Here is a 54939-nt window from a genome sequence, read left to right on the forward strand (position 1 = left end):
AAAAATTTCCAGCTGCGCGTATTCCATCCCTTAATTCTTCTCAGGGAGTCGCATGATCGGAAGGGGTGGGCGTGCCATTGCTGGGTTGAGATAGATCATAGGGGCGTGAATGGCAGATGGTGAGTATTTAGTAGGTTGAAAAATGGTGGCGGGTGGAGGGCGACCATTGTCACACTTTGACGCACCGTCCCTATTGGTGCGTTGGAATTGATTCGCTGAGCTTCACACGCAGATCCCGCGCGAGCTGACCGCGGTAGGAACTGAGGACCTCGTAGAGAACCTCGCGGACCTCCTCGTCCGGGTGGTCGACCAGGTAGGCCAGTTCCTCGGCGTCGCCCCGGGACCGCGCGCCCAGGTCCCACAGCACGTCGATGATTTCCTCGGCGGTCTCCGCGACCTGCAGCTTCGCCATGAGCTGGGGTTTTGTCGGCCGCGGCGAGTCGTACGGGTAGCGGCGGCGATCCCGGCCGGCAGCTGGCGTGCCCCGCTGGATACAGCAGGAGCACGGCCGGGTGCCATGGGCGTTCGGCTGATAACGCCAGCCGAGGCCCTGGGGGACTTGGCGGACGTGGCGGACCTCGCCGGCCTTGATGGCGCGGGGGACGAAGATCTCGTAACCGCGGGGGTCGGCGAGGTCGCGGATGATGGCCACTGCTTGGGCGGCCGTGACCCGTTGCGGTTCCGCGTTGTAGCGGCCGACCAGGACCATCTCGTTGTCGGGGATCCTGATGTGGACGGCGGCCAGCACTCCGGGGTGCCAGCGGCGCAGTTCGCGTACCCACTGATGGGTGAGGGTGAAGGAAGGCAGCACGGCCATGCAGTAGACGCCGCGGCCGCGGCTGCGGGCCGCCACCCCGGAGCGGAGGACGCGGGCGGCGTTGCGCTGCGGCGTGAGATGCATGAGACCGGCCATGGTCCGGCGATGCTATCCGTGCGGCCGGAAAGTTTTCGAGAGAATTCTGGGCGGGTGGTGTCGGATCGGGGTTGAGGTGTTCGTTGCAGGGGTGAGAGGCCGCCCGGCAGGGGCGGCCCGGGGTGAAGGAGACGAGCCGAGATGCAGTATCTGATTTCTGTGATCGACGACAGGACCAACTCCGGCACCGAGGAGGAGATGGCCGCGATCGACGTGTTCAACGAGAAGCTCCAGAAAGAGGGCTACTGGGTCTTCGCCGGCGGTCTCGCGGCGCCCAGCTCGGCCACGGTCATCGACAACCGGAACGACGCGGCGGTGTTCACCGACGGCCCGTTCGTGGAGTCGAAGGAGCACATCGCCGGCCTCTGGATCTGGGAGGCGCCCGACCTCGACGTGGCGCTCAAGCTCGCCACCGAGGGGTCGAAGGCCTGCAACCGCAAGCTCGAGGTCCGGCCATTTCACTAGACGCGGCGATCACCCGTGCTCACCGCGAGGAGTGGGCGCGGGTCGTTGCCGCCCTGAACAGGCGCTTCGGTGACCTCGACGTCGCCGAGGAGGCCGCCGCCGAGGCCTTCGCGGTCGCCGTCGAACGGTGGCCGGTCGACGGCGTACCCCCGAATCCCGGTGCCTGGCTGACCACCACCGCGAACCGCAAGGCCATCGACCGGATCCGTCGGGAGAGCAAACGCGACGACAAGCACAAGGAGGCTCAGGTGTTCGACCACGACGACCCGCCTGAGCCCACCGGCGCCATCGACGACGACCGGCTGCGGCTGATCTTCACGTGCTGCCACCCGGCGCTCGCCATGGAGACCCGCATCGCGTTGACGCTGCGCATGGTCGGCGGGCTGAGCATGCCCGAGATCGCCCGCGCCTTCCTGGTGCAGGAGACCGCGATGGGCCAGCGGATCACCCGCGCGAAATCGAAGATCAAGGCGGCGCGCATCCCGTACCGGGTGCCGGCCGCGGAGGATCTCCCGGGCCGCGTCTCGGGCGTGCTGGCGGTGCTCTTCCTCATCTTCAACGAGGGCTACCTGGCGACCGGGCCCGACACGGATCCCGTACGCCACGACCTCACCGCGGAGGCGATCCGGCTCACCCGCCTGATCCGGGCCCTGCTGCCGGACGACGGTGAGACGGCCGGGCTGCTCGCGCTGATGCTGCTCACCGAGGCCCGCCGCACCGCCCGCGTCTCCCCGGGCGGCGAACTGGTCACCCTCGCCGAGCAGGACCGCGGCGCCTGGGACCCGGCCCTGATCGCCGAGGGCCACCGGCTGGTCCGCGAACGCCTGGCCGCGCGGGTCGCCCCGGGCCGCTACCAGATCCTCGCCGCGATCAACGCCGTCCACACCTCGGCCCGCGACGTCCGCGACACCGACTGGTCCCAGGTCGTCGCCCTCTACGACCAGCTCGTCAGAATCGACCCGTCACCGATCGTCACCCTCAACCGGGCCGTCGCGGTCGCGGAGCTGGACGGCCCCGACGTCGCCCTGGCCACCGTCGACCGGCTCGCAGCCCGGCTGGCCGACTATCACGCCTTCCACGCCACTCGCGCCGACCTGCTCCGCCGGCTGGGCCGCAGCCAGGAGTCCCGGGCGGCGTACGACAAGGCCATCGAGCTGGCAGGCAACACCGCCGAGACCGCCTACCTCACCCGCCGCCGCGACCAGCTCGGCTAGTTACGCGCAGGGTTCGGCGGCGGGCCAGTTGCCGGCGCGGAAGGCGGCGGGGGGAGTGCCGACCAGGCGGCGGAACTCGGCGGTCATGTGGGACTGGTCGTAGTACCCGGCCAGGGTTGCCAGCTCGGGCAGCGGCAGCTCTGGATGGTCGAGGACGGTGTTCACGCGGCGCAGGCTGAGGTAGCGCAGTGGGGGCATGCCGAGCGCCGCTGTGAACAGGTTGCGCAGGTGGCGTTCGCTGAGGTGCAGACGCCGGGCGGTGTCCTGGACGGACATGCCGTTCTCCAGCAGCGCTGTCGCCTTCTGCACCAGCGGGGATTGCTGCGGCGGCAGGACCGGGGCGTGCGATCGCAGCGGGACGATCCGGTCGGTGAGATCGTTGAGTGGGATGCCGAGGAACTGCGCCGCGGCCCCGGGGCGGAAGCGCAACGACCGGCACACCGCGTCGGCACGGGTCGAGTAGTAGCGGGCGCGCGTGCGGGGACCCATCACCACGGGGCCCGGTGCGTCGGCCGGCCAGACGAGCAGCGTGCCCGGGTCGGGATGCTCCATGGCGGTGGTGCCGCGGACATGGTGCCGGATGACGCCGGGACCGCTGAACCAGGTCGACATGCCTCCACCGTAGAGCGTGTGCCGATTCCTCCTAGACCCCGCGCTCCCCACGCTGACACCGTCATCACCATGATTCTGGTAACCGGCGCGACCGGCACGATCGGCCGCCATCTTGTCCCGCTGCTGCTCGCCGACGGCCACGATGTCCGCGCGATGACCCGGGACCGGGCGCGGATCGAACCGCGGGCCGGGCTGGAGATCGTGGAGGCGGACTACGACGATCCGGGCTCGTTGCAGGCGGCAGTGCGCGGTGTGGACGCTGTTTTCCTGGTGACGGCATCATCTTCGGTACGCCACGACGCAGCGATGATCGAAACGGCGGCCGGGCTGCGCGTGGTCAAGCTCTCCGCGATCGGGACGGGGGCGCGGGTCGGCTCTGCGGTGCTCGGCGCGGTGCATCTCGCGGCTGAGCAGCTCGTGCGGGAACGGACCCGGTGGACGATCCTGCGGCCGTCGGTGTTCGCGTCCAACTCGGCGCACTGGCGTGACGAGGTGCCGAACGCGACGGGTGACGCCGGGAGCGCGGTGATCGACCCGCGGGATGTGGCTGCTGTTGCGGCGGTGGTGCTGGGCTCTTCGACGTACGAACACCGGATTTTGACTCTGACCGGGCCGCGGGCCTTGAGCGTGCCCGACCAGGCCGCGTTGATCGGCAAGGTCCTGGGCCGCAGCCTGACCGTCCGGGAGTGGGAACCGGAGGTGGAGGAGTGGCGGCTCGGTGCGGCATGGACCCGGGCCGGCCACAACGCCGTGGTCACCGGCGACGTCGAGGAAGTACTGGGCCGCCCGCCACGCAGCTACGAGGACTGGCTCAGTTCTGTGCGGGCCGATGGTTGGTAATGGCGGTAACCAGGTCATCCCAGAGATGTCTGGGGCGGTCATGACCCATGTCGGGAACCAGCATGAGTCGCGCACCGGGGATGAGCTTGGCCGTCCGCTCGCCGCCGCTCGGCTCGATGAGGGTGTCGTCCAATCCATGGATGACCAGCGTCGGGACCTGCAGTTTCGCTAGATCTTCGGCGCGGGAGCCGTCCAGGATCATGGCGCCGAGCTGACGAGCGATCCCGGCCGGGTAGTACGCGCGGTCGTAGCCGGCCGCAGCCAACTCCCGAAGCGCCCCGACGTCCGCGTAGCGGCGCGATGCCCACACCAGGTCGCGTTCGGCGGCCGCGATGTAGCCGTCGCGGTCGGCCGGTCTCGGGGCGAACAGGACCTGCTGGGCCTGCGGTGTGGACTGCCCGACGCCGGGCTCGCCGGTCGACGACATCATGGAGGTCAGCGTGAGGACCCGGGACGGATGCTCGATGGCCATCCGCTGAGCGATCATGCCGCCCATCGAGGCTCCGACAACGTGTGACTGGTCGATCTCCAGCGCCATGAGCAGGTTGATCCCGTCGGCAGCCATGTCCGAGAGCGTGTAGGGAATCATCTTCTGAGCTGCAGGGAAATCACCGCTGCTGACCGCGGCGATGAACGCCCCCAGATCGACCGGGTACTGGTCCCACCTCGATGACAGCCCGCAGTCGCGGTTGTCGTACCTGATCACGTAGCGGCCGCGGTCGGCGAGCAGCCGGCACAGGTCTCCGTGCCAGGCGATCATCTGCGCTCCGAACCCCATGACGAGCAGCAGCGCGGGGTCGCGAGGATTCCCGAACGTCTCATAGGCGATCTGAACGTCCTGGGACACGCGGGCTACGGGCACCCCGCGACCCTGCCACAACCACTCCGCCCACGCCTCCGATTTCGGCTCAGCGCGGTCGGGCGCAACATTCACCCTTGCGCGAGGACGTGATATCCGGCGGTCTCACTCTGCGTCGGGTTGCGACGGCGCGGAAATGGGTTCTGAGGATTCGGGGTGGTGGGGCAGTGTGTAGGGCATGAGTGACTACGCGTACTCGACCGCGGCCGAGTTGGTGGCCGCGATGGACGGTGGCGAGGTGTCGGCGGTTGAGCTCACTACCGCTGCGATCGCCCGGATCGAGCGGCTCGACGGTGACATCAATGCGGTTTGCGTGCGTGACTTCGATCGGGCGCTTGTGGCGGCGGGGGAGGCCGACGCGGCGCGGGCCGGGGGTGCGGTGGGGGCCGTGCTCGGCGTACCGATGACCATCAAGGACTCGATCGATGTTGCGGGGTTGCCGACGACGTGGGGGTTTCCGCGGTTCAAGGATTACGTGGCGGCTGCTGACGCGGTCGTGGTTGCCCGCCTCAGGGCGGCCGGGGCGGTGATCCTCGGCAAGACGAATGTGCCGTTGGCGCTCGGTGATTTCCAGTCCTACAACGGGATCTACGGCGTGACGAGCAATCCGTGGGACCTCGGGCGTACGCCGGGTGGCTCGTCCGGGGGGTCGGCTGCCGCCCTCGCCGCCGGTTTCGGGGCGCTGTCGATGGGGTCGGACATCGGTGGCTCGTTGCGGGTGCCGGCGCATTTCTCCGGGGTGTACGCGCACAAGCCCTCGATCGGCCTGCTCCCGTTGCGTGGGCACACGTTCCCGGGCGCCCGGCCGCTGCCCGACCTCGGTGGCGACCTGGGCGTCATCGGACCGATGGCCCGCGGCGCGGCCGACCTCGCGATGATGGTCCGGCTGCTCGCCGATCCCGACGAGGCCGGCCTGGGCGTCGCCTACCGGACGGCATTGCGCCCGGCGCGGCACGACGATCTGGGCTCTTTCCGGGTCCTGATCCTGGACGCGCATCCGCTCGTCCCGGTCTCGTCCGAGGTGCGCGCCGCGATCGACGACCTGGCCACGCGGCTGGAGGCGGCTGGGGTGACGGTCCGGCGGAACAGCCCGCACCTGCCCGATCTGGCTGAGGGCGCCCGCTCCTACATGCGCCTGCTCCAGTCGGGCATCGCAGCCGGTTTCCCGCCCGAGGTCTACGCGGCCGCACTCACGGCCGCGGCCGCCCTCGACCCCTCCGACACGTCGCTGTCCGCCGAGCGGGCGCGGGGTGTTGTCCTGAGCCATCGCGACTGGGTCGCGGCCGACACCGTCCGCGCCGTCCAGCGGGCCCAGTGGGGCGAGCTGTTCACCGATGTCGACATCGTGGTCGCGCCGGTGTTCTCGACCCCGGCCTTCCTTCACGACCACAGCGAGCCGATGACGATGCGCACGATCCCGATCGACGGCGAGGAGCACAACCATCTCGACCAGCTGGCGTGGGGCGGTATCGCGACGGCACCCGGTCTCCCGTCGACCGCGGTGCCTGTCACCCGCTCGGCGCAGGGACTGCCCATCGGTGTCCAGCTGATCGGCCCGCTCTTCGAGGACCACACCCCGATCCGCTTCGCCGAGCTGCTCGACCGCGAGTTCGGCGGAGACCGAAAGGTTGCGCCCATAGCCTCTCCGGCATGAGGGATATCGAGGTGGTGCTGGCGGATGTGCCCGGGGCGCTGGGGGAGTTCGGGCGGGTGCTCGGCGCGGCCGGGGTCAGCCTGGAGGGCGGCGGTGTCTTCGCGGGTGTCGCGCATTTTCTGGTCGAGGACGCCGACCGGGCCCGGGATGCCCTGCACGCCGCGGGGATCGGGCCGGTCAGCGTGCACGACGTCGTCAGTCTGCGGCTCGACCAGGAGTTGCCGGGCAGCCTCGGCATCGTGGCCGCCCGCTTCGGTGAGGCCGGCCTCACCATCAACACCCAGTACAGCGATCACGCCGGCAACCTGATCCTGGTCGTCGGGGAAGGCTGAGCGTCGGGTCGCGGCCACACCCAGGCCCTGCCTGCCGTGATCAACTCCCAGGCTGAACCCGGGCTCAGTCGAATTCCTCTATGTACTCCTCGGGCGGGCCGAGGGAGGGCTCGGCGCACAGCTCCAGCACGCCGCCGAGTTTCTCCAGCTCCAGGATGGTGACCGTGTTGGAGCCGGGGTGGAGCAGCGGGCCGGGGCAGTAGAGGGTGAGCTGCGGGCCGATGTCCCAGTAGCGGCCGAGCAGGAAGCCGTTGACCCAGAGCAGGCCGCGTCCCGAGCCGGGCAGGGCGAGGAATGTGTCCGCCGGCTCATCGACGGAGAAGGTGGCGACCGCGAAGCCCGTGCCGGTGGTCGGCGGGCTTGCGGAAAGGGCGCTCCGCAGAGACTCCGAAGACCACTCCTGCAGGGCGACCGGCGTGCACTCCCAGCCCTGGACTGTGCGGCGGTCGATCAGGACCGGCCCGAGGACTCCCTTGTGGCCGCCGAGGGCCGGACCGTAGTTGACCCGGCCCAGGTTCTCCACGAGCAGTTCAAGACGGACGATGGCGCCGTTTCCGCGTACCCGCAGGCTGGGATTTGTGGGGGTGACCGTGCCCAGCAACGTGTCGTCGGCAAAGACCAGAGCCCGGTCCCGCACGTCCGTCACGGTCAGTTGGTGGTCACCCGTCGGAATTCTCGGGTACGCCCGGAGCAGCGCGATCCCCGCGTCCAGCCCCAGCCGTTCGAAGCTGGCCGGGCGTGGTCCACTCGTGGTCGGCGCGGGTACGGCGCGCAGGCCGGCCAGCAGGTCGGAGCGGTGTTCGAGCGGCAGCCGCGCGGCGGGCAGGACCGGAAGGCGCGCCGATACCCGCAGCGGGCCCGTCGCGCCCAGGACCGCGCGCATGGCGTGGAACTTCGGGGTGAGGGAGCCGTCCTCGGCGATCGGGGCGTCGGAGTCGTAGCTGGTGACCGTGGGTTGCAGGCGGCCGTCCTGGTCGTTGGCGCCCGCCCAGAGGCCGAAGTTGGTGCCGCCGTGGGCCATGTAGATGCTGACGCTGCCGCCGTCCTCGATGATGCCGCTGAGGGTGCGGACGGCGCTGTCGACACCGCGGACGTGGTGTTTCTCGCCCCAGTGGTCGAACCAGCCGTTCCAGAACTCGGCCACGACGAACGGCTCGTCCGGGCGGCGGCCGGCGAGCAGTTCGCGGGCCGGGCCGGGCTTGGAGCCGAGGGTCGCGGCGGTGAGGGTGCCGGGCAGCGTGCCGCCGTCGAGCATCAGGTCGGTGGGGCCGTCCGCGGTGAAGAGCAGTTCGGTGATGCCGCGTTCGACGAGGGCGGTGTGGTTCCAGCGTACGTAGGCCTGGTCGTCGCCGTAGCTGCCGAACTCGTTCTCCACCTGGACCGCGACGACCGGCCCACCGGCGGCGGCCTGCAAGCCGGCGATGCGGGGGATGAGGTCGTCGAACCAGGGGGCGACCGCGCCCGTGAACGCCGGGTCTGAACTGCGCAACGCCACGTCACGGCCGGTGAGCCAGCTGGGCAGGCCGCCGTTGGACCATTCCGCGCAGATGTACGGCCCGGGCCGCACGATCACGTCGAGGCCCTCGTCCCCGGCGGTGCGGATGAACTCCTCGAGGTCGTGCCAGCCGTCGAAGCGCGGGGTGGTGCCCTCGCGGGGCTGGTGAAAGTTCCACGGCACGTACGTGTCGACCGTGTTGAGCCCGAGGTCGCCCAGGCGCTGAAGCCGGTCGCGCCACAGCCGGGGATGGACGCGGAAGTAGTGCAGGGCCCCGGACAGGATCTGGTGCGGCACGCCGTGGCGGTAGAGCCGGCGTTCGTTCCAGGAGAGGGCGGGTGGTTCGATCACGGCGCGAGCCTATGTTATCGATGCCATGTGTAACAACGGCAGTATGCTCTGCCCTTCAAAGAGGTTCGAAGGAGCGTTATGACCGAGGCCGTCGCGCGATCCGTCAGGCAGCCGAGCATGGCTGACGTGGCACGCACCGCCGGGGTGTCGGCCCAGACCGTGTCCCGGACGCTGCGGGATTCCCCCAACGTCAACCCGGAGACCAGGCGGCGCGTGCTCGACGCCGTGGAACAGCTCGGATACCGGCTCAACAACGCGGCCCGGGTGCTCTCCTCCGGGCGCAGCTTCACGATCGGGCTGGTCCTGCTCCAGTCCGGCGGCTACTACTCGCGCTCCGCGGTGACCGCCGGCGTCGAGGCTGCGGCGGGGCACGCCGGGTACGCGGTCAACATCGCGACCATCGCCGGGCTCGACACCGGGCTGATGGAACGTGCCCTGTCCAAGCTCGCAGACCAGGGCGTGGACGGCATCATCATCGCCGTCCCGCTCATCTCGGTCACGCAGAAGATGGAGGACATCACCCGGGACATCCCGACGGTGACGCTGGACGGCTCGCGTACGGCCGGGGCCCGGGTGCTGGGAATAGACCAGCTGGAAGCGGGCCGCCTGGCCACGCAGCACCTGCTCGACCTGGGCCACCGGCAGGTGTGGCACGTCTCCGGCCCGGACGAGTGGATCGAGGCGCGGCAACGGCTGCAGGGCTGGCAGGAGTGCCTGGCCGCGGCGGGGATCGACGCGCCACCGGCGCTGGAGGGCGACTGGTCGCCGGATTCCGGGTACCGCCAGGGGCAGATCATCGCGATGATCCCGGACGTCACGGCGGTGTTCGCGGCCAGCGACGAGATGGCCTTCGGGATCATTCGCGCGCTGCGGGAGCGGGGCCGCTCGGTGCCCGAGGATGTCTCCATCGTCAGCGTCGACGACATCGCGCTGGCCGCGTACTGTTCGCCGCCGCTGACCACCGTGCGGCAGGATTTCTACCGTTCCGGGCAGGCCGCGGTCGAGTTGCTGCTGGACCCCGACGGAGCCAACGCCTCCGTGGTGCCGGCGTCACTGTCAGTACGCGCATCGACCGCCGCGCCGCGCTCGCACTGATCAGCCGATGTTCAATTTTCGTAACACCTCTTGCGTGATCATGTTATCGATGCCACCGTAACATCGTCCGGCGCGACCGGACCCCTCAACGCCTATCGGTGTGGGCTCCTGTCCCCGGAAGGACATAGACAGATGCGTAGAAGACTCGTCCTGGTGGGTGCCGCGGTCACGGCGCTCGGGCTCGTCGCCGGATGCTCGGGCGGCGGGGGCGGCCCGGACTCCGGCAAGACCACCCTCAAGGTCGCCGCGCTCGAAGGTGGCTACGGCCGCGACATGTACACGCAGGTCATCGACGCGTACAAGGCGAAGAATCCCGGCGTCGACGTGCAGCTGCAGATCTCGAAGAGCATCGAGGACGAGATCTCGCCGAACATGAAGGCCGGGAAGTTCCCCGACGTCGTCGTGCTCGGCCAGGGCCGCAAGGCCGCGCTGACCGAGACCCTGGTCAAGGACAAGGCGCTGGAGAACCTCACGCCGCTGCTGTCCACCAAGGTGCCCGGCGAGGAGAAGACCGTCGGCGACAAGCTCACCGAGGGCATCGTCGGCAACCTCAACACCAACCCGTACGGCGGCGGTGACACGTACCTGATGCCGATGTACTACTCGCCGACCGGGCTCTTCTACAACAAGGGACTCTTCGCGTCGAAGGGCTTCAAGGTCCCGGCGACCTGGGACGAGATGTTCGCGCTCGGTGAGCAGGCCAAGGCGCAGGGGCTGCCGCTGTTCACGTACCCGACCGCGGGCTATCTCGACTCCTACTTCTTCGCGCTGCTCGCGGATGTCGGCGGCGAGCAGTTCTACACCGATGTCATGACCTACAAGCAGGGCGTGTGGCAGACCCCGCAGGCCAAGCAGGTCCTCGACATCACCACGAAGCTGCTGGGTTACGCCGCGCCGACCACCGTCGGGTACGCCAACGAGCAGGACTTCACCAAGAATCAGCAGTCGATCCTCGAGAACAAGGCACTGTTCATGCCGAACGGCACCTGGATCGTCGGCGAGATGAAGGACGCGCCCCGCGCCGCCGGCTTCCAGTGGGGCCTGACACCGTTGCCGGCGGTCACGGCGGGTGGCAAGCGGTACATCACCACGTCCGTCGAGTCGGTGTGGATCCCCAGCTCGGCCGGGCACAAGGACGCGGCGAAGGACTTCATCGCGTACCTCTACTCCGACGAGGCCGCGGCGATCTTCGCCAAGTCGAACGCGATCCAGCCGATCGCGGGCATCGCCGCGAAGCTGACCGGCGAGAACGCCGACTTCTACAAGGTGTACGAGGACCCGGCGGTCTCCGCGCTGGTCGGCGGTTTCGCCAGCACCGCGCCCGTCGAGGGCGTCGACATCAAGGGCACGCTCTTCGACACCGCGAACAGCGTCATCAGCGGTGACAAGACCGAGGCGCAGTGGCAGACCGCGCTCGACGAGGCCAGCGAGAAGCTGCGCCAGGCCGGAAATTGACAGCGGCGGCCAAGCGGCGCAAGCGCGGCAACGGCGGCTTCGTGCTTGCCTGCTTGGCGCCCGCACTCGTGCTCTTCGCGGTCTTCATGATCGTGCCGACGGTGAACGTGTTCCGGATGTCGCTCTATACGTGGAGCGGCTTCTCCCCGGACATGCGCTTCGTCGGGCTGGACAACTTCCGCCGGCTGCTCGACGACGACCAGTTCGTCCGCGCGTTCCAGAACACGGTCGCGCTGCTGGTGGTCGTGACCGTGGTGACGATGGGCATGGGCCTGTTCCTCGCCGCGATCATGACCCGGCAGAAACTGAGCGGGCGCAACCTCTACCGCTTTGTTCTGTACGTGCCGAACGTGCTCTCCGTCGTCGTCATCGCGGCCATCTTCTCCGCGGTGTACGACCAGGAGAACGGTCTGCTCAACGGCGCTCTGCGGGTGCTGTCGCTGGACGGGCTGCAGCAGGTGTGGCTCGGCGACCAGCGGATCGTGCTCTACTCCGTGGCGATCGCCATGGTCTGGCAGTCGCTCGGCTACTACATGGTCCTCTACATGTCGAGCATGTCGAGCATCCCCGAGGAGCTGTACGAGGCCTCCTCGCTCGACGGCGCGTCCGCCGGGAAGCAGTTCTTCTCGATCACCCTGCCGCTGATCTGGCAGCACCTGCGCACGACGCTGACGTTCTTCGTGATGAGCGCCGTCAACCTCAGCTTCGTCCTGGTCCGCGCGATGACCGGTGGCGGCCCGGACGGCGCCTCGGAGGTCCTGCTCAGTTACATGTACAAGCAGGCGTACACGAACTCGTCGTACGGCTACGGCATGGCCATCGGCGTCGTCATCTTCGCTTTCTCGTTCCTCGTCTCGCTGCTGGTGAGCCGGGCGACGAAGCGTGAGCCCCTCCAGTTCTAGAAGGACGCACCATGACCATCACCAGGCTCGGCCGCACGCTGACCTACGTGCTCGTCGCGGCGATCGCGCTCGCCATCGCCGTGCCCGTGGCATGGGTGCTGCTGGCGTCGTTCAAGGCGAAGGGCGAGTTCTACGACAGCCCGTGGACGCTGCCGGACGGCCTGCGGATCCAGAACTACGTCGACGCGTTCGTCACCGCGCACATGGGTCAGTACTTCCTGACCTCGGTGCTCGTGACCGTGCTCGGGCTGGTGTTCGTCCTTGCCGTGTCGATCCCCGCGGCGTACGTCATCGCCCGGTACGAATTCCGGGGCCGCGGATTCGTCGAGGTGCTGCTGCTCGCCGGCCTGTTCGTGAACGTCAACTACATCGTCGTCCCGATCTTCCTGATGTTGGTCGGCTGGGACCGCTCGCTCGCGGACGTCCTGCCCGGCGGGTTCTTCATCGACAACCCAGCAGTGCTTTCCCTGGTGTACGCGGCCACGTCGATCCCGTTCAGCATCTACCTGCTGACCGCGTACTTCCGGTCGATCCCGGTCGACTACGAGGAGGCGGCGTCGCTGGACGGCGCGTCCCGGTTCCTCGTGATGACCCGGATCATGCTGCCGATGGCCCGGCCGGCGGTGACGACGGTGATCCTGTTCAACTTCCTGGCGTACTGGAACGACTTCATCATCGCGTTGACGCTGCTGCCCGGTGACGGCAAGACGTTGCAGGTCGGCCTGCTCAACCTCATGACGGCGCAGAAGGCCGCGGCCGATTACGGGCGGCTCTACGCCGGAATGGTCATAGTCATCGTCCCGGTCCTCATCCTCTATGCGCTCATCCAGCGCCGGCTCATCGAGGGCATGGCCGCGGGCGGGGTGAAGGGATGAACCTCGTGCTGATCCTCGTACGCGCACTGGTGGCGGCCGCCTGCGTCGCCGTCGTCGTGATCGCGCGGACCACGGTCGGGTGGCCGAACCTGCTCACCATGCTCGGCGCGCTGCTGGTGCTGCTCGCCGTGCTCGCCGCGTACAACCGGAGGCACCGATGAAGGCTGCGACGATCCGTCCGAGCGCCCGGCAGCTCAGCTGGCAGCGGATGGAGTTCTACGGCTTCATCCACTTCGGCATGAACACGATGACGGACCGCGAGTGGGGCGAGGGCCACGACGACCCGGCCTTGTTCGATCCGTCGTCGCTCGACGCCGACCAGTGGGTGACCGCATTGAAGAGCGCGGGCATGACCGGCGTCATCCTCACGGCCAAGCATCACGACGGATTCTGCCTGTGGCCCAGCGATGCCACCTCCTACACGGTCGCGTCCTCGCCGTACCGGAAAGACATCGTCGCGGAGGTCGCCGAGGCCGCCCGCAGGCAAGGGCTCAAGTTCGGGATCTACCTGTCACCCTGGGACCGCACCGAAGCCTCCTACGGTTCGGGGGCCGGCTACGACGACTTCTACGTCGCCCAGCTCACCGAACTGCTCACCCGCTACGGACCGGTGTTCACGGTGTGGCTCGACGGCGCGAACGGCGAGGGTCCCAACGGCAGACGTCAGGTCTACGACTGGGACCGCTACTACGCCGTGGTGCGGGAGCTGCAACCCGGCGCGGTGATCAGCGTCTGCGGGCCGGACGTGCGCTGGTGCGGCAACGAGGCCGGTGAGACCCGCCCCGACGAGTGGAGCGTGGTCCCGCGGTCGCTGCAGGACGCCGAACGGATCGCCTCGCTCTCGCAGCAGGCCGACGACGGGACGTTCGCCACCCGGGTCCGCAGCGACGACCGCGACCTCGGCAGCCGCGCGGCGCTCACCGGGCACGACGATCTCGTCTGGTACCCGGCTGAGGTCAACACGTCGATCCGCCCCGGCTGGTTCCACCACCCACTTGAGGACGTGCGCGTTCGCAGCGCCGACGAGTTGTTCGCCATCTACCTCCGCTCGGTCGGCGGCAACTCCACGTTCCTGCTCAACGTCCCACCCGCCCGCGACGGCCTGATCTCCCCACCCGACCTGGCCGTTCTCTCGTCGCTGGGGGAGTTGATCACCGATTTTCACTCCCGCCAGATCCCGCTCGAGCTCACCGACCCCGAAACCATCGAAGCAGTTGTCGTACGCGAGGACATCGCTCACGGTCAACTCATCGAGCACGTCGTGGTCCGGGGGCGCCGTGACGGGGAATGGACGACGCTGGCCGAGGCGAATGCGGTTGGCTACCAACGGATTCTGCTCTTCGAACCGGTCGAGGTCGACGCCGTCCGGATCGAGATAACCGCGTCGCGGGGCGAACCCGTCATCGATCGGGTCGCGGCAGTCCGGGCGGCGCGATGAAGAAGATCCTGGCCGGTCTGGCGCTGGTCATAACCGCGCTCGTCGTCACCGGCGCTGTCCTCGCGCACCGCAGTGACGTCGTCGGTTCGATCGACGGGCACGACGTCACGCGGGACGAGCTGGTCTTTCATCGGGACAACGACCGGACCCTCGCCGACGTCTGGACCGACAAGACGATCTTTGTGCTCGCGCAGGAGCAGGGGCTCACCGATTCCGTCGATTACGACGATTTCCTCGACGAGGTGGAGCGGGAGAACAAGCGCCGCGCCGACGCGATCGCCAAGGGCGAAACCGTCTACGGCGTCACGGACTTCTCGCCCGAGGAGTACTACACGCACCGGCTCGCCGAATTGCGGACCGGGCTCGAGAAGAAGCTCGGCGACGGCCCGCTCCTGATCACCGATGCCGAGGTGCGGCAGAAGTTCGAGGCGTCGAAGGCGGACTGGAGCGCAAACGCCACCACGTACGCGTACACAAAACTTGTCGTTCCCGGCTCGGCCACTACCGCGATCAGTGGACGGCTGGCGGACGTGCGGATTCCCGGCTCCAAGCTCAGCAAAGAGACGTACGGCGGCGCCGCTGCGACGACCGGGCTGAGTACGCACGACCAGGACCTGATGGCGGTGCTCACGAAGCTCGCCCCGGGTCAGATCTCCTCCCCGGTTCCCGGCACCGGGCAGACCACGTACTACGAGCTCGACGGCACCACCGTCGACGAGAGTGCGGCGTTCGCCACCTACTCCCAGCGGATCAGGGCGGCGCTCGTCGAGGAGAAGTTCGACCGGTACATCCAGAACCGGGTGCAGAACAGCCACATCGAGGTCGACATCAACCCAGAGGATGTGCAGTGAGAAAACCTGTCGGGACGGCTCTGGCCGTGTTGCTCGCCGTGTTGCTCGCCCCCGCATTGCCGGCGTCCGCTTCTGCCGCCCCTGCCAAGAAGCAGTGGCCGGGGAACTCCAAGAACGTGACGGGCGGCCGGGACTTCTACATCGACTCCGCGCTCGGTAACGACAGAGCTGCCGGGAACTCGCCGAAGGCCGCCTGGAAGACGCTGGGCAAGGCGAGCGCGACGACGTTCAAGCCCGGTGACCGGATTCTGCTCAAGGCCGGATCGCAGTGGAACAACGAGCAGCTGTGGCCAAAGGGCTCCGGCACCACGCGGCAGCCGATCACGATCTCGGCGTACGGGGACGTCAAACGGGGGCGGCCGTACATCGCGACGAACGGCAACGTGCCCAGCCCGTTCAACGCCGACGGCACGAAGAACCCCGAGACCGTCGGGCTGACCGGTGCGATCGTGCTGCGCAACCAGCAGGGCTTCGACATCAACAACATCGAGCTCTCGAACGACGACGACTTCGCCACGGACATCACCACCGGCACGTACGTTCGTGATGGCATCATGGTGTCGATCAATGCGGACAAGCTGGCGGCAGGCGCGGACACCGTCATGGACCACTTCCGGATCCACGACATCTACGTGCACAACACCGACGGCCCGAGCAGCTGGCAGAAGATCCACTACGGTGCCGTCAACTTCCAGGTCTTCGGGAGCAAGTCCTACAAGGAGTACGCGACCGGCGGCTACTACTTCAAGGACGTCCGGATCGAGGACAACACGTTCGTCAACGTGGAGCTGCACGCGGTGCAGTTCGCGTTCAACTGGTTCGCCGCGGACGGCGCGGACGCCGGGCAGTACGACGAGGCGGGCAAGTTCCATGAGGGCTGGGAGCAGCTCTGGGTGCGTACCCGTGATCTCTACAGCCGTGATGTCTACATCGGCCACAACTACGCCGAGAGCATCGGCCAGGGTGCGTTCCAGCTCGCCGACACCAAGAACATGACGGTCGAGTACAACGAGGTCAACGGCTTCCTCGCGCGCTACGACGCGGTGTCCTGCGGGCTCTACCTCTGGGCCGGCGCCGACTCGGTGATGCAGTACAACGAGGTGTACGGCGGCCCCGACAACGAGTACGACGGCACGCCCTGGGATCTCGAGTACACGAACTTCAACGTCACCTACCAGTACAACTACTCGCACGACAACGCCGCGGGCTGGATGGCCTACATGGGCAACAGCTCCAACTCGGTCGCTCGCTACAACCTGAGCGTCAACGACAACGGCGTACTCGTGAAGAACATGCTGTCGACGAACTACTCGCCGACGTACTTCGTCAACAACACGTTCGTCTACGACGGCGGGGACCTCGCCCAGGTGCACGACGAGACGTTCCTGAGCCGCGTCTACTTCCTGAACAACATCTTCTACAACACGTCGCAGACCACGCCGACCACCTGGTACCGCAAGACCGGTGCACTACGTCAGGCGGTGTTCTCGAACAACGACTACTACGAGGCCGGCGGCGTCCACTCCACCCAGGAACCGGCCGACCCCGACGGCCTGCGCGCCGACCCTGAATTCGTCGGCAACCCCGCCACTTACAGCACCGGTGACGTCAAGAAGGCCGCGGCTCAGTTCGCGCTGCGCAAGAGCTCGCCGCTGATCGACGCCGGCCGCTACAACCCGCACCTCGGCACCGCGGACATCCTCGGCACCCAGCTCTACTACGGCGACGCCCCGGACATCGGCGCCGTCGAGGCTCGTCGCGGCCCGCGCGTCCCGAACCCGGTCGACACCGACCCGATCGAGAACGAGGGCCCCGACCGGGTCTCCCTCGCCCTGGGCAAGCCGGTCACCGCCAGCTCCACCCACCCGGGCGCCAACGGAACGCTCGGCGCGGTGAACCTGACCGACGGCAGCCTGAGCACCCGGTGGGCAGCCGCCGACGACGCGACCTACCCGATCACGCTCGACATCGATTTCGGCGCGGACACCGCGTTCAGCGAGGTCTACCTCGACGAATACACCGACTCGGGCACCAACCCGCGGGTGCGGACGTTCTCGCTGCAGCGCTGGGACGCGGCCACCGGCACCTGGGTCACGTTCGCCGATCAGACCAACGGCATCGGGCACGACCTGACCGTCACCGGCTTCGGCAGCGTCACCACCAGCAGGCTGCGGGTCGCCCTGACCAGCCAGATCGCGACGGAGATCTACACGCCGTCACTCACGGAGATCAGCGTCTACTGATCCCCTGAACGGGAGGCGGGGTGGCGCCGGGCCGCCCCGCCTTCTTCTACGCTGCTGTTTCGGTGCCTCCCGGCACCAGCGTGACCGTGCCGTTCTCGTGGTCGACCGTGAAGAGGGTGCCCGGCGGGAAGCTGCCCAGCACCTCGGGCGGCAGCTGCACGGTGCCGTCCCCGGCGACCACGGCGAAGTCCTGACCGTCGCGGCCCTCGGCGCCGACCCGGCCGTCGCGGATCGTCACCGCGCGGCCCAGCCGGGAACCCACCTCGTTGTCATGGGTGACCACCACGATCGTGGTCTGCCGCTCCTGGTTCACCGTCTCCAGGGCCTCGAGCACCTCGTCCCGCCCGGCCGTGTCCAACCGGCTCGTCGGCTCGTCGACCAGCAGCAGCCCCGGGCCCGCGGCGATACCCACGGCCAGCGCGGCGCGCTGCCGGCCGCCCGGGGTCAGCTCGGCCAGCCGGGACCGGCCCATGCCGGGCAACCCGACCAGGTCGAGGATGCGGTCCGGGTCGTCCAGCTTGATGCCCCGGGTGTGTGCGGCGCGGCGCTGCGCGAGCCAGATGTTGCGATGCAGGGATGCGTACGGCAACAGGTTGCGGGCCGCGCCCTGCAGCACCACGCCGATCTCGGTGCCCCGCAGCCGGGACACCTCGGCGTCGGAGAGCTTGCCCATGTCGTACGTGCCGATGTTGATCCGGCCCGCCGAGGGGCGCATCATCCCGGCGAGCAGCGAGATCAGCGTCGACTTGCCGGACCCGGACGGCCCGACCAGCGCGAGCGTCTCCCCGGGAGCGATGGAGAGGTCCACGCCCGCCAGCGCGACCACGTCACCGGCCTCCGCGCGATAGATGTGCACGACGCGCCGGCAGGCCACCGCAAGACCGTTCATGACGCACAACGTAGCCGCTAGCGTCGACGAACGGGAGCCCAAGGTCGATTAGGACGAGGGCGCCCATAAGTGACGTCCGCTAATTGTCTAGGGTGAGCCCGTGCGTGACATCGCAGTCTTCACCGGCAGTGCCCATCCCGAGCTGGCGGCGGAGATCTGCGAGCACCTCGGCGTGCCGCTGCTGCCGACCAAGACGTCCCGGTTCGCCAACGACTGCATAGAGGTCCAGCTCCAGGGCAACTGCCGGGAGCGGGACGTCTTCCTGATCCAGCCCCTGGTGCCCCCGGTCCAGGAGAACCTCGTCGAGCTGCTCTTCATGCTCGACGCGGCGCGCGGGGCGTCGGCGGGACGGATCACGGTGGTGCTGCCGCACTATGCCTACGCGCGGAGTGACAAGAAGGATGCCCCGCGGATCTCCATCGGAGGCCGGTTGGTCGCCGACCTGCTCCAGACCGCCGGCGCGCACCGCATCCTCGCCATGACGCTGCACTCCCCGCAGGTCCACGGCTTCTTCAGCGTCCCCGTCGACCACCTGCACGCACTGCGGGAGCTCGCGCACCACTTCCGCGGCTACGACCTGAGCAACACCGTCGTGGTCTCCCCGGACCTGGGCAACGCCAAGGAGGCGGCCGCCTTCGCCCGGATGCTCGACATCGAGGTCGCGGCCGGCGCCAAGCAGCGCTTCGCCGACGACAAGGTCGTGATCAGCTCGGTGATCGGCGAGGTGGCCGATCGCGACGTGATCATCCTCGACGACGAGATCGCCAAGGGCAGCACCGTCTTCGAACTGCTCGGCCGGCTGCGGGAGCGCAACGTACGCAGCATCCGGGTGGCGTGCACGCACGGGCTGTTCGCCTCGCAGGCCGTGCAGCGGTTGTCGGCGGAGAAGGACGTGGAGGAGATCGTCTGCACGAATACCGTGCCGATCCCGCAGTCGACCCGCTCCGACAAGCTGACCGTGATCTCGGTGGCGCCCGCGCTGGCCGAAGCCATGCGGCGTATCCACAACGGCGAGTCGGTCAGCGCGCTCTTCACCTGACGCTAAGTGACAATCCTTCATCTTCTGACTGTCACTCTGGGTTGTTGATACGGCACGATCGCCGTCGGTAACTACCGGCAGAGTGCCTGTTCAACGGACATTTGACGCCTTTGTTTGTGCGCACGCTGCGTTGACAACCCGGGCTTAATGATGATTACATTCGGTGTACGCCGGGACGGGTTGTGACCGCCTCGACCGGCGCCCGGGAGATCGTTGAACGGGGGATCGCGCGGGGCGTAGCAGGCCCGCCGAACTTCGATCTGCCGGGGACGGGCGACCTTCGCAGGTGTGTATTCGATGGCACACAGTGCTTGTTGTGGCGGCATAAAGGGCCTTCCACCTGCGTCGATTCGATCCCTGGGCATGTGCCGTTTGTCCATCCCCCGGTCGGGGGACCGATTAACCTATGTTCAGGTTGATCTCCCGGGGTATGCGGGCAGCGCTGTGCTAATCCGTGCAGACCTGTGCGACGCTGGCCGTCGCAAGATCCGAAATTGCTTCGTTCCGATCACCGCAGGTCACAGCGCGCGGAGCGAGGCCATGAACACATCGGAGGACACGTGGCAAACATCGAGACGTCCCTCAAGGAAGCGATGGCCATCGATGGCGCCATCGGCGTCGCACTGGTCGACTACACCAGCGGACTCACGCTGGGCGTCCTGGGCGGCGGGGCGACCATGGACATGAACGTTGCCGCGGCGGGTAACACCGACGTGGTCCGCGCCAAGGTGCGCACCCTGGAGATGCTCGGCCTGTCCGACTCGATCGAGGACATCCTCATCACGCTGGACACCCAGTACCACCTGATCCGACTGCTGAAGTCCACCCGCAGCGGCGACGCGTTCTTCCTCTACCTGGCGCTCAACAAGAGCCGCGCCAACCTTGGGCTGGCCCGGCACCAGCTGCGCAAGATCGAATCAGACCTCGAGGTATGACGGCCGCCACCCGGAGCATGTCGGAAACCGTCACCAACGCGGTGGCGGATTTCCGGGCGCTCGTACCAGACTGCGTAGCCGCGGGCCTCGTCGACATGTCGACCGGCATGATGCTCGCCGTCGACACCCTCGACAACTACCCGAGCGAGCTGCTCGACCTGCTCGCCGCGGCCACGTTCGACCTCTTCCAGGGCCGCAACGTGACCATGATCGAGGAGATCTTCAAGGCCCGGCGCGGTGTCGAAACCGTCCGGCACTACTTCCAGGAGATCGTGGTCAACAGCGACAACCTCGTCCACCTCTTCCTGCGCAGCCAGGCCAACCAGGACTTCGTCGCCGTGATCGTGTGCCGTCGCGACACCAAGGTGGGCATGGTCTTCGCCCAGGCCAGAATCGTGATGAAGCAGCTGGAAGCCGGCTTCGCCAGCTGACCCGCAGGAGGCTTCACATGAGCTTGGACGAAGCACTGCGAATACCCGGCGCGTACGCGGTAGCCCTCATCACCGCAGACGAGCCGGCCCTGACCTGGTGGGGCCGATCCCCCACCGACCGGGAAGCCCAGGCCGCCTCCCAGGTCGGCCGAGCCGCGGCCGACCTGGTCCGCCTCAGCACCGTCAACATCCTCACCGACACCCTCGACGACGTCCTGGTCACCAGCGCCCAGGCCTTCCACGTCCTCCGCCTCATCCCCACCCCCCACGGCCAGGACCGCGTCGCCCACCTGATGCTGCGCCGAGCGGGCGCCAACCTGGCCATGGCCCGCCACGACTTCCGCCGCCTCACCGCGGCCTACGCAACCGAGGCAACCCCGGCACCTGCCGTGGGGGAGCCGCCGGCGGTGGGTGACGCGCTTACGGTGGTCGGTGGACCGGCGGTGGGGGAGACCTCTGCGGTGGGCTCCGCGCCTGCGGTGGAAGTTGCGCCTGCGGTGGGCTCTGCGTTTGCGGCGCAAGTTGCGCCTGCGGCGGAGGAGACGTCTGCGGTGGACGGCGCGACTTCGGTGGAGGAGACGCCTGCGTCGGATGTCTCGTACACGGAGACAGGGGCGGACGCCGCGTCGGAAACGCCTGCGGTGGAAACGCCCACGGTGGATGACGGGCCTCCGGGAGGTGGCGCCGACGAAACGGCAGCTGTTCCGGAAGTGCAGATGATGCAGGATGCATCACCGGACGTGGACGCGGACAACGCGGTCGTCACCGGGCGCGAGGCTGCGCCCGAGCCGGTTTTGCCGGTCCAGCCGGAACGTTCCGCGGAAGCTGAAGTGCCGGCCGAGCCTGAGTTGTTCGCGGGGCTCGAGGCTCTGGTCGCGCAGGGGTCGTCGGCCGGGTCTGAGGCTGACCACGGGATGCCGGTAGCGGACGTGGAGGCGTTGCCGGTCTTCTCAGCGGCTCTGGAAGGCGAACCGGAGATCTTCCGGGACGCGGTCGCCGAGTTCGCGGCGGCATCCGAGCCGGACCTAGCATCCGAGGCTGGGCCGGACCTCGCACCCAAGGTCGGCCCGGACCTAGCATCCGAGGCTGGGCCGGACCTCGCGCCCGAGGCTGAGTCGGACGTAGAACCCGAGGCCGGGGCGGATGTGGCAGCCGCGGTCGGGTCTGAGGTCGTGCCGCAGGGCGGATCTGCGGACGGGCTTGAGGGCTGGCGTGAGGTTGAGTCGGAAGGCGGGTCTGAGGGCGCGGGTGACGAGTGGCCGGAGCTTGAGGCGGAGCTCAGTGACTTTGACGAGGAGCCGGGGGCTGTCGCGGAGCTTGAGGCGCTGGACGTACCGGATTTCGGTGATGAAACGCACGGTTCGGCAGGTCACGAACCGGGGGCCGATGCGGGCGGGTATGAAGATGACCTTGGTTCAGGGCTCGACGAGGCGTCCGATCCGGAGCAGGATTCGCTGGTGGAGACGGAGAAGCCGGTTCTTCCTCGCAGGTCGCCCGGGACGGAGAATTTGCCGGCGGCTGCGGTGACGGCTAAGGCTTCGCCGGCTGCTTGGCTGGATCTGCTCGGCCAGCCGTATTTTAACGATGAGACGGTGTTGGAGCGCGTTCTCGGCTCGCTCAAGCGCCTGTAAGACCCCCCGATTGTCAGACGCGCGAGAAGAGACCCACCGGTGCAGAGCACGACCAGCGATCAGCAGTACAACGCCGTCCGCGCGGAGCTTGCCGCGCTTCGGCATCAGGTGACCGGCGTGCAGGGGTGTGTCATCGCCGGCGTTGATGGGCTGCTGATTCTTCATGACACGATGTCCAACACCGAGCCGCACGACCTGGCCGCGCTGGCGGCGGGGGCGCACGGCATCAGCCGTACCTGTGGGAGTGCCCTGAACCAGGGTGGTTTCCATGAGTGCACCATCCATAACCACCAGGGTTATCTGGTGGTCTACGCGGTGGGTGAGCTTGCCCTGCTCGCGGTGCTCGGCGACGAGAAGATGAACGTCGCGCGGCTGCACCTCGAGGCCCGCTCGGTGACCGCCCGCCTGGCCGCCCTGCTGGAGATCAAGACGGTCCAGCAGGCCCACCCGTTCGACCAGCGCTGACCAGGAAAGTCAGCGCGGACCGGGAAAATCTGTCGACAGGGTCACTTCTTCCCACGAGAGAAGGTCGGCGTCGACGGCCGCGCGGCCCGCTCGGACCAGGCGCAGGGCGTCGGAGCCGAGGACGAGGTGGCGCGGCGGCTCGGGCGCTTCGATGACCTTGAGGACGGCGGCTGCCGCGCGGGCCGGGTCGCCCAGTTGGCGGCCGCTGGCCTGGTGGCGGGCGTCGCGAATGGGACCGAAGAGGGTGTCGTAGTCGGAGATCGACCTGGGGGCCCGGGTCATGGAGCGGCCGGCCCAGTCGGTGCGGAACGAGCCGGGTTCCACCGCGGTGACGTGGATGCCGAAGGGCGCGACCTCCTTGCCGACGGCTTCCAGGATGCCCTCGAGGGCGTACTTGCTGCCGCAGTAGGCCGAGACTCCCGCGAAGCTGGCCAGGCCACCCATCGAGGTGACGGCGAGGATGTGGCCGCGGCGGCGTTCGCGCATGAAGGGCAGCACGGCCTGGACCGTTGCCGCCGCGCCGAAGACGTTCACGTCGAACTGGGCGCGCAGGGCGGCCAGCGGCGTCTCCTCGAAGGTGCCCTCCAGGCCGTAGCCGGCGTTGGCGATCAGTACGTCAACCGCGCCGACGGTCCGCTCGACCTCGGCGACCACGGCGAAGACCGCGCGCTCGTCGGTGACGTCGAGGACCCGGGCGTGGGCGCGGTGCGGGTCGAGGGCAGTGAAGGCCGTGGCGTCGGCGTCCTTGCGTACGGTGCCGATGACGGTGTGGCCGGCCTCCAGGGCGGCGACGGCGAATGCGCGGCCAAGGCCGGTGCTGACACCGGTGATCAGGAAAGACTTCATGCGGCAAGCTTGTGCGCGGGCGGCGACGGCAACCAGGACACGTCGTACCCAGGCTCCGCGCGGCAAAGAGCCTTAGCCTCGGGTGATGACCGGCAACAACCTCGGCGAGTTCCTGCGCGCGCACCGTGGCAGGCTGCGGCCCGATGACGTGGGCCTGCCGTCGTACGGCACGCGCCGGGTGGCAGGTCTGCGCCGTGAGGAGGTCGCCGCGCTCGCGGGCATGAACGGCGACTACTACGCCCGGCTGGAGCAGGGCCGCGAGCACAGTCCGTCAGCGCAGATCCTCGAGGCGATCAGTGCCGCGCTGCGGCTGGACGGCCCGGCCCGCGAGCACCTGTACCGGCTGGCGGGGACGGCGCCGGATGGACGGCGTACGCCGAAGGAGGCGGTGAGCGCGCCGTTGCAGCGGCTGCTGGACGCGTACACCACTGTGCCGGCTTTTGTCCTGAACCCCGCGAAAGACTTCGTTGCGGCAAACGCCCTGGCCGAGGCGTTGTTCTGCCCGTTCGAGACGGTGGACAACCTGGCCCGCATGACGTTTCTCGACCCGGCGGCCAAGCACTTCTTCGTCCACTGGGAGAAGTTCGCCGAGTCGATCGTGGCCGGTCTGCGGCACGCCACCGGTATCGACCCGGGGTATGCCCGGCTGAGCGAGGTGGTGCGCTCGCTGAGTGAGCGGAGCGAAGCCTTCGAGACGCTCTGGTCGTCGCACACCGTCTACGGCAAGACCCAGGACGCCACGGAGTTCGATCATCCCGAGGCGGGGCGGCTCGCCCTGATCTCGCAGTCCTTCGACGTGCGCGCAGCCCCGGGTCAGCTCATGGTCGTCTATCAGCCGGAGCCGGGGGACTGCTCAGGCGCGGGGCGGCTGCGGGCCGCACAGGGTCCTGATCGCGGCGAGCAGCGTTGAGCGGGTGAACGGCTTCTCGACCAGCATGCTGTTGGCGTCCAGGTGCAGCTGCGGGCCGAGCGACGCGGCCGTGTAGCCGGACATGTAGAGCACCGGCAGGTCCGGGTGGTGGGTGCGCAGCGCGCCGGCGAGCTCCGGGCCGGTCATCGTCGGCATGACCACGTCGGTGATCAGCAGGTCCGGGTGGGCACCCGCGGCGACCTGGGTGACCGCCGTCAGCGCGTCCGTGGCGACCGTGATCTCGTAGCCGGCCGGTTCGATCAGACGCTGCACCAGCTTGGCGACCTCGGGCTGGTCCTCGACGATCAGGACCCGGCCGATCACCTGCGGGGTGGTCTGGCGGTCGATCGCCGGCGCGGTGCGCTCCTCGGCGGCGGGCAGGTAGAGGTGGACCGTCGTGCCCATCCGGGGCGCCGACTCCAGCACGATGTGACCGCCGAAGCCCTGCACGATGCCCGCCGTGGTCGCGAGACCCAGGCCGGACGCGGTGGGCCGGGTGGTGAAGAACGGTTCCAGGGCGCGGCGGCGGGTCTCGTCGGTCATGCCCGTGCCGGTGTCCTGGATGACCATGTGCACGATCCGGCCCGCGGGCGCGTTCTCGGCGAGCTGCCCCGGTTCGACGACCTCGTTGGTGGCGGCGACCCGCAGCATGCCGCCGTGCAGCATGGCGTCGCGCGCGTTCGCCGCGAGGTTGACGAGTGCCTGTTCGAGCGGGCCGCGCTCACCGCGTACCGGCCAGATGTCGGGGCTGAAGGCCAGATCAAGGCCGATCCGCTCACCCAGGGTGCGGGAGAACAGGCTCTGGACGTCGGTGAGCAGGTCCGGGATCGGGATGATCTCCGGCCGATTTCCCTCGGTACGCCCGAACGCCAGCAACTGGTGCGTCAGCGTCCGCCCGGTCCCCACGGCATCCAGGATGTCCTTCGCCATCTGGTGCTGCGGCGTGCCCTCGGCGGTCGTCGTCGCGATCATGTCGGCGGAACCGGCCACCACGGTCATCAGGTTGTTGAAGTCGTGCGAGATGCCACCGATCAGCTGGCCCATGCTGTCGAGCCGGCGGAGATGGTCGAGCTGGCGCTTGAGCCCCTTGGCGTCGATGTGGTCGGTGGTGTCGGTGACCATGCAGAGCACGCCCATGTAGCGGCCGTTCTCGTCCTCCAGCGGCATCATGCTCATCCGCACACTGCGGTGCGAGCCGTCCGCGCGCAGCAGCCGCGTCGCGCCGACCGTCGACCGGCCGGCCTTGCACTCGGCGAGGCGGCGGGTCAGCTCGGCCTGGCCGTGGTCGTCGAGGAAGCCGCGCAGCGAGACGTTGATCAGCTGGTGGCGCGGCATGCCGAGAACAACACCGATGGGCTCGTTCGCGTAGGTCGCGCGGCCCTCGTTGTCGAGTTGCAGCACACCCTCGGGGATGGTTTCCAGGACCCGGCGGTAGCGTTCCTCGCTGGCGCGCAGCCGCTCGATCGCCCGCGCGGACGACACCGCGAGCGACAACTCGCCGGCGATGTCGCGGGCCAGCTCCACCTCGGCCTCGGTGTAGATCGAGTCGGGCGTCGAGCGGGTCAGGATCAGATAGCCCATGTACGTGTTGTCCACGATGATCGGGCAGAGCACCGCCGCGTGCACCACCGGCAGATGACCACCCGGATCCAGGTACGCCGAGTGCCGCGGCCGGGGCAGCCCGGTGACCGGCTCGCCGTCGTCACCGGAGAGCACCACGGGACGGCGGCTCGCGGCGAGACCCGTGGAGAAGTCGTCGTCGGGCTGCTCGCCACTGCGGTCGAGCAGGCGCGCGTACGGCACCGCGAGCTCGTCGTCGGCGTGCAGATAGGTGATCGGCTCGTAACGGCCATCGTCGCCCAGCAGCTGCACCCCGGCGCCGTCACCGATCATGTCGGCGGCGGCCCGGGCGGCTGTGGCGCGGACCTGGCCGGCGTCCTCGGCGGCCCGGCTCAGTGCCAGTGCCAGATCTGCCAGCGCGTACCGGAGCGGATAAGCCATGACACCCATGTGGCAACTATCGGCTGAATGGCCACGCGGTGCGGGCGGTTCAGGAGGAATGCAACCGACCGGACGAGGTTGGTCCCACCAGTCTCATGCGCAACGAGGCAGTACGGCACCGGTGACGGCGGCTCGCGGGGGTCTCCGCCTGCCGTCAACTCAGGCGTCGCGGGTTGCGCCGCTAAACCGGCGGACATAAGGATTTCTCGGTGGATGAGGAAAAGAAAGAGATCGAGCATCCCGTACGCGCCGAGATCGTCAAGGTGCCCCCGCCACGCCGGGTGAACCAGCCGGCCGAGTGGCGCTGGACCCGGCCCCGGGAAGGGTTCGCGACCGAGTAGGGTCGCGGACCATGCGGAGACTGCTTGCGGCCGGGCTCGCTCTCGGAGCCGTTGTGTTCGCGCTCGGAGTGGCGTGGACGGCTGAGGCCGCGGCGGTGCCGGCCTACCACCCCACCAAGTTGAAGTACGTCGGCGACGCGCAGCAGATCGTGGTGGTCACCGGGACCGGGCGCAAGACGACGACCGGGACGCTCCGGGCGTACCAGAAGAATGCCGATGGGTCCTGGACTCAGAAGTTCGCGGGTATGGCGGCACGCAACGGATACGGCGGCTGGGTGTGGGGGTCGCAGCGGGTGCAGAACACCGGCACCACGCCGATGGGCACGTTCCACATCACGACGGCGTTCGGGCTGAAGACCAACCCGGGCACGAAGATCAAGTACACGAAGGCCGACAGCGGCGACTACTGGGTCGGCGACAACAAGGACGCGAAGACGTACAACCTCTTCCAGCCCTGGGCCTCCGGCACCCGGACCTGGCGGGTGGGCGAGTCCGAGCGCCTGGCGGCCTTCCCCACGCAATATGAGTACGCCGCCATGATCGATTTCAACCGCCCGGTGGCCGCGTCGATCAAGTGGGACTCCGCGCACTCGGAATACGTCACGACCAAGCCGGTCAGTGTGAAGCGGGGCTCGGCGATCTTCCTGCACATCAACGGCTCGGGTTCGACGGCCGGCTGCGTGTCCGTGTCCCGCGCCAATATGATCAACCTGCTGAAGTGGCTCGACCCGGCCAAGAAGCCGCGCATCGTCATGGCGCCGCTGGCCGACATCCAGAACGCGTGAAATAAGCTCGCGCGTTCCTGCGTTACCGCCTACCGTGATCGCCATGTTCGCACTCGGTCTGCAGCTGCCCGCGGGTTCCCCCGCGGTGGCTCCCGTGTGCTCTTCGCTGAACAGCGGCGCTGATACCCGAATCTGACCCTTCCCCACCAGCTCTGAAGAACCCAGGGGAAGGGTGGTTCGACCCTGCGTGGGTTCTCCCGTTTCTTACCGCCAGTAAGGACATTTCCATGGCCAAGAGCCAGTACACCCGGACCAAGCCGCACCTGAACATCGGCACGATGGGTCACGTCGACCACGGCAAGACGACCCTCACCGCCGCCATCACCAAGGTCCTCGCCGACAGGGACCCGGCCACCACCCGGTACGTCGCGTTCGACGGGATCGACAAGGCCCCGGAGGAGCACGACCGCGGCATCACCATCAACATCTCGCACGTCGAGTACGAGACGCCCGCCCGCCACTACGCCCACGTCGACATGCCCGGGCACGCCGACTACGTGAAGAACATGATCACGGGTGCGGCGCAGGTGGACGGCGCGATCCTCGTCGTCTCCGCCCAGGACGGCGCCATGCCGCAGACCCGCGAGCACGTGCTGCTTGCGAAGCGGGTCGGCGTGCCGTACCTCGTGGTGGCGCTCAACAAGAGCGACGCCGTCGAGGACGAGGAGCTGCTCGACCTGGTCGAGCTCGAGGTCCGCGAGCTGCTGAGCGACTACGGCTTCCCCGGCGACGAGGTGCCGGTCGTCCGCGTCAGCGCGCTCAAGGCCCTCGAGGGCGACCCGCGCTGGGTTCAGTCCGTCGTGGACCTGCTCAACGCGGTCGACGCGTACGTCCCGATCCCGCCCCGCGAACTCGGCGAGCCGTTCCTGATGCCCATCGAGAACGTCCTCACCATCAGCGGCCGCGGCACGGTCGTCACGGGCAAGGTCGAGCGCGGCATCCTGCGCATCGGCGACCAGGTCGAGGTCGTCGGTCTCGGCGAGACCATCAGCACGGTCGCCACCGGGCTCGAGACGTTCGGCAAATCGCTGCCGACAGCCGAGGCCGGTGACAACGCGGCGGTCCTGCTGCGCGGCATCAAGCGCGACCAGGTGCAGCGCGGCCAGGTCGTGGCGCTGCCCGGCAGCGTCACCCCGCACAAGAGCTTCAAGGCCCACATGTACGCGCTCAGGAAGGAGGAAGGTGGCCGGCACACGCCCTTCGTCGCGAACTACCGCCCGCAGTTCTTCTTCCGCACCACGGACGTCTCGGGAGCCATCGACCTCGGCGACCTCCCGATGGTCATGCCCGGCGACACCGTGGACCTGACCGTGCACCTGGGCAAGGAGGTCCCGATGGACGTCGGCCTCGGCTTCGCGGTCCGCGAGGGCGGCCGCACGGTCGCCGCCGGCACGGTCTCCGAACTGCTCGACTAGTTCTCCCCGGGTTTCCCCCGGCGCGGGCCGGTTCGCCTTTCTGGGGCGGGCCGGCCCTTTCGCCTTTCTGAGGCAACCCTTTCGCCTTTCTGAGGCAACCCTTTCGCCTTTCTGAGGCAACCCTTTCGCCTTTCTGAGGCAGCTCTTTTGCCGGGTGCGGGCCGCCGGCCGCGGGTCGTTGGCTCAGTTGGTGTAGTGCGCGCCGGGAACCGGGTACGCCTGCGGCGGCACCGGGACCGACTCATGCCGAGAAGGCGCCCGGAACTGCAACGTGTCGCGGACGTTCTTCTGCACCGCCACCCCTGCGAAGACGGTCATCGCGAACGCCAGGCCGTAGAAGCCCTTCTCGCTGAGCGCCATGTCACTGTTCCAAAGCCCGATCACCAGCATCAGTACGGCCAGAGCGACCACCGACCACGACAGCCCCAGATACAACGCGGACACGGGCAACCCGTCCGCCCGATCGCGCACCGACTTCTGCAACGACACCGCCGCGAACACCCCGAGCACCAGCACCGCCGCGTAGAAGCCCTTTTCGCTCTTCGTCATCGTCGCGTTCCAAAGCCCCACCGCGAACGAGCCGAATCCGATCACCAGCACCGCCCAGGAAGCGCCGACGAACGCAGCGGTGGGCTTGCTAGGGGAGGACGCTTGATTTGCCACGGCGGACTGCATCGGCGGAAAGTCAGTCTTCCTGAGAGGTCTTCTTCCGCAGCTCCTCTTCCCGGCGGCGCAGGTCGGCCTCCCACTTCTTCATCATCGACTCGTCCTCCTTGAGCGAGCCCGCGAGATTACGCAGAAACTCCGGATCGTCGTCGGGCGCGAGCGGTCCCTTGCGCGTGGGCCGCTCATCCTCGGGAAAGCCGCTCCCGGGCCGCCACGTCTCCCCGTTGCTCATCCGGATCGCCCGCGGGGGACGGCCCGCCACGAACCACGCGATCGCCCCGATCGGCGAGAACAACAAAATGAGGAAGACCCAGGCCACCCGGGGCAGCGCCCGGATCGCGTATTCCTCGGAAGAAAGACAGTCGATCAGGGCAATGACCAGCAGCGCCAGGTCGACAAGCATGAACAGCGAGTAGAGGCGGAACATGACGACGATGTTCTCAGACTTCTCCCAGCTTCGCGGTACCCCCGAACGGACATTCCGGACCGCTCCGCGGCCAATCAGCCGGGGCGCTGGGGCGTCGGGGTGCCGGGGTGTCGGGGGCGCTGGGGCGCTGGGGCGCTGGGGCGCTGGGGCGTCGGGCGTCAGGCGTCAGGCGTGTCAGAGGGCGAAGTCGGCGGTGGCGATGCCGAGGAAGACGTCGCCGTTGAATGCTCTGACGGTTACCGTCGTTGTTCCTGTGGTGAGGGTTACGTCGGCGGTGGCGACGTTCCAGAATGCGCGGGCCGGGATTTCGTCGGCGTCGCCGATCCGGTAGCGATAGGTCGTCACCTCGTCGGCGTTGGGCAGGAACATCAGCAGGGTGCTGACCTCGCCGGGGGCGGTGGGGTTGAGCACGATCCTGGGGGCGATGCCGGCCGGGGCCAGGGTTCCTCGTCGAACGCTCATGGCGCGACGGTAACGGCAGAACAAGACATCGAAGTCCATGCACGGCGAACTCCCGGCGGCGGGCAACCGGATATGCGGCCGCCGGCCTGAGGAAATTCGGGGCTTGCCGGACCTGGGGCGCATGCCCGATGCGGCCCGAACGCGGACGGCAGCGCGAACGGTCGGCGCTCGCTCGACCTCACGGCGTGTTGGCGAGCGGGAGTGCGGACCGAGCGGGAGTGCGGACCGAGCGGGAGCGCGGACCGAGCGGGAGCGCGGACCGAGCGGGAGGGCGGACATGGAGCTGCCGGCGCGGGGAGTCCAGGCCGGCAGCTCCGGTCCTCAGAGCGTGTAGTCCGTGGAGGCGACGCCGAGCAGGATGTCGCCGTTGAAGGCTCGGACGGTGATGGTGGTTGTCCCTGCGGGCAGGACCACCTCGGCGGTGGCGAAGTTGTCGATCGCGGGGACGAGGATCTCCTCGGCATCGCCGATGCGGTAGCCGTAAGTGGTCACCTCGGCGGTGCCAGAAATCGACATCAGCAGGGTGCTCGCCTCGCCGGGTGCTGCGAGATAGAAACCAATTCCGGGCAGGGGTTCAGCGGGGTCAGCAGGCGGAACCGTGCCGGTCGGCACCGGCACGGACGGAACCGTCGGCACGCCAGGACCTGACGGTGTATCGGGAATCCCCGGCCCGCCTGGCAACCCCGACGAGTCCGGCCCACCCGGCGAGCTCGGCAGCCCGGGCGACCCCGGCGGCTCCGGCAGGTCCGGCGAGTCCGGCGAGTCCGGCGCTCCCAGCAGGCCAGGCGTGTCCGGTAGATCGGGCAACCCCGGCGAGCTCGGCAGCCCGGGTGACCCCGGCGGCTCCGGCAGGTCCGGCAGGTCCGGCGAGTCCGGCGCTCCCGGCAGGCCAGGCGTGTTCGGTAGATCGGGGGATCCCGGCGAGCTCGGCAGGCCGGGTGACTCCGGCGGCCCCGGCAAGTCCGGCAGGTCCGGTGCGTCCGGTGCGCCAGGCAGGGCTGGAAGGTCTGGGGATCCCGATGGAAGGGCCGGTGAATCCACGGTGGGCGGAGCGTCGCCGTCGGGGGTGCCGGCGATTGCGGGGGATGCCCAGATCAGGGTGGCGGCGGTGATGGCGGCGACAGTGGACAGGAGGGCTGGGCGTCTTGTCATTTTTTGGCCTTGGTTGCGGAGGAGGGGGCGGTGGCGACGGTGAAGTTGTATTCGCGGGGGTCGGAGGGGGTGCCGTCGGCGTTGTGGCTGGTTACTTGGAGGGTTTTCCAGCCTTCGCTGTCCGGGGTGATGACGATGGTGGCCGTGCCGTCCGGGGCGGCGGTGACGGTCTGGTCGTCGCCGTATTCGTAGCTGTAGGTGTAGCTGTGGACGGTGGGCTGGGCGGGGTGGAAGGTGAAGGTGCCGGGGATGCCGGGGCCGCCGGCATCCGTGCCTTCCGGGTAGTCGGGGGAGGTGATGATCGGGGCGTCGGAGACCTGGAAGGTGAGGGTGCGTTCGGCGGAGGTGGTGCCGTTGGAGAAGTGGGTGCGGGCGCGGAGGGTGTTGTCGCCGGCGTGGTCGGGGGTCACCGTGATGTAGGCGCCGCCCGAGTCGGACGGGGCGGTGAGTTCGGGGCCGTCGTTGAAGTGGTAGCTGTAGGAGGCGATGCCCGGGGCGGGGCTGTGGATGTTGATGGTCAGGGGGCGGCCGATGCCGTCGACCGGGGGCCAGGAGCCGGAGCCTGCGACGGTGATGGTGGGCACGGGGTCGAGCACTGTCGCGTTGACGTGGGTCTCGTCGGAGACCGTGCCGGTGGTGGTGAGCGAGGTGACCGTGACGGCGACGGTGCCCGGGGCGGGTGGTGTCCAGCGGACCACGGCCGTGCCGTCGGGGCCGGCGGGGACGACGCGGGTCGGCTCGGAGCCGGCGGTGAAACGGTATGTCGCGACGTCGGCGCTTCGCGGGGTCAGCGTGAGGGTGCTTTCGCGGCCGGCGACCCCGCCGGTGCCCGGCCAGAGGAGGTCGTCCGATGTGACGCGCGGAGCGTCGCTGACCGTGAAGGTCTTGGTCGCCTGGCTGAGTGGCGCGTCGCCCTCGAACGATCGGGCCGTCACCGTCACCTCACCCTTGGCGGTCACCGTCAGCGGAACCTCGGCGGCCACCTGGCTGGTGCCTTCCGCCACGGCCGGCACCCGGATCTCGGCGGCGTCACCGACCCGGTAGCCGAAGGATGTCACCGTGGTCGCGCCGGTGGCGAGGCGCAGGGTGCCAGGCAGGCCGACACCGGCCACGTCCAGCGCGATGCCCGGCCGGATCTCGCGCACGGCGAAGGTGTAGGACGTTTCGGGGCTGCGGTTCTTCGCGGCGTCGAGGGCCGTCACATACAGGGAGACGATCCCGTCACGCGTCGGGGTGTATTCGATGGTGACGGGAGCGCCCGGTGCCGGCGCCGGGATGACCGTCTGGGGGTTCGAGCTGCTACGCCACACGTACGCGACCACATCCGGGTCGCCCTCGGCGTCGAAGCGGAACGTGCCGGGTTTCCCGACTCCGTTGTGGAACGAGCCGTCGGCGGGGTATTCGGCGGAGGAGACGACCGGGCCCTTGGCCGGGGCGACGGCGTCGACGCGCATGAAGCACGGCGCTGACCAGTCGGTGACATTGGTGCCGTCGGTGGCCTGGGCCTGGAAAGCCAGCACGGTGCCGTGGGCGAATTCGGACGGGCGCCACTCCTTGCGGGCCGGGCCGCTGTAACCGGAGACCGAGCCCACGACCACTTGGCGCTGGTCGGGGTGGTCGACCGGCCAGATGGCGAAGCGGGCCTGCGGGGAGTAGGTGTCGGGATCGCTGACCTCGGCGGACAGGTAGACCGAGGCGGCGCCGGGGATCACGGTGGGTGCGTCCTGGGCGGCGCAGGCGTTCTGGTCGTAGAGCTTGACGTCGCTGATGGTGGGTGGATTGTTGACCGCCGCGTGGGCCGGCGCGGCGGTCACAAACACCGCCGCGTGGGCCGGTGCGGCGGTCAGTAACACCAGTGCCAGGGCAGCCGTAGCCCCTTTGAGCACAATCACTGTCGATGTCCTCCCCGTTAGAAGTACCGCAGAATCTAGCGGGCGGGTACGACAGGAATCAGGACTACGGAGCCACTTTGGACACGTACTCCGTGGTGTAGGTCTTGCTCAGTTCGACCTGGTCCTTCTTGCCCTTGACGTTGGGGGAGAAGAGGCTGAGCACTTCGAGGACGTTGCGGGCGCCCTCCTCCTTCATCAGGCCGTCGCCGTTGAACATGCCGATGCTGTCCTGGACGGCCTTGACGTAGAGGTCGGGGTTGCCCGCCGCGTACTCCTTGGGCATCTTGGCCGCGATCTCCTCGGGCTTGTGGGCGTCGATCCAGCGGAGTGTCTTGACCAGGGCGTTGGCAAGTTTCTGGACGGCCTCGGGGTGTTCGCCGACCCAGCCGCAGTCCATGTAGAGGGAACTCGCCGGGTAGAGGCCACCGAGCGCGGCTTTCGTACCCTCCTCCGTACGCATATCGATCAGCACTTTGCCTTTGCCTGTGCTGACGAGCTGGGCCGCCGTGGGGTCGGTGGTCATGCCGGCGTCGATGCCGCCGTTGTCGATCGCGGCGATGAACGTCTGGCCCGCACCTGCCTTGACCGTGGTGTAGTCGCCGCTCTCAAGCCCGGCCTTGGTGGCGAGGTACTGCGTGAGGAAGTCGGTGGAGGAGCCGGGGCTGGTGACGCCGAGCTTCTTGCCCTTGAAGTCGGCCGGGCTCTTGACGTCGGAGTCCTTGCCGACGATCTCGACCTCGCCGGGTACGTCGGCGAACTGCACCACGCTCTCGATGCACTTGCCCTTGGTCTGCAGATCGATGGTGTGGTCGTAGAAGCCCACGACGCCCTGCACGTCACCGGCGATCAGGACGTTCTCGGCGGTCGCGCCGGAGGGTTCGGTGAGCAGCTGGACCTGCAGCCCCTCGGCCTTGAAGTAGCCGAGTTGCTCGGTCAGCTTCGCGGGCAGGTAGATGACTTTGTCGATGCCACCGACCATGATCCTGATCGACGGGAGCGTGCCGTCGCCGCCCGTGTCGTCGGGGCCGGTGCCGCGGCAACCGGTCAGCGCCAGGGTGGTGCAGCAGAGCAGTGCCAGGACTTTACGCATTCTCGGCTCCTTGCAGGGCGGGCGGCCGCCAGCGCAGCAGCCGGTTCTCGAGCAGCGTCAGCAGCCACTCGGCGAGCAGGGCGATCACGGTGGTGATGATCATTCCGGCGTAGATGCCGGCCGCGTCGAACGTGCCCTGGGCGTTCGCGATCAGCAGGCCGAGGCCCTTGTCGGCGCCCGCGTACTCGCCGACCACCGCGCCGATCAGCGCGAAGCCGAACGCCGCGTGCAGCGACGCGAAGATCCAGGAGGTGGCGCTGGGCACGACGATCGAGGTCAGCACCTGCGAGCGGGAGGCGCCCAGGATGCGGGCGTTGTTGACCAGGTTGCGGTCCACCTCGCGGGCGCCCTGGAAGGCGTTGAAGAAGACCGCGAAGAAGACCAGGACGACGGCGGTGGCGACCTTCGAGGTCAGGCCCAGTCCGAACCAGATGACGAAGAGCGAGGCGAGCACGATGCGCGGCACCGCGTTGGCAGCCTTGATGAACGGTGCCGCCACGTCCGCGGCGAACCGGGCCCGGCCGAGCAGGATGCCGAGGACCACGCCGCCGATCGCGCCGATGATGAAGCCGAGCACGGCCTCCTGCAGGGTGGTGGCGATCTGGATCCAGACCGAGCCGAACGCCGTTCCCTCGGTGAACCAGTCGACCAGCCGCTCCCAGATCAGCGTCGGCTTGGAGTAGAAGAACGGGTCGATCCAGTGCGAAGCCGTCAGCTCCCAACTGCCCAGCCAGACCACAACGACTGCTACGCGTACGCCCCAGAGCTTGCCCAATCGCCGGCGGCGAACCGACCCCGTGGAAAGAACGGGCGGCGCCAGAGTCTCAGCTTGCACGGCCCATCGCCTCCGCCCGCGCCCGAGCGACCTCTTCGCGCAGCGTGTCCCAGATCTCGCGGTACGCGGCGACGAATTCCGGGGTCAACCGGATCTCCTCGACGTCCCGCGGCCGGGGCAGCGGCACGTCGAAGATCGCCTTGACCGTCGCCGGGCTGGAGGTCATCACGACGACCCGGTCGGCGAGCGCGATCGCCTCCTCGAGATCGTGGGTGACGAAGATGACCGCGGCACCCGTACCCGCCCAGAGCCGTAACAGCTCGTCCTGCATCAGCGCCCGGGTCTGCACGTCCAGCGCGCTGAACGGCTCGTCCATCAGCATGATCTTCGGCTCGTTGACCAGCGTCTGCGCGAGCGCGACCCGTTTGCGCATGCCGCCGGAGAGCTGATGCGGGTAGTACTTCGCGAACGCCGCCAGCCCGACCCGCTCGACCCAGACCATGGCCTTCTCGCGAGCCTGCTGTTTGCCGAGTCCCCGGAACCGTGGCCCGGCGGCGACGTTGTCGAGAACCGAGCGCCAGGGCAGCACGGCATCGGACTGGAACATGTAGCCGACACCGTCCGGGATGCCCCGGACCGGCTCGCCGTTGACGTCGACCTCGCCGCTGGACGCCGGTTCGAGCCCGGAGACCAGCGACAGGGTGGTGGACTTGCCGCAGCCGGTCGGCCCGACCACGGCGACGAACTCGCCCGCGTCCACGGTGAAGGTGAGGTCCCGGACGGCGGTGTGCGGTTCGCCGCCGGTGCCGGGAAAACGTTTAGTGGCGTTACGCAGCGATATCACGCTCATGCGACGCTCCCATCGTGTTTCCTCAATATTTCGTAGCGCCGACGCGCTGAACACCCTCCGCGGCGTTGACCGCGTATTGCGCGTTTTGCTCGCGGCTCCCCGGCGGTACGCTCCGGCCATGTTTCGCCGGCGTTACCGGATCTCCTTGGTGCGACAGGCCTTGGCGTTGCAGGCGGCCGTGTTGCTCCTGGTGGTCGGGCTCGGATTCGCCCTGGTCGCCCGGTTCTTCGATCAGGAACTGACGGATCAGTACGCCACCCGCGCGCTCGCCGTCGCCCGCACCCTCGCCGCCGACCCGCTGATCGCCCAGGCTGCCGCGGCCGACGACCCCGGGCACGTGTTACCGGCCCGGGCCGAAGCCGCGCGCTCGGCCAGTGGCGCCCTGTTCGTCGTCATCACCAACCGCTTCGGCCTGCGGCTCGCCCACCCCAACCCGGACCGCCTCTACGAACCGGTCAGCACCGACCCGTCCGCGGTCCTCAACGGACACGACACCATCAGCGTCGAACGCGGCACCCTCGGCCTGTCGGCCCGCGGCAAAACCCCGCTGCGCGATGGTCAGGGCCGGATAGTCGGCGAGGTCAGCGTGGGTTTCAAGACAGATCAGATCCGCGGGTACGTGCTGAGCCGCCTGGGTGTCGCCGCTCTGCTCGCGGGCTGCGCGCTGCTGCTCGGCATCGGCGGCTCAGCCCTGCTCACCAGGCGGCTGAAACGGCTCACCCTGGGCCTCGAACCGCACGAGATGGCCGCACTCATCCGTGAGCGCGAGGAGCTCGACGCCGTACGCACGCTCAGCACCGCCCTCCGCGCCCAGCGTCACGAGTTCGCCAACCGCCTGCACGTGTTGTCGGGCCTGCTCCAGAACGGTCACCACGGCGAGGCCCTCGAATTCCTGCACGCCGTCACCTCACCGGTCCCGCCCGCCGACTCCACGGTGGACGACCCATACCTGCAGGCTTTCGTCGCGGCGAAGACGGCGGAAGCTGCCGAGAAGGACGTGCGGCTGACGCTCGCGGACACCACGTGGGTCGGCGCCCGGGTGACCGCGCCGGTGGAGGTGACCACGGTGCTCGGCATCCTCGTGGACAACGCGCTCGAAGCCGCCCGGCTCGGCCCCCGCCGCCCCGCGTGGGTCGACCTGGCGCTGCTGGAGGACGACACCGCGCTACACATCTCGGTCGTGGACTCGGGTCCGGGCGTACCCGTCGATCTGGTCGAAAAGATCTTCACCGCCGGCGTCTCCACCCGCGACGGCGACGGCCGGGGCCTCGGCCTCGCCCTGGCCCGCCAGGCAGCCCGCAAACTCGGCGGTGACGTCCGGCTGGCCCGGGCGGCCGGCGACGGCCACGGCGCGATCCTCGAAGCCCGCCTCCCCGGAGCCCTCTCATGACTTTCCGCGCTTCTGGAGGCCTCGCGTGATCGCCGTCCTGGTCGTCGAGGACGACTTCCGGGTGGCCAAGGTCCACGTCGACTTCACCCACCGCGTCGACGGCTTCACGGTCACGGCAACGGCCCGCACGGCCGCCGAAGCCCGCGCGATCCTCGCGACGACCCCGGTTGACCTGGTCCTGCTCGACACGTTCCTGCCCGACGAGTCCGGCCTCGACCTGCTCCGCGACCTGACCGTCGACACCATCATGCTCACCGCGGCCAGCGACGCGGGGACCGTACGCACGGCCTACGCGCGAGGCGCCCTGAACTTCCTGGTCAAACCGTTCACGGCGGAGCAGCTGGGCGAGCGGCTCTCGGCGTACAAACATTATCGGTCTGTCCTGTCCGGAGACCGCACCCTCAGCCAGGACGAGATCGACCGCTGCTGGCGCCTCCTGCACGAAGCCGACCGTCCAGCAGCCCCCAAAGGCCAATCCGCGGTCACCGTACGGTTGGTGAGCGCTGCCCTCCGCCAAGCCACCGGCCCCCGCACCGCCGCCGAGATCGCCGACGAACTGGGCATCTCCCGAGCGACCGCCCAGCGCTACCTGGCCGCCCTCGCCCGCGACGGCACCGCCGAGATGCGCCTGCGCTACGGCGCCACCGGCCGCCCGGAACACCGCTACCGCTGGCTCGCCCCACCCTGATCACCCGGAAACCGTCCCTCTTTTTGCGTGTGCTCCGGCCGATCGTTCCGAAACCACCGCCGAACAGTTCCGGCGGCGTTCAGCCGGGTCGCCACGCGTTACTCTTCCTCGATGTCCACCGAGGAGGCGTGATCAGCTTGACGCCGTTACGAGAGAGCCTTTCTTCGCTCCGGCCTCAAGCAGCTCAGGCTGCGGCCGAGGTGCCGGAATGGTTGTCGATCAGCGTCAGGTTCATCTTTTCCTGGGTCATCCTCATGCCGATCGCCGTGATCGCGGGTGGCAAGCTGCTGGGTCAGCTCTTCAAGCTCGACGGTCAGGATGACGATTCTTTCCGGATCAGGGTCCCTCCGGTGCTGAAGTTCTCTGCGAAGAAGGAGGAGGTGCTCCTCGGCGTCGCGTTGTTCATCATCGACCTCTTTCTGGTCGGCGCGTTCTTCGGCGAGGACACCTACCTGCTGTTCAAACGAGAGTTCGGTGTCGACCCCGGACAGTTCAACTCGATCTGTACGTTCTCGTCGTTCCTGTCCGTGCTGGTCTCCACGACGATCCTGCTGGTGTCGAAGGGGTTCGGCCAGCTCCGCCGGATCCGGCCCGACCCGGTGATCAAAGAACACGAAGAATTGATCGAGCAATTGCGTAAGGACGACCCGCAGAAGAATGCAGGGAGCCGGAATGACTGAGCTGGGCCGCTATCGATCGTCCGCCGAGTTGCCGCGTGGCATGGCCTTCGTATCGGGTAAGGGCGGTTCCGGAAAAACGCTGATCGCCGCCGAAGTGGCGTCAATTCTGAGCAGATACCACGAGGTGTGCCTCGTGGACGCGGATGTCGGCACGGCGGGTCTGTCCTATTATCTCGGTCTGAAGTACGTGCGCAATATTCGCAAGGGCCTGTCCGATCTGCTGCTCCGGCCGAGCCCCGAGCCGCCGGCAGCCTATGTGCAGCCGATTATCGGCCGTTCCGCTCGCTCCGACTTCTTTGAATCGGTCTCGCTCCTGCCCCTCGGCGATCATCGAAGGATCACCCGGGCCCTGCGCGACAACCACGAGCGACCGAACTTCGCCTTCCGGATAAGCTCTGTCGTCGAACAACTCATGGTCGAGAATCCACTGGTGGTGGTCGACTGCCGAGGCGGGATCGACGACGAGTCGATCGCGGTCTGTCAGGCCGTCGACGACATCTTCCTCATCGTCGAGAGCGACACGACCTCGTTCCAGGCATCCCGGCATCTTGTCGACACGCTCAGCGACCTGGACCTGGTCCACAAGCTGCGGGGCTTCATCATCAACAAGGTCTACTCGAACCCCGAGGCGGTGATCCGGGCGGGCGCCGGCGACTTCGGTTCACAGTTTCTGGTCGCGATTCCGTTCGACTTCGCCGCCACCAGGTCATTTTTGATCGGCGATCTGCCGGGGCAGGGTTCTGCCTTCGCCGTTCACGTCCAAGAGGCGCTGAGCAAGGCCTACCCGGAAGTCGTGCCCCGCCCCACCGGCCAGGTGTGGAGCGAGAAGGACTACGACGGTCTCGACACTGTCGCGCCCGAGAGCAGCCGTGGCGGCATCCTGCTCAGCGTCCTGCTGGTCACGCTTGCCACGGTGATGTTGCTCAGCGAGGTATTCGGCACCGGCCTGGGCCTGCTCCAACTGCGCCTGGGGCTGACCGCCATGGTGCTGCTGGGTGTGGCGGCGGGCGCGGAGCCGAGCCGGCGGGCTGTCGGATGGCTGATCGGCAGGTACCTCAAAGCCTTCAGCCCGCGCCGCGCCGACAGGACGGCCCACCGGTGAGGTTCACCATGGGCACAGCTCTTCCTCAGCGGGTGCTCAGTCTGGCGGGCTAGCGTCGGGGGCATGGAAGAGGAACGAGCCACCCGAGTCGTTGCTTCGCTGCGGGACCGCAACGTCTTCGCGCACGTCAAGCTGCCGCATGCCGGCATCACTCAGTACGGGATCCGGGTTGTGCTGCCCGACGGTCGCGAGGCGATCTGGGACAACGACGGCACCGCCGGGCTCGAGGCGCAGATCATGCGGGACGGGGTCCTGGTCGGCTTCGTGCCGTCGATCCCCGGCTCGGAGAATTTCGGCGACGAGCAGATCATCACAGCCATCGCCGGCGCGGACTACGACCAGCCGATCGGTCGTTCCAGCCCGGTCAACCGCACGGGCGGCGGCCGGGTCAGCGCCCCACCGCGACCGCTCGGTCTCGCCGATCGGCTGCGGCGGACCTTCCGCAACTGAAGCCGCCACAGCCCACCTCAGCTCGGCCGCGCCGCGCTTACTCCGGGCTGGCCGCGCTGCTGCCCGGGCGCGGCCTGGCCGCTTACTGCGGGTCGTCCGGGGGCATGGGGATGCGGAGGGTGACGGCGCCGCGGAGGTCGAGCCAGGCCTGGCCCGGGGTGCGGGTCAAGCGGAGGATGACGTCCTCGCAGTGGGGGCAGCGGGCGACCGATCCCATCGCGGGACCCCACAGCGTGAGGGCGGCCAGCGCGGTCGGGTGGCCGCAGCCCGCGCAGGTCGCCACTGCCTGGGTGACGTCGACGGCGAAGATCTCTCCGAGGTCGCCGGCCATGGCGTTGCCGTCGAGCTCGTTGGCGGCGCTCACGGCGTACCCCCGAATCGCTCTGTTCTGATTTTTTTGGGGTCGTGGCCCAGAGCCACCAGGATGTCCGCGGCGGTCTCCACGAACGGGGTCGGCCCGCAGATGAAGACGTCGGGGGCGAAGTCCGGCGGCCAGCCGTGCGTGTTGAGCGTCGGCACGTTGATCCGGCCCGGCTTCTCGGGCCAGCCCTCGGGCGCCTCACGCGTGTAGACGAAGTGCACGTCCAGGCCCGGATCGTCGCGGACCCGGCGTTTCAGCTCGTCGGCGTAGAGGACGTCCTGCGGGGTGCGCACGGAGTAGATGAGCCGGAAGGGCTGCTTGCCGCGCACGTCACCGCGTGCCCTGATCATCGACATCAGCGGGACCACCCCGGAGCCGCCGCCGAGCAGCAGCACCGGCGCGGGCTCGTCACGCCACACGAACCAGCCACCGACCGGGCCGCGCAGCTCGATCGGCTGCCCGACCTCGAGGATGTCGTCCAGGTATGACGAGACCTCGCCGTCCTCGACCCGCTGCACGGTCAGCTCGACATTGCCGCCCTCGCTTCCGCCCTCGCTGCCGCTTTTTGGCCAGGCGGAGGCGATGGAGTAGCTGCGCTGGGCGGAGTAGCCGTCGGGGGCGGTCAGTCGCACGTCGACATGCTGACCCGGCAGGTGACCGGGCCAGTCGGGAACATCAAGAACCAGGGTGCGGGCGGAGGGGGTCTCCCACCGGGACTCGGCCACGGTGGCGACCCGCCACCTCAGTCGCCCTGGTAGCGCTGCTCGCGCCATGGGTCCCCGTACATGTTGTAGCCGGCCTCTTCCCAGAAACCGGGCTCGTCCTGCGGGAGCATCTCGATGCCGTTGACCCACTTCGCGGACTTCCAGAAGTAGAGGTGCGGCACCACCAGGCGGGCCGGCCCACCGTGCTCGGGGTGCAGCGGCTCCCCGTCGAACGTGTGCGCCACCCAGGCCTTACCGTCGACCAGATCCTCCAGCGGCACGTTGGTCGTGTAGCCGCCATAGCCGTGGACCATCGTGAAGTCGGCCGCCGACTCGATGTTTTCGAACAGCGTGTCGATCGCGACGCCACGCCACGTCGTGCCCAGCTTGGACCACTTGGTCACGCAGTGGATGTCGACCGTGAAGTCCTCCTGCGGCAGGGCGTTGAACTCGTCCCAGTTCCAGCTGGTCTTCTTACCGGCCTCGTCGGTGATCGTGAAACTCCACCGATCGAGCGGAATACGCGGCGTCGGCCCGGCGGAGAGCACCGGGAAATCCTCGGTCAGATACTGCCCCGGCGGCAGATCAGGCCGCGAGGACCGGCGCCGCCCGCCGAACCCGGCGTTGATAATGCTCATGCAGAGCAGTAAACCCGATGACCAACCCCAGAAACAGCCCAACAACCGAGCCGTTCACCACACCTCCCGTACGCGCTCCAGCTCCGCCGCCGCCTGCACCCGCCCAGCCTCCGCAGCGAGCGCCCGCCGGTCCGGATTCAGCGGGTTACGCCCGATGGCGGTGAGCGCCGCATCGGTCGGACTGATCACGACGCTGTCTTTATGGAGAGCTTTTGCTTGGTGACCGGGCTTATCCTTCCGCTTCACCGCAGCGGTACTGGGCGCGATGACCACCACCCGCTCGTAGCCGTCTGCGAGATCAACATTGGCGACCGACCGGACCCCGCCGTCCACGTAACGCCGGCCGTCCACAGTCATCGGCGGCCAGACCAGGGGAACGGCGCAGCTCGCGGCCACGGCGTCGATCAGCGAGACCCCGCTGTCACGATCGAACACCCGCACCGCACCCGTCTCGGCGTCCACGGCGGGGACCTTGAGGAGAGTCTCGGGCCAGGCATCGCCCTTCACGCGCATGGCGATGGCCGCGCGGCGCTCCGACTCGGGGACGGTCTGCTTCTTGAGCGCTGCCCGGCCGAGCCAGGCGCGGCCCTTCGCGTCGTCGCCAGGCCACAACGAAGCGATGACGAAGCCCGCGAGCACCCGGGTGTTGATCACGGCGTTGCGGTCACCGGTGGTGTCGGCCAGCTCGTGCGCGTAGAGCTCGCCAACCGGGGTGCCACTGGTCAGCTGCGCGGCGACGACGGATCCGGCCGAGGTCCCGACGAACAGGTCGGCGGTCGTGAGGTCCAATCCGCGCTCGCCCAGCCCGTAAACCATCCCCATCGTCCAGGCGACGCCGGTAACGCCACCCCCACCAAGCACAACCGCACGCTTCACCATGCGCCCACTATTGACCGCTTCGGCTTCCGGGCATGCATGCCACCGCTCAGCTTCTAGGTTTTGGCCCGTTTTGTCCGTTAGTTTGCGACCATGGACGCTCGGGGCCTGCCGCCCGCGCCCGCGGGCCGACCCAGTCGAGACCTGCGAAGGAATGACAAAGCATGCGCGAAGAACCCACCGCGGCCCCCAGCCGCCCCCGTCGCCGCAAGCAAGCAGTCGCCGGAGTCGCCGGCCTGGCCGCCCTGGGAGTAGGCGCCTTCCTGGTGACCTCCCAGCTCACCGACAACGACAAGACCGAACCCCGCGACACCGCGGCCCTGGCCCCGGTCGGCCCAGCGGTCACCGGAGACATCGCCACGGCTGAGCCGTCAGCCTCGGAGTCCGCACCGGCTTCGGTCGCGGCGTCCGAATCCGCCTCGGCCGCACCGGCGGCGAAGGTCACCACCAGTCCCGCTTCGGTGAAGGAGCAGATCGAGGCGGTCCGCAAGGCCGCTCGGCAGCCCAACAACCAGGTGCGTCGGCCGCTCAATCAGCCGGCGGTCCCGGTCAAGGACTCCGAGTTGAAGGTGCAGGCCACCGGGGTTCTCAAGAAGGACCGCGAAACCCTGAAGGTCGTCTCGGCGAAGAAGGACCTCAGCGGCCAGCGGGAGCTCTCCTGGGTGGCTGACGAGGGCGAGGTCGTCGGGGACGCGCGATGCACCCAGAAGTTCCAGTTCAGCGCGGGCGCTCCGGTCGTGGACAAACCGACCCTGCTCGTCTGCTGGCGGACGAGCGCCTCGAAGAGCGCCTACACCGTTGCCGTGAACCTCGACGGTAAGCCGTCCACGGACAAGAGCATCGCGGCGCTCAACAAGGAGTGGAACGCCATCTCCTGAGTATTGACCGTGAGCAGGGCGAAAACGGCCGGGGGCGCATTGCCCCCGGCCGTTCTTTCGTTCCCGCACCGTTCATGCGAAGCGGCCGGGAGCAGATGCTCCCGGCCGCCCTGTCATTCAGGTGATGCCGTTCGGGTGGTGCTCAGAAGGATCAGTACGGCGCGACGGTGAACGTCGATCCGCTGGAGATGTCCGACGCGGAGTAGCCGGTGATGCCGGAGGCTCCCGCGTCACCGTTGCTGACCACCGTGACGGTGTAGGTGCCGTTCGGCACCTGCGGCGTACCGGAGTTGGCCGTGGCCGACGCCTCGGTGAGTGCTCCCGTGTTGAAGTTGAAGGAGCAGATCAGCTCGTTGTCGCTGATGACCACGACGCCGGTGCATTCCGCGATCGGACCGGTGGTGTACGTGGATCCGGACGACGCAGGGTCGTAGGCGCCATCGACCAGCCACACGCGGCCGTTGGTCGCTGCGATGCCGAAGGTCGGCGTGAGGAAGCCCGCGCCCAGGACGTCCACGTAGGTCGCCGTGGCGGTCTGCGGAGCGGTGTTCGGTGTCACCGTGACGCCGTTGGCGTAGGTGAACGCGGTCGCGAGGTTCTTCGTGCCCGCCGCGGTCGTGACGGACAGGGTGACGGCACCGGGTGCGTGCGCCGGAGTGGTCGCGGTGAAGCTGGTAGCGCTGACCGGTGTGACGTTGGTCAGAGCCGTGCCGCCGAGCGTGCCGCTGATCGAGCCCGCTGTGGTCGGGAAGTTCGTGCCGGTGACGGTGATGGTGCTACCGCCGAGGGACGGGCCGCTTGCCGGGCTGATGGCGCCCGAGGTGAGGCCCACGGCGAGGGCGACGGTGTAGGTCGCGGAGCCGATCTGTGCGGCGGTCGCCGAACTGCTGGCGTAGACGCACAGGTTGTACTTGGTCGACGTGGCCCCGCTCGGCACGATCGGCGCCAAGGAGGGAACCAGGATCGACGCCTTGGTGTTCGAGATCTTGTTGATCGACGCCACGAGGACGTTACCGGCGGTCGCCGACGCCGGCGTCACCGCTGTGCTGGCGGTGGTGTTGTACGTCGTCTGGCAGGCCGGGATGGAGAAGGTGGCCACGGGGGTGGTGACGCCGTTCAGCCAGTTGGCGGCTGCCGTCGACGTGGCGGTGATCGTGTTGGTGCCGGTGCTCGGGCCGGCGGTCGAGCTGAGCGTCAACGGCGCGATGGCGGCCTGGGCGGGCAGGGCTGTTGCCGCTACGACCAGGGTGGTGATCGCCGCTGTGGCGAGTCCCGCGCGCAGCAAGCGCCGGCGCGGGGTGGAGTGGGACTTGCTCATGCGAGGTCCTCCTACGGTCATCAGTGACCGCGTCGGTTGGGTTTGGGTGGGCCCGCGCGTGAGAACCATCGTCGGGCCTTCTCGTGAGGGAGCGTAACTTGGTGTATGCGGTGTATTGCGGAGAGTGACGAAGTTCAGTGGAAATGCACCCTAAGCGCCGAACAGGGAGGCATAACGGTGCGCTGAGGCGGGGTTTCTGGTGCAGGTGGGGTCGGTGCGGTAGAGGCTGGATTGGACGCCGCCGGAGCCGCAGTCGGAGAAGTAGGTCTCGTAGGCCAGGCGCTGGGCGTGCGTCGCGAACCAGGAGTGCATCCAGGTGATGAAGTTCGGGTTCTCTTTGCCGGCGTCGGCGGTCGGGACGACGCCCCATTCGCCGACCGAGAACGGCTTGTTGTGCTTGCGGGCGAAGTTGTACAGCCACGTCAGGCCTTCTGGGGCCGCTGCGGTCCGGTCGAAGGACGAGGCCGTGGGGGACCAGGGGTAATGGTCGTAGTTGTCGATGCCCACGATGTCCACGTAGTCGTCGCCCGGGTAGCAGTTGGTGGAGAGGCCGCCGCAGACTCCCTCGGGGGTGTCGTGGGCGTTGATGGTCCAGTCGAAGAGGACCGAGGGGTTGGCGGCGCGGATGTTGTCGGCGGCTCGGTGGTAGCAGTTGAGCCAGGTGGCCGGCGGCGAGGTCTGCCTGGTCGCCGTCCGGGACCAGGCCCTGCGAGATGAGGAGTACGCAGTCGAAGTCGGCGAAGTTCTCGAATGTCCAGCCGGTGCCGGCGGTCATCGCTGACCAGGAGCTTCGGTCGGTGTAGGTCTGGGCGACCGTGCAGGGGCGGCCGCGGGCGGTGCAGAACGCCCTGGCGCTCGGGGTGTCGAGGGATGGGTCGCCGTTGACGGCGGACAGTCCGTGGGTGCCCGGCCAGGTGCCGTTCGGGCGGGGCAGCGCGAGCATCTGCCGGGCCGAGCGCGGGTCGGCAGGTGGTGGCGACGGTGACGGCGACGGGAACGCGGTCATGGCTGGGCCCAGGGAAAAGGCCGAGGCGGAGGGCGAAGCTGAAACCGCAGGGGCGGCGGCGGGTTCGTCGTCGTCCGAGGTGGTGGTGAAGGCGATGGCCAGGCCGATGAGGACCAGCAGGGTTGCCCCGGCGGCGATCAGGGGCGCTCGCCGGCCGCGGCGCCGGTGTTCGGGCAAGTCTATTCGCCGAAGAGGGTCGTGTAGCGGGCTGCTGAGGACGGGTTCTGGGTGCAGTTCGAGGTGGTCAGGTAGAGGCTGGACTGGATGCCGCTCGAGTCGCAGTCGGAGAAGTAGGCCTCGTACGCCAGGTATTGCGCGTGCGCCGCGAACCAGGAATGCATCCAGGTTACGAAGTCCGGGTTTTCCTTGCCTGCGTCGCCGGCCGGTGTCACGCCCCACTCGCCGACTGAGAAAAGCTTGTCATGGGTACGCGCGAAGTCGTACAACCACGTCAACCCCTCAGCCTTCGTGGCAGTGGCGGTGAAGTCGGCGGCGGTGGGCGACCACGGATAATGGTCATAGTTGTCGATGCCGATGATGTCCACGTAATCGTCGCCCGGGTAGCAATTCGTCGATACGCCGCCGCATACCGTGCTCGCTGTGCTGTGGGCGTTGATGGTCCAGTCGAGGACCACTGAGGGGTTGGTGGCGCGGATGTTGTCGGCGGCCTTGCGATAGCAGCTGATCCAATCGGCCTGGTTGTCCGCGCGCCACGGGGAGGTTTGCTCGTTGAATTCCCAGCCGAGCCGGACCACGGAGTCGGCGCGGTCGTGCGTACGCATGAGGGTGCCGAAGTTCTGCCAGTCCGAGTCGTGGTCGCCGGCGGCGCAGGTGGCCAGGTCGGCACTGGCGCCGATCGGGACCAGGCCCTGCGACACCACGAGTACGCCGTCGAAGCCGGCGAAATTATCGAACGTCCAGTCGCTGCCGGCGGTCATCGACTGCCACGAGGTGCGGTCGGTGTAGGTCTGCGCGACGGTGCATGCCCGCCCGCGCGCCTTGCAGAACGCGTTGACGCTGGTGGCGTCCAGGTCCGGGCTGCCGTTGACGCCGGACAGCCCGTGGGTGCCCGGCCAGGTGCCGTCGACGCGGGGGAGGGCGATCATCTGGCTCGCCGACCGGGCTGTGGCCGAGGCGGCCGAGGTGGACGCGGATGCTGTGGGCGTCGCGGGGTCATCGTCGCCGCCCGAGGTGATGATGCCGATGATCACGCCGGCGGCCACGACGACCGCGGCGAACGCGATGAGCAGCAGCGACCGGCGGCTGCGGATCCCACCCTCGGCCATGCGCTCCACCCTCCGGGCTTTCGTGGCGTTTTGTCTGAGTATGACAGCCGCAGGGCCCCGTCCGCCGCGGCTTGCCAAACACTGAGGATTGCCTTACCTAAAGCCCGGTAATTGTTGCCTTACCTATTCTGTAAAACCTCGAAAATGTATTACCCCGGAGCGCGCGCCATCCACGGTAATGGTTTATCGTCGGTCGGGACAAAGGTCGCGAGACAAGGAGGCAATGTCATGACCCAGATGATGGAGATGCCGCGCGTGCAGGCCTGCACGGTAAGTGGCTGCGGCTACAACCACGACGGCTGCACGGCCTTCGCGATCACGATCGGCCGCTCCAGCTCGGAGTGCGACACGTTCGACGACTCGGGCGACCGGGGTGGCATGGGCCAGGCGATGGCGCAGGTGGGTGCGTGTAAGCGCGCCGAGTGTGTGCACAACACCGACCTCGAGTGTCACGCTCCGGCCATCACCGTGGGCGCTGCCGCGGACCGCGCCGACTGTCTGACTTTCTCGGCAAGCTAATAGCTTTAAGTAAGCCTTGCCTTTTAAGTAAGCCCTGCCTTTAAGTAAGGCTTGCCTAATCGCGAGCAGGCCGTCACCCCGCTATGGGTGGCGGCCTTTTCCGTGCCGGCAGATCGTTACGGGCAGACATTGATACACGTTACTATGATGTTACGCGAGTGTCACCGGTTTCTTTCGGGGCAGCGTTCACTTACTCTTCGGTAACCGGAGCTCCGGCCCCCGTCCCCCCGCGGATCCGGAGGCCACCCCATGAAGAGGCTCGTGCCCGTCCTCGTCGCCGCCATCATCCTGTTGATCCCCACGGCCGCCCACGCCGCTGCACCCGCCGACTGGGACTACGTCGCGCTCGGCGACTCGTACTCCTCCGGGGTGGGTGCGCCCGGCCAGAGCGGCACCTGTCTGCGCAGCTCGAACGCGTACCCGGGGCTGTGGGCCGCCGCGAACGATCCCGCTACCTACAAGTCGGTGGCGTGCAGCGGTGCGACCACGGATGACCTGCGCTCGTCGCAGCTCTCCGCGCTGACCGCTGCCACCGATCTGGTGAGCGTGACCATCGGCGGCAACGACGTCGGTTTTGCCCCTACGATCATCACCTGCACGCTTGTCGGCGACAGTGCCTGTGCGGCGAAGGTCGACGAGTCGCTGGAATACCTGCGGGACGAGATGCCGGCCAAGTTCACGGCTACGTACGCGGAGATCCGGGCCAAGGCGCCGAACGCCACGGTCGTCGTCCTCGGATACCCGATCCTGTTCGACGAGGCGGCCGCGTCGTGCGGCTTCGCGGGCATGAGCATTCCCAAGCGCAAATCCATCAACAAGGGTGCGCGCGAGCTCAATGCGGCGATCAGGGCTTACGCTCAGGCGGCCGGGTTCACCTGGTCGGACGTCACGGACGAGTTCGCCGGTCACGGCATCTGCGGTGCGAGCCCCTGGCTGCACGGGCTCACTGTCCTGCCGCCCACGAACTCCTTCCACCCCACGGCCAATGGCTATCGGTACGGCTACCTGCCCGCGCTCACCGCAGCGCTGGCCTGACCCCGCCGTCCTCACCTCCAGCAAAGACGGCCCGGCGGTTGATCAACCGCCGGGCCGTTCCGGAGCCAACCTGTTGCGCTGTTCCGGAGTCTTGGAGAGTGCCTACTGCTGGGTGTCGCCGGCGCCGGTGCGGGCCTGGGCCTGGTCGACGCCCTTGTCGATCTGGTCGGAGTACTTGTCGCCGGTGCGCTGGTCGACCTGGTCGCCGGCCTTCTCGAGGCCCTGGTCGACCTGCTCGTCGTGCTTGTCGGCAAGATCCTTGGCCTTGTCAAGGAAGCCCATGGCGTGGTCCTTTCGTAGGGAACGACTATGGGCTGCCCGGTGAGCGGGCTCAGAAACCTCAGGGGCCCCATGGGCTGCACCGCGGGCATTCCGGCCCAGGGATGCAGGCGGCACCGGTACGCTCACGGGGTGACCGGTATGCCGGAAACGCCCGATACCCTGAGTGTGGACGTCTTCAAGGTGCTGTTCGAGTCGGCGCCCGGGCTCTACTTGGTCCTGGACCCCCAATTGCGACTCCGGGCGGTCACCGATGCCTATCTGAATGCCACGATGACCGTGCGCGAGGAGGTCATCGGGCGCCATCTCTTCGACGTCTTCCCGGACAACCCCGACGACCCGGATGCCACGGGCACGGCGAACCTGCGGGCCTCGCTGGAGCGGGTCATCGCGTCGCGGATGCCGGACACGATGGCGGTGCAGCAGTACGACGTGGAACGCTCGGACGGCAGCGGCTTCGAGACCCGTTTTTGGAGCCCGCGCAACAACCCGGTTCTCGGGCCGGACGGTCAGGTGCGGTACATCATCCACCAGGTGGAGGATGTCAGCGAGTTCGTGGCGCTGCAGCAGCACGGGGACAGCGCCCAGCAGGAGACCGACGAGCTGCGCGAGCACACCGAGCGGATGCAGGCCGAGATCCTGCGCCGTTCGCACGAACTGCACGAGGCCAACAGGGCGCTGCACGAGGCGAACGGGGCGCTGCGAGCTGCCGACGACGCGAAGAACCAGTTTCTGTCGCGGGTGAGCCACGAGCTGCGTACGCCGCTGAATGCCATTCTCGGTTTCAGTGAGCTGCTCACGCTCAGCGAGCTCGAAGAGGGCTATCGCGCCTGGGCAGGCATGATCCACAGTGCCGGCAGTCACCTGCTGGCACTGCTCGACGACGTGCTCGATATCGCCCGCATCGAGGGTGGCAACCTGAACCTGGCGGTGGAACCGGTCCCGATCCGCGCGTTGCTGGTCGAGGTGCTCGACCTGGTCGGCCCGATCGCCGATGCTGCGGACATCCGGCTGAACCAGGCGCCGGACATTCCTGGGGACTGGTGTGTCGCCGCCGACCGCCAGCGCCTGCGTCAGGTCCTGATGAACCTGCTCTCCAACGCGATCAAGTACAACCATCCGACCGGCACGGTCACGATCGCCGTGGAGCCGGAGCCGGGTGAGCAGTTCCGGATCAGCGTCATCGACAGTGGCCGTGGCATGGCCCCGGAATCCCTCAAGGTGCTGTTCACGCCATTCGAGCGGCTCGACGCCGCGAAGGCCGGCTTTCAGGGCACCGGGCTTGGCCTGTCCCTCTCCCGTCATCTCACGACGAGCATGGCGGGGCGGCTGGAGGTGTCGAGCGAGCTCGGTGAGGGCAGCACCTTCGGGGTCGTCCTGCCGCTAGCCGTCGCGATCCCGGGTGACCATGAGGCGGGGGAGGGGCGGCTCGTTCCCGAGGGCACCACCCGGCCGGCCAAGGTGCTCTACGTCGAGGATGTGCTGGGCAATATTCGGTTGGTCGAGGACATCCTGGCGCACCGGCCGACGATCACGCTGATCTCCGCGGAGCGTGCTTCGGTCGGGCTGGACCTCGCGCGGCAGCACGTGCCCGATCTCATCCTGCTCGACCTGCATCTGCCCGACATGTCCGGCGACGAGGTCTTCGAGCTGCTCAGGGCCGACCCGGTGACCAGTCACATCCCGGTGGTGGCGCTCAGCGCGGACGCGACCGCGCATCACATCGAGCAGCTCCGGCAGGCGGGCGTGACGGCGTACCTGACCAAGCCGGTTGCCGTGCGGGAGCTGCTGGCGACCCTGGATCGCCTCCTGCCCGCGGCCCCGAGTTATCGCGAAAGTAAGAGCTTCCGGTAGGCGACGAGGGGTTGTGCTCGGGTTGAGAATGAGTTAAGTTCTTCTCAGATCGAGAACTACTCATCTAGAGAACTACCGGGAGCTTCCGTGACGGGCGAAGAGGAATTCCTTGAGGGGTACGACCCGGGTGCCTACGCGCCCGTCGCCGTCACGGTCGATGTGGTTGCCCTGACGATTCGGGACGGGCGGCTGCACGTGCTGCTCGTCGAGCGGGGCGGTCACCCCTACGCCGGGTGGAACGCGTTGCCCGGCGGGTTCGTGCAGCAGGAGGGGCTCGACGCGGCGGCGTTGCGCGAGGTCGGGGAGGAGACCGGGCTTCGCCCCGGCGAGGGCGAGCTGGACCGGGTGCATCTCGAGCAGCTCCGGTCGTACGGTGACCCGGGCCGGGATCCGCGGATGCGCGTCTTCTCGGTGGCCTACCTGGCGTTCGCGCCCAGCCTGCCCGACCCGCGCGCCGGCACGGATGCGGCCGGCGCGTTCTGGATGCCGGTCGACGAGGTCGGCGAGCTCGCGTTCGACCACGCGGCGATCCTGGCCGACGGGCTCGACCGGGCCCGCTCCAAGCTCGAGTACACGCCGCTCGCCACCGCGTTCGTCGGCACCGAGTTCACCATCGCCGAGCTGCGGGCCGTCTATGCGGCGGTCTGGGGCGAGGAGCTGCACCCCGGCAACTTCCATCGCAAGGCGCTCTCCGTGCCCGGCTTCGTGGAGAGCACCGGGGAGACCGCCGCGCGGGCCGGGGAGCGCGGCGGGCCGAAACCCAAGCTCTATCGGGCCGGTGACGCGCGGCTGCTGCACCCCGCGCTGCTGCGGCCGACGAGGGAGGAGGACGTTCGATGATGTCCTTCGAGGACGCCGTCGCGGTGATCGAGCGCTCGGATTCCTTCCTCGAGCTACTCTCCGATCCGCTGCTTGCGGGTGTCGAGCGCGGCCGGGCGTACAAAATGATGGTCAAGATTGTGCATCCGGATGCCGCACCCGCGGGTCGTGGCGGGAGTGCGACGCGGGCCGCCGCCAAGCTTTCCGTGCTGTGGGAGCAGGACCGGAGCCTGACCACCAAGCGCGCGACCTACCGCATCGGTGCGAGCGTGGCGAGCGGGGATCTGGCCGACCTGATCGCGCTTGACGACGACAAGCTGCTCAAACTGCCACGGTCGGCCGGCGACAACGACCTGATGCGGGCCGAGTCCCGGGCGCTGGAGACGCTGGCGCGTGACGGTGATCCGCGTTACCGGGCTTATGCTCCGCGGCTGATCGAAAGCTTCACCCATCAGGACAATGTGGGTACGCGGCGCAGCGCCGCAATCCTGCGACGGCTCGACGGCTTCGTGCCGCTGACCGGGCTGACCGGCCGGCTCGACCCGCGTGACGTCGCGTGGATGTGGCGGCGGCTGCTGACCGGGCTCGGCTGGGCACATCGGGCCGGGCTGGTGCACGGCGCGGTGCTGCCCGAGCACGTCCTCATCCATCCGGGCGAGCACGGCGTGGTGCTCGTCGACTGGTGCTACAGCGTCACCGCGGGCGGCACCGTCCCGGCGGTCGTGGCGCGGCACCGGTCCGCTTATCCCCCCGAGGTCCTGGCCAAGCAGCCGGCCACCGCCGCCACCGACATCTTCATGGCGACCGGGCTGATGCTGCGGCTGATCCAGGACCCGCCCGCCGCGATGCGCCGCTTCGCCGCGGGCTGCCGATACGACGCGCCGCGCATGCGTCCCCAGGACGCGTGGCACCTGCTCGCCGAGCTCGACGAGCTGCTCGAAGACCTCTACGGCCCCCGCCGGTTCCGCCCCTTCGCGCTGCCGGCCTCTGTGTAAGGAGACCACCATGGGAAGTGGACGCTGGTCCACCGATGTCTACTCGGCCGCCGCGAACTACCGCGCCGCGACCGGGACGAGCGCCTTCGCCTACAGCGACAGCGGCGCCCGCAAAGCACACGAGGCCCTCGACCCGATGAACGTCGGCAAGCGGGAGAGCCGCGACAGCGCGGAACATCCGCAGAGCACCCCGATCGCCGTCCTCTTCGACGTGACCGGCTCGATGGGCTCGGTCCCGCGCACCCTGCAGGCCAAGCTCCCGCAGCTGCTGGGCCTGCTGACCCGCAAGGGTTACGCCACCGACCCGCACATCATGTTCGGCGCGGTCGGCGACGCCACCTGCGACCGGGTGCCGTTGCAGGTCGGGCAGTTCGAGTCGGACAACCGGATGGACGAGGACCTGGCCCGGATCGTGCTCGAGGGCGGCGGTGGCGGGCAGCGCACCGAGTCGTACGAGCTGGCCATGTATTTCATGGCCCGGCACACCAGCACGGACAGCGTGGAGAAGCGGGGGCGTCGCGGTTACCTCTTCCTGATCGGTGACGAGATGCCCTACGGCACGGTCAAGCCCAAGGAGGTCAAGCGGTTCATCGGCGACACCCTGCGCGAGCCCATCGGGGTCGAGGCCATGGTCGCCGAGTTGCAGCGCAGTTTCGACGTCTACTACATCCTGCCGTCGGCGGCGAGTTACGGCGGGGACAAGGAGATCCTCGGCTACTGGCGGGGGCTGCTCGGCCAGCAGGTCATCGAGCTGGACGACCTCGACGCGGTCTGCGAGACGATCGCGCTCACCGTCGGGCTGGGCGAGGACCGGATCGACCTGGACGAGGGGCTCGCCGACCTGGTCGACGTGGGCTCGGCGGCCGGGGCGTCGGTGGCTAAAGCGCTCACACCGCTGGGCGCCGTGGTGCGTTCTTCGTTGACTGCCGGCAGCGCGGGCACGGGGAACGAACGGCTGTGAGTGCGGATCACGTCGCCGTGGTCGATCTCGGCTACGGCGACGCCGGCAAGGGGCGGGTGGTGGACGCCCTCTGCGCCGCCGGCGACGTGCGAGCGGTCCTGCGCTTCAACGGGGGAGCGCAGGCCGCCCACAACGTCATCGCCGCGGACGGGCGGCACCACACGTTCGCGCAGTTCGGGGCGGGCACCCTGCTCGGGGTGCCCACCCACCTGACCCGCTTCGTGGTGGTCGACCCGCTCGCGCTGGCCGCCGAGGCCGCCGCGCTCGGCAACCCGTTCCACCTGCTCACCGTCGACGGCGACGCGCTGCTCGCCACGCCCTGGCACCGGGCCGCCAACCAGGCCAGGGAGAAGCGGCGCGGCCCGGGACGGCACGGTTCGTGCGGCATGGGCATCGGGCAGACCATGGAGTACGCCCAGAGCCACGCCGACGCGCCCCGCGTCGCCGACGTCCTCTCCGCCGCCCTGCCCCGCAAGCTGGCCGCCGTCCGCTCCGCGTTGACCG

The 54939-nt window shown here is 68.4% G+C and carries 58 protein-coding genes (1 of these 58 only partly in view); 35 read left to right on the forward strand and 23 right to left on the reverse strand.

Annotated features, from left to right (window positions below; genetic code table 11):
• Positions 1–190 precede the first annotated feature (190 nt).
• Entirely contained in the window at positions 191–913 is a 723-nt protein-coding gene (locus tag Ahu01nite_RS17305) for a HEAT repeat domain-containing protein (protein WP_203837569.1), read from the reverse strand.
• Between the two features lie 141 nt (positions 914–1054).
• Here Ahu01nite_RS17305 and Ahu01nite_RS17310 point away from each other — a divergent pair, with 141 nt between their 5' ends.
• Together Ahu01nite_RS17310 and Ahu01nite_RS17315 are read left to right on the forward strand one after the other, a co-directional pair.
• Positions 1055–1378 (forward strand): YciI family protein, encoded by a 324-nt coding sequence (locus tag Ahu01nite_RS17310; protein ID WP_203837826.1) that lies wholly within the window; start codon positions 1055–1057, stop codon positions 1376–1378.
• Positions 1369–2592: an RNA polymerase sigma factor gene (locus Ahu01nite_RS17315; protein WP_203837827.1), complete on the forward strand. Its 1224-nt coding sequence runs from the start codon at positions 1369–1371 to the stop codon at positions 2590–2592. Before Ahu01nite_RS17310 ends, Ahu01nite_RS17315 begins: the two co-directional genes overlap by 10 nt.
• On the opposite strand, the gene Ahu01nite_RS17320 is transcribed toward Ahu01nite_RS17315, so the two are convergent.
• Positions 2593–3204: a helix-turn-helix transcriptional regulator gene (locus tag Ahu01nite_RS17320; RefSeq protein WP_203837570.1), complete on the reverse strand. Its 612-nt coding sequence runs from the start codon at positions 3202–3204 to the stop codon at positions 2593–2595.
• 69 nt (positions 3205–3273) lie between these two features.
• Here Ahu01nite_RS17320 and Ahu01nite_RS17325 point away from each other — a divergent pair, with 69 nt between their 5' ends.
• Positions 3274–4044 (forward strand): NAD(P)H-binding protein, encoded by a 771-nt coding sequence (locus Ahu01nite_RS17325; protein WP_203837571.1) that lies wholly within the window; start codon positions 3274–3276, stop codon positions 4042–4044.
• Here the strand turns inward: Ahu01nite_RS17325 and Ahu01nite_RS17330 are convergent.
• Positions 4016–4906: an alpha/beta fold hydrolase gene (locus Ahu01nite_RS17330; RefSeq protein WP_239158911.1), complete on the reverse strand. Its 891-nt coding sequence runs from the start codon at positions 4904–4906 to the stop codon at positions 4016–4018. The two genes, Ahu01nite_RS17325 and Ahu01nite_RS17330, sit on opposite strands and share 29 nt — an antisense overlap.
• Before the next feature lie 175 nt (positions 4907–5081).
• On the opposite strand from Ahu01nite_RS17330, the gene Ahu01nite_RS17335 reads away from it, so the two are divergent.
• Together Ahu01nite_RS17335 and Ahu01nite_RS17340 are read left to right on the forward strand one after the other, a co-directional pair.
• Positions 5082–6557, forward strand: coding sequence for an amidase (locus Ahu01nite_RS17335; RefSeq protein ID WP_203837572.1), 1476 nt, complete (start codon positions 5082–5084; stop codon positions 6555–6557).
• A complete protein-coding gene (locus tag Ahu01nite_RS17340) occupies positions 6554–6889 on the forward strand; it encodes a hypothetical protein (protein WP_203837573.1) in 336 nt (111 codons plus the stop codon). The genes Ahu01nite_RS17335 and Ahu01nite_RS17340 overlap by 4 nt, the downstream gene beginning before the upstream one ends.
• A gap of 64 nt (positions 6890–6953) precedes the next feature.
• Here Ahu01nite_RS17340 and Ahu01nite_RS17345 read toward each other — a convergent pair whose 3' ends face one another.
• The gene (locus Ahu01nite_RS17345) at positions 6954–8735 is read right to left on the reverse strand and encodes a glycoside hydrolase family 35 protein (RefSeq protein ID WP_203837574.1); all 1782 of its coding nucleotides are present in this window, start codon (positions 8733–8735) and stop codon (positions 6954–6956) included.
• Between the two features lie 117 nt (positions 8736–8852).
• Between Ahu01nite_RS17345 and Ahu01nite_RS17350 the strand changes: the two genes are divergently transcribed.
• From Ahu01nite_RS17350 to Ahu01nite_RS17385, 8 genes are all read left to right on the forward strand, one after another.
• Positions 8853–9830 carry a LacI family DNA-binding transcriptional regulator gene (locus Ahu01nite_RS17350; protein ID WP_239158912.1) on the forward strand — a complete coding sequence of 326 codons (978 nt, stop codon included), beginning with the start codon at positions 8853–8855 and terminating at the stop codon, positions 9828–9830.
• Between the two features lie 132 nt (positions 9831–9962).
• Positions 9963–11285, forward strand: a complete 1323-nt coding sequence (locus tag Ahu01nite_RS17355) for a carbohydrate ABC transporter substrate-binding protein (protein ID WP_203837576.1) — start codon at positions 9963–9965, stop codon at positions 11283–11285.
• The gene (locus Ahu01nite_RS17360; RefSeq protein WP_239158913.1) at positions 11282–12187 is read left to right on the forward strand and encodes a carbohydrate ABC transporter permease; all 906 of its coding nucleotides are present in this window, start codon (positions 11282–11284) and stop codon (positions 12185–12187) included. Before Ahu01nite_RS17355 ends, Ahu01nite_RS17360 begins: the two co-directional genes overlap by 4 nt.
• An 11-nt stretch (positions 12188–12198) precedes the next feature.
• Positions 12199–13062 carry a carbohydrate ABC transporter permease gene (locus Ahu01nite_RS17365; RefSeq protein ID WP_203837577.1) on the forward strand — a complete coding sequence of 288 codons (864 nt, stop codon included), beginning with the start codon at positions 12199–12201 and terminating at the stop codon, positions 13060–13062.
• Positions 13059–13223 (forward strand): DUF6903 family protein, encoded by a 165-nt coding sequence (locus Ahu01nite_RS17370; RefSeq protein WP_203837578.1) that lies wholly within the window; start codon positions 13059–13061, stop codon positions 13221–13223. The genes Ahu01nite_RS17365 and Ahu01nite_RS17370 overlap by 4 nt, the downstream gene beginning before the upstream one ends.
• The gene (locus tag Ahu01nite_RS17375) at positions 13220–14500 is read left to right on the forward strand and encodes an alpha-L-fucosidase (protein WP_203837579.1); all 1281 of its coding nucleotides are present in this window, start codon (positions 13220–13222) and stop codon (positions 14498–14500) included. Before Ahu01nite_RS17370 ends, Ahu01nite_RS17375 begins: the two co-directional genes overlap by 4 nt.
• Positions 14497–15351, forward strand: coding sequence for a hypothetical protein (locus Ahu01nite_RS17380; RefSeq protein WP_203837580.1), 855 nt, complete (start codon positions 14497–14499; stop codon positions 15349–15351). The genes Ahu01nite_RS17375 and Ahu01nite_RS17380 overlap by 4 nt, the downstream gene beginning before the upstream one ends.
• On the forward strand, positions 15348–17594 hold the full coding sequence (locus Ahu01nite_RS17385; RefSeq protein WP_203837581.1) for a galactose-binding domain-containing protein: 2247 nt from the start codon (positions 15348–15350) through the stop codon (positions 17592–17594). Before Ahu01nite_RS17380 ends, Ahu01nite_RS17385 begins: the two co-directional genes overlap by 4 nt.
• A gap of 46 nt (positions 17595–17640) precedes the next feature.
• Here the strand turns inward: Ahu01nite_RS17385 and Ahu01nite_RS17390 are convergent, their stop codons facing one another.
• Positions 17641–18483 (reverse strand): ABC transporter ATP-binding protein, encoded by an 843-nt coding sequence (locus tag Ahu01nite_RS17390; RefSeq protein ID WP_203837582.1) that lies wholly within the window; start codon positions 18481–18483, stop codon positions 17641–17643.
• A gap of 100 nt (positions 18484–18583) precedes the next feature.
• On the opposite strand from Ahu01nite_RS17390, the gene Ahu01nite_RS17395 reads away from it, so the two are divergent.
• The 5 genes from Ahu01nite_RS17395 (at position 18584) to Ahu01nite_RS17415 (ending at position 22984) form a co-directional block, all read left to right on the forward strand.
• Positions 18584–19522, forward strand: coding sequence for a ribose-phosphate diphosphokinase (locus Ahu01nite_RS17395; protein ID WP_203837583.1), 939 nt, complete (start codon positions 18584–18586; stop codon positions 19520–19522).
• A 560-nt stretch (positions 19523–20082) separates the two neighbouring features.
• Positions 20083–20457 carry a hypothetical protein gene (locus tag Ahu01nite_RS17400; RefSeq protein WP_203837584.1) on the forward strand — a complete coding sequence of 125 codons (375 nt, stop codon included), beginning with the start codon at positions 20083–20085 and terminating at the stop codon, positions 20455–20457.
• A complete protein-coding gene (locus tag Ahu01nite_RS17405) occupies positions 20454–20888 on the forward strand; it encodes a hypothetical protein (protein ID WP_203837585.1) in 435 nt (144 codons plus the stop codon). Before Ahu01nite_RS17400 ends, Ahu01nite_RS17405 begins: the two co-directional genes overlap by 4 nt.
• Positions 20889–20905: 17 nt before the next feature.
• Complete coding sequence (locus Ahu01nite_RS17410; RefSeq protein WP_203837586.1) at positions 20906–22519, forward strand: hypothetical protein; 1614 nt, start codon at positions 20906–20908, stop codon at positions 22517–22519.
• A gap of 39 nt (positions 22520–22558) precedes the next feature.
• On the forward strand, positions 22559–22984 hold the full coding sequence (locus tag Ahu01nite_RS17415; RefSeq protein ID WP_203837587.1) for a roadblock/LC7 domain-containing protein: 426 nt from the start codon (positions 22559–22561) through the stop codon (positions 22982–22984).
• Between the two features lie 9 nt (positions 22985–22993).
• Here Ahu01nite_RS17415 and Ahu01nite_RS17420 read toward each other — a convergent pair whose 3' ends face one another.
• Positions 22994–23830 (reverse strand): oxidoreductase, encoded by an 837-nt coding sequence (locus Ahu01nite_RS17420; RefSeq protein WP_203837588.1) that lies wholly within the window; start codon positions 23828–23830, stop codon positions 22994–22996.
• Between the two features lie 85 nt (positions 23831–23915).
• Here Ahu01nite_RS17420 and Ahu01nite_RS17425 point away from each other — a divergent pair, with 85 nt between their 5' ends.
• A complete protein-coding gene (locus Ahu01nite_RS17425) occupies positions 23916–24740 on the forward strand; it encodes a helix-turn-helix transcriptional regulator (protein ID WP_203837589.1) in 825 nt (274 codons plus the stop codon).
• Here Ahu01nite_RS17425 and Ahu01nite_RS17430 read toward each other — a convergent pair.
• Complete coding sequence (locus Ahu01nite_RS17430; RefSeq protein WP_203837590.1) at positions 24684–26750, reverse strand: hybrid sensor histidine kinase/response regulator; 2067 nt, start codon at positions 26748–26750, stop codon at positions 24684–24686. The genes Ahu01nite_RS17425 and Ahu01nite_RS17430 overlap by 57 nt on opposite strands.
• Before the next feature lie 200 nt (positions 26751–26950).
• On the opposite strand from Ahu01nite_RS17430, the gene Ahu01nite_RS51375 reads away from it, so the two are divergent.
• The 3 genes from Ahu01nite_RS51375 to tuf all read left to right on the forward strand — a co-directional run bounded on the left by Ahu01nite_RS51375 (position 26951) and on the right by tuf (position 29282).
• Positions 26951–27082 (forward strand): hypothetical protein, encoded by a 132-nt coding sequence (locus Ahu01nite_RS51375; protein ID WP_275411755.1) that lies wholly within the window; start codon positions 26951–26953, stop codon positions 27080–27082.
• A gap of 11 nt (positions 27083–27093) precedes the next feature.
• Positions 27094–27867 (forward strand): L,D-transpeptidase family protein, encoded by a 774-nt coding sequence (locus Ahu01nite_RS17435; RefSeq protein WP_203837591.1) that lies wholly within the window; start codon positions 27094–27096, stop codon positions 27865–27867.
• 227 nt (positions 27868–28094) lie between these two features.
• Entirely contained in the window at positions 28095–29282 is a 1188-nt protein-coding gene (tuf, locus tag Ahu01nite_RS17440; RefSeq protein WP_203837592.1) for an elongation factor Tu, read from the forward strand.
• Between the two features lie 183 nt (positions 29283–29465).
• Here tuf and yiaA read toward each other — a convergent pair whose 3' ends face one another.
• The 8 genes from yiaA to Ahu01nite_RS17480 form a co-directional block, all read right to left on the reverse strand.
• Positions 29466–29945 (reverse strand): inner membrane protein YiaA, encoded by a 480-nt coding sequence (gene yiaA, locus Ahu01nite_RS17445; protein WP_203837593.1) that lies wholly within the window; start codon positions 29943–29945, stop codon positions 29466–29468.
• A gap of 22 nt (positions 29946–29967) precedes the next feature.
• Positions 29968–30375, reverse strand: a complete 408-nt coding sequence (locus Ahu01nite_RS17450) for a PLD nuclease N-terminal domain-containing protein (protein ID WP_203837594.1) — start codon at positions 30373–30375, stop codon at positions 29968–29970.
• Between the two features lie 174 nt (positions 30376–30549).
• Entirely contained in the window at positions 30550–30837 is a 288-nt protein-coding gene (locus tag Ahu01nite_RS17455; RefSeq protein ID WP_203837595.1) for a hypothetical protein, read from the reverse strand.
• Between the two features lie 321 nt (positions 30838–31158).
• Positions 31159–31473: a hypothetical protein gene (locus Ahu01nite_RS17460; protein WP_203837596.1), complete on the reverse strand. Its 315-nt coding sequence runs from the start codon at positions 31471–31473 to the stop codon at positions 31159–31161.
• 512 nt (positions 31474–31985) lie between these two features.
• Positions 31986–33881, reverse strand: coding sequence for a hypothetical protein (locus Ahu01nite_RS17465; RefSeq protein ID WP_203837597.1), 1896 nt, complete (start codon positions 33879–33881; stop codon positions 31986–31988).
• A 64-nt stretch (positions 33882–33945) separates the two neighbouring features.
• Positions 33946–34971, reverse strand: a complete 1026-nt coding sequence (locus Ahu01nite_RS17470) for an ABC transporter substrate-binding protein (protein WP_203837598.1) — start codon at positions 34969–34971, stop codon at positions 33946–33948.
• A complete protein-coding gene (locus Ahu01nite_RS17475) occupies positions 34964–35806 on the reverse strand; it encodes an ABC transporter permease (RefSeq protein ID WP_203837599.1) in 843 nt (280 codons plus the stop codon). The genes Ahu01nite_RS17470 and Ahu01nite_RS17475 overlap by 8 nt, the downstream gene beginning before the upstream one ends.
• Positions 35796–36596, reverse strand: coding sequence for an ABC transporter ATP-binding protein (locus Ahu01nite_RS17480; protein ID WP_203837600.1), 801 nt, complete (start codon positions 36594–36596; stop codon positions 35796–35798). The genes Ahu01nite_RS17475 and Ahu01nite_RS17480 overlap by 11 nt, the downstream gene beginning before the upstream one ends.
• Positions 36597–36714: 118 nt before the next feature.
• Here Ahu01nite_RS17480 and Ahu01nite_RS17485 point away from each other — a divergent pair, with 118 nt between their 5' ends.
• The 5 genes from Ahu01nite_RS17485 (at position 36715) to Ahu01nite_RS17505 (ending at position 40906) form a co-directional block, all read left to right on the forward strand.
• The gene (locus Ahu01nite_RS17485; RefSeq protein WP_203837601.1) at positions 36715–37986 is read left to right on the forward strand and encodes a sensor histidine kinase; all 1272 of its coding nucleotides are present in this window, start codon (positions 36715–36717) and stop codon (positions 37984–37986) included.
• Positions 37987–38011: 25 nt separating this feature from the next.
• The gene (locus Ahu01nite_RS17490; RefSeq protein ID WP_203837602.1) at positions 38012–38674 is read left to right on the forward strand and encodes a response regulator; all 663 of its coding nucleotides are present in this window, start codon (positions 38012–38014) and stop codon (positions 38672–38674) included.
• A 29-nt stretch (positions 38675–38703) separates the two neighbouring features.
• Positions 38704–39354 carry a hypothetical protein gene (locus Ahu01nite_RS17495; RefSeq protein ID WP_203837603.1) on the forward strand — a complete coding sequence of 217 codons (651 nt, stop codon included), beginning with the start codon at positions 38704–38706 and terminating at the stop codon, positions 39352–39354.
• Complete coding sequence (locus Ahu01nite_RS17500) at positions 39347–40456, forward strand: CpaE/TadZ family protein (RefSeq protein WP_203837604.1); 1110 nt, start codon at positions 39347–39349, stop codon at positions 40454–40456. The genes Ahu01nite_RS17495 and Ahu01nite_RS17500 overlap by 8 nt, the downstream gene beginning before the upstream one ends.
• A gap of 63 nt (positions 40457–40519) precedes the next feature.
• Positions 40520–40906, forward strand: coding sequence for a hypothetical protein (locus Ahu01nite_RS17505; protein WP_203837605.1), 387 nt, complete (start codon positions 40520–40522; stop codon positions 40904–40906).
• Between the two features lie 82 nt (positions 40907–40988).
• On the opposite strand, the gene Ahu01nite_RS17510 is transcribed toward Ahu01nite_RS17505, so the two are convergent.
• The 4 genes from Ahu01nite_RS17510 to Ahu01nite_RS17525 are packed head-to-tail and all read right to left on the reverse strand — an operon-like array spanning position 40989 to position 43488.
• Entirely contained in the window at positions 40989–41270 is a 282-nt protein-coding gene (locus tag Ahu01nite_RS17510) for a DUF6510 family protein (protein WP_239158914.1), read from the reverse strand.
• On the reverse strand, positions 41267–42040 hold the full coding sequence (locus Ahu01nite_RS17515; protein WP_203837606.1) for a ferredoxin reductase: 774 nt from the start codon (positions 42038–42040) through the stop codon (positions 41267–41269). Before Ahu01nite_RS17515 ends, Ahu01nite_RS17510 begins: the two co-directional genes overlap by 4 nt.
• Positions 42010–42609 (reverse strand): sulfite oxidase-like oxidoreductase, encoded by a 600-nt coding sequence (locus Ahu01nite_RS17520; RefSeq protein ID WP_203837607.1) that lies wholly within the window; start codon positions 42607–42609, stop codon positions 42010–42012. The genes Ahu01nite_RS17515 and Ahu01nite_RS17520 overlap by 31 nt, the downstream gene beginning before the upstream one ends.
• A gap of 54 nt (positions 42610–42663) precedes the next feature.
• Entirely contained in the window at positions 42664–43488 is an 825-nt protein-coding gene (locus Ahu01nite_RS17525) for a patatin-like phospholipase family protein (RefSeq protein ID WP_203837608.1), read from the reverse strand.
• Between the two features lie 161 nt (positions 43489–43649).
• Between Ahu01nite_RS17525 and Ahu01nite_RS17530 the strand changes: the two genes are divergently transcribed.
• A complete protein-coding gene (locus Ahu01nite_RS17530; RefSeq protein WP_203837609.1) occupies positions 43650–44363 on the forward strand; it encodes a hypothetical protein in 714 nt (237 codons plus the stop codon).
• 151 nt (positions 44364–44514) lie between these two features.
• On the opposite strand, the gene Ahu01nite_RS17535 is transcribed toward Ahu01nite_RS17530, so the two are convergent.
• From Ahu01nite_RS17535 to Ahu01nite_RS17545, 3 genes are all read right to left on the reverse strand, one after another.
• On the reverse strand, positions 44515–45681 hold the full coding sequence (locus tag Ahu01nite_RS17535) for an IPT/TIG domain-containing protein (RefSeq protein ID WP_203837610.1): 1167 nt from the start codon (positions 45679–45681) through the stop codon (positions 44515–44517).
• 150 nt (positions 45682–45831) lie between these two features.
• Entirely contained in the window at positions 45832–46308 is a 477-nt protein-coding gene (locus tag Ahu01nite_RS17540) for a glycosyl hydrolase (protein WP_307794529.1), read from the reverse strand.
• A gap of 558 nt (positions 46309–46866) precedes the next feature.
• Positions 46867–47973 (reverse strand): glycoside hydrolase family 26 protein, encoded by a 1107-nt coding sequence (locus Ahu01nite_RS17545; RefSeq protein ID WP_203837612.1) that lies wholly within the window; start codon positions 47971–47973, stop codon positions 46867–46869.
• 228 nt (positions 47974–48201) lie between these two features.
• On the opposite strand from Ahu01nite_RS17545, the gene Ahu01nite_RS17550 reads away from it, so the two are divergent.
• Together Ahu01nite_RS17550 and Ahu01nite_RS17555 are read left to right on the forward strand one after the other, a co-directional pair.
• Complete coding sequence (locus Ahu01nite_RS17550; RefSeq protein WP_203837613.1) at positions 48202–48492, forward strand: DUF1540 domain-containing protein; 291 nt, start codon at positions 48202–48204, stop codon at positions 48490–48492.
• A 249-nt stretch (positions 48493–48741) separates the two neighbouring features.
• Positions 48742–49527 carry an SGNH/GDSL hydrolase family protein gene (locus Ahu01nite_RS17555; RefSeq protein WP_203837614.1) on the forward strand — a complete coding sequence of 262 codons (786 nt, stop codon included), beginning with the start codon at positions 48742–48744 and terminating at the stop codon, positions 49525–49527.
• A gap of 102 nt (positions 49528–49629) precedes the next feature.
• Here the strand turns inward: Ahu01nite_RS17555 and Ahu01nite_RS17560 are convergent, their stop codons facing one another.
• Positions 49630–49809 carry an antitoxin gene (locus tag Ahu01nite_RS17560; RefSeq protein WP_203837615.1) on the reverse strand — a complete coding sequence of 60 codons (180 nt, stop codon included), beginning with the start codon at positions 49807–49809 and terminating at the stop codon, positions 49630–49632.
• A gap of 138 nt (positions 49810–49947) precedes the next feature.
• Here Ahu01nite_RS17560 and Ahu01nite_RS17565 point away from each other — a divergent pair, with 138 nt between their 5' ends.
• The 5 genes from Ahu01nite_RS17565 to Ahu01nite_RS17585 all read left to right on the forward strand — a co-directional run.
• The gene (locus tag Ahu01nite_RS17565; RefSeq protein WP_239158948.1) at positions 49948–51660 is read left to right on the forward strand and encodes an ATP-binding protein; all 1713 of its coding nucleotides are present in this window, start codon (positions 49948–49950) and stop codon (positions 51658–51660) included.
• A gap of 87 nt (positions 51661–51747) precedes the next feature.
• A complete protein-coding gene (locus tag Ahu01nite_RS17570) occupies positions 51748–52500 on the forward strand; it encodes an NUDIX hydrolase (protein WP_203837617.1) in 753 nt (250 codons plus the stop codon).
• A complete protein-coding gene (locus Ahu01nite_RS17575; RefSeq protein ID WP_203837618.1) occupies positions 52497–53474 on the forward strand; it encodes a protein kinase family protein in 978 nt (325 codons plus the stop codon). Before Ahu01nite_RS17570 ends, Ahu01nite_RS17575 begins: the two co-directional genes overlap by 4 nt.
• Positions 53475–53484: 10 nt before the next feature.
• A complete protein-coding gene (locus Ahu01nite_RS17580) occupies positions 53485–54435 on the forward strand; it encodes a hypothetical protein (RefSeq protein WP_203837619.1) in 951 nt (316 codons plus the stop codon).
• Positions 54432–54939: the beginning of an adenylosuccinate synthetase gene (locus Ahu01nite_RS17585; protein WP_203837620.1), read on the forward strand. It continues 686 nt past the right edge of the window; the window shows 508 of its 1194 coding nt (coding positions 1–508); the start codon lies at positions 54432–54434; its stop codon lies beyond the right edge, outside the window. Before Ahu01nite_RS17580 ends, Ahu01nite_RS17585 begins: the two co-directional genes overlap by 4 nt.

This window comes from Winogradskya humida, from assembly GCF_016862215.1.
Classification (GTDB): Bacteria; Actinomycetota; Actinomycetes; order Mycobacteriales; family Micromonosporaceae; genus Actinoplanes; species Actinoplanes humidus.

Bases quoted from the DNA above. Each gene is read 5' to 3' on its own strand.
- Ahu01nite_RS17305 (WP_203837569.1), bottom strand. From the start codon at position 913: ATGGCCGGTCTCATGCATCTCACGCCGCAGCGCAACGCCGCCCGCGTC.
- Ahu01nite_RS17310 (WP_203837826.1), top strand. From the start codon at position 1,055: ATGCAGTATCTGATTTCTGTGATCGACGACAGGACCAACTCCGGCACC.
- Ahu01nite_RS17320 (WP_203837570.1), bottom strand. From the start codon at position 3,204: ATGTCGACCTGGTTCAGCGGTCCCGGCGTCATCCGGCACCATGTCCGC.
- Ahu01nite_RS17325 (WP_203837571.1), top strand. From the start codon at position 3,274: ATGATTCTGGTAACCGGCGCGACCGGCACGATCGGCCGCCATCTTGTC.
- Ahu01nite_RS17335 (WP_203837572.1), top strand. From the start codon at position 5,082: ATGAGTGACTACGCGTACTCGACCGCGGCCGAGTTGGTGGCCGCGATG.
- Ahu01nite_RS17340 (WP_203837573.1), top strand. From the start codon at position 6,554: ATGAGGGATATCGAGGTGGTGCTGGCGGATGTGCCCGGGGCGCTGGGG.
- Ahu01nite_RS17350 (WP_239158912.1), top strand. From the start codon at position 8,853: ATGGCTGACGTGGCACGCACCGCCGGGGTGTCGGCCCAGACCGTGTCC.
- Ahu01nite_RS17355 (WP_203837576.1), top strand. From the start codon at position 9,963: ATGCGTAGAAGACTCGTCCTGGTGGGTGCCGCGGTCACGGCGCTCGGG.
- Ahu01nite_RS17365 (WP_203837577.1), top strand. From the start codon at position 12,199: ATGACCATCACCAGGCTCGGCCGCACGCTGACCTACGTGCTCGTCGCG.
- Ahu01nite_RS17370 (WP_203837578.1), top strand. From the start codon at position 13,059: ATGAACCTCGTGCTGATCCTCGTACGCGCACTGGTGGCGGCCGCCTGC.
- Ahu01nite_RS17375 (WP_203837579.1), top strand. From the start codon at position 13,220: ATGAAGGCTGCGACGATCCGTCCGAGCGCCCGGCAGCTCAGCTGGCAG.
- Ahu01nite_RS17380 (WP_203837580.1), top strand. From the start codon at position 14,497: ATGAAGAAGATCCTGGCCGGTCTGGCGCTGGTCATAACCGCGCTCGTC.
- Ahu01nite_RS17390 (WP_203837582.1), bottom strand. From the start codon at position 18,483: ATGAACGGTCTTGCGGTGGCCTGCCGGCGCGTCGTGCACATCTATCGC.
- Ahu01nite_RS17405 (WP_203837585.1), top strand. From the start codon at position 20,454: ATGACGGCCGCCACCCGGAGCATGTCGGAAACCGTCACCAACGCGGTG.
- Ahu01nite_RS17410 (WP_203837586.1), top strand. From the start codon at position 20,906: ATGAGCTTGGACGAAGCACTGCGAATACCCGGCGCGTACGCGGTAGCC.
- Ahu01nite_RS17420 (WP_203837588.1), bottom strand. From the start codon at position 23,830: ATGAAGTCTTTCCTGATCACCGGTGTCAGCACCGGCCTTGGCCGCGCA.
- Ahu01nite_RS17425 (WP_203837589.1), top strand. From the start codon at position 23,916: ATGACCGGCAACAACCTCGGCGAGTTCCTGCGCGCGCACCGTGGCAGG.
- Ahu01nite_RS17430 (WP_203837590.1), bottom strand. From the start codon at position 26,750: ATGGGTGTCATGGCTTATCCGCTCCGGTACGCGCTGGCAGATCTGGCA.
- Ahu01nite_RS17435 (WP_203837591.1), top strand. From the start codon at position 27,094: ATGCGGAGACTGCTTGCGGCCGGGCTCGCTCTCGGAGCCGTTGTGTTC.
- tuf (WP_203837592.1), top strand. From the start codon at position 28,095: ATGGCCAAGAGCCAGTACACCCGGACCAAGCCGCACCTGAACATCGGC.
- Ahu01nite_RS17450 (WP_203837594.1), bottom strand. From the start codon at position 30,375: ATGTTCCGCCTCTACTCGCTGTTCATGCTTGTCGACCTGGCGCTGCTG.
- Ahu01nite_RS17455 (WP_203837595.1), bottom strand. From the start codon at position 30,837: ATGAGCGTTCGACGAGGAACCCTGGCCCCGGCCGGCATCGCCCCCAGG.
- Ahu01nite_RS17470 (WP_203837598.1), bottom strand. From the start codon at position 34,971: ATGCGTAAAGTCCTGGCACTGCTCTGCTGCACCACCCTGGCGCTGACC.
- Ahu01nite_RS17480 (WP_203837600.1), bottom strand. From the start codon at position 36,596: ATGAGCGTGATATCGCTGCGTAACGCCACTAAACGTTTTCCCGGCACC.
- Ahu01nite_RS17485 (WP_203837601.1), top strand. From the start codon at position 36,715: ATGTTTCGCCGGCGTTACCGGATCTCCTTGGTGCGACAGGCCTTGGCG.
- Ahu01nite_RS17500 (WP_203837604.1), top strand. From the start codon at position 39,347: ATGACTGAGCTGGGCCGCTATCGATCGTCCGCCGAGTTGCCGCGTGGC.
- Ahu01nite_RS17505 (WP_203837605.1), top strand. From the start codon at position 40,520: ATGGAAGAGGAACGAGCCACCCGAGTCGTTGCTTCGCTGCGGGACCGC.
- Ahu01nite_RS17515 (WP_203837606.1), bottom strand. From the start codon at position 42,040: ATGGCGCGAGCAGCGCTACCAGGGCGACTGAGGTGGCGGGTCGCCACC.
- Ahu01nite_RS17520 (WP_203837607.1), bottom strand. From the start codon at position 42,609: ATGAGCATTATCAACGCCGGGTTCGGCGGGCGGCGCCGGTCCTCGCGG.
- Ahu01nite_RS17525 (WP_203837608.1), bottom strand. From the start codon at position 43,488: ATGGTGAAGCGTGCGGTTGTGCTTGGTGGGGGTGGCGTTACCGGCGTC.
- Ahu01nite_RS17530 (WP_203837609.1), top strand. From the start codon at position 43,650: ATGCGCGAAGAACCCACCGCGGCCCCCAGCCGCCCCCGTCGCCGCAAG.
- Ahu01nite_RS17535 (WP_203837610.1), bottom strand. From the start codon at position 45,681: ATGAGCAAGTCCCACTCCACCCCGCGCCGGCGCTTGCTGCGCGCGGGA.
- Ahu01nite_RS17545 (WP_203837612.1), bottom strand. From the start codon at position 47,973: ATGGCCGAGGGTGGGATCCGCAGCCGCCGGTCGCTGCTGCTCATCGCG.
- Ahu01nite_RS17550 (WP_203837613.1), top strand. From the start codon at position 48,202: ATGACCCAGATGATGGAGATGCCGCGCGTGCAGGCCTGCACGGTAAGT.
- Ahu01nite_RS17555 (WP_203837614.1), top strand. From the start codon at position 48,742: ATGAAGAGGCTCGTGCCCGTCCTCGTCGCCGCCATCATCCTGTTGATC.
- Ahu01nite_RS17560 (WP_203837615.1), bottom strand. From the start codon at position 49,809: ATGGGCTTCCTTGACAAGGCCAAGGATCTTGCCGACAAGCACGACGAG.
- Ahu01nite_RS17565 (WP_239158948.1), top strand. From the start codon at position 49,948: ATGCCGGAAACGCCCGATACCCTGAGTGTGGACGTCTTCAAGGTGCTG.
- Ahu01nite_RS17575 (WP_203837618.1), top strand. From the start codon at position 52,497: ATGATGTCCTTCGAGGACGCCGTCGCGGTGATCGAGCGCTCGGATTCC.
- Ahu01nite_RS17580 (WP_203837619.1), top strand. From the start codon at position 53,485: ATGGGAAGTGGACGCTGGTCCACCGATGTCTACTCGGCCGCCGCGAAC.